The organism is Yeosuana aromativorans, assembly GCF_014646655.1.
In the GTDB taxonomy this organism is placed as follows: domain Bacteria; phylum Bacteroidota; class Bacteroidia; order Flavobacteriales; family Flavobacteriaceae; genus Yeosuana; species Yeosuana aromativorans.
On sequence record NZ_BMNR01000006.1, the window covers coordinates 57,672 to 115,342 of the forward strand.

General features: G+C 33.6%; 52 protein-coding genes and 1 tRNA gene (1 of these 53 only partly in view). 43 read left to right on the top strand and 10 right to left on the bottom strand.

Features of this window, described 5'->3' with window-relative positions:
• Window positions 1-188 precede the first annotated feature (188 nt).
• The 3 genes from rnr to IEW94_RS13180 all read left to right on the top strand — a co-directional run bounded on the left by rnr (window position 189) and on the right by IEW94_RS13180 (window position 3,915).
• Complete coding sequence (gene rnr / locus IEW94_RS13170; protein WP_188653827.1) at window positions 189-2,378, top strand: ribonuclease R; 2,190 nt, start codon at window positions 189-191, stop codon at window positions 2,376-2,378.
• A gap of 44 nt (window positions 2,379-2,422) precedes the next feature.
• Window positions 2,423-3,097: a head GIN domain-containing protein gene (locus tag IEW94_RS13175; protein WP_188653829.1), complete on the top strand. Its 675-nt coding sequence runs from the start codon at window positions 2,423-2,425 to the stop codon at window positions 3,095-3,097.
• Between the two features lie 122 nt (window positions 3,098-3,219).
• A complete protein-coding gene (locus IEW94_RS13180) occupies window positions 3,220-3,915 on the top strand; it encodes a LysE family translocator (RefSeq protein WP_188653831.1) in 696 nt (231 codons plus the stop codon).
• A 16-nt stretch (window positions 3,916-3,931) separates the two neighbouring features.
• Here IEW94_RS13180 and IEW94_RS13185 read toward each other — a convergent pair.
• Both IEW94_RS13185 and folB read right to left on the bottom strand, forming a co-directional pair.
• Window positions 3,932-4,002: transfer RNA gene (locus IEW94_RS13185), tRNA-Cys, on the bottom strand.
• Between the two features lie 50 nt (window positions 4,003-4,052).
• Entirely contained in the window at window positions 4,053-4,415 is a 363-nt protein-coding gene (folB, locus tag IEW94_RS13190; protein WP_188653833.1) for a dihydroneopterin aldolase, read from the bottom strand.
• Between the two features lie 98 nt (window positions 4,416-4,513).
• Between folB and IEW94_RS13195 the strand changes: the two genes are divergently transcribed.
• The 4 genes from IEW94_RS13195 to IEW94_RS13210 all read left to right on the top strand — a co-directional run bounded on the left by IEW94_RS13195 (window position 4,514) and on the right by IEW94_RS13210 (window position 8,577).
• On the top strand, window positions 4,514-6,532 hold the full coding sequence (locus IEW94_RS13195) for a glutamine--tRNA ligase/YqeY domain fusion protein (protein ID WP_188653835.1): 2,019 nt from the start codon (window positions 4,514-4,516) through the stop codon (window positions 6,530-6,532).
• 80 nt (window positions 6,533-6,612) lie between these two features.
• The gene (locus tag IEW94_RS13200; RefSeq protein ID WP_188653837.1) at window positions 6,613-7,092 is read left to right on the top strand and encodes a DUF1761 domain-containing protein; all 480 of its coding nucleotides are present in this window, start codon (window positions 6,613-6,615) and stop codon (window positions 7,090-7,092) included.
• Between the two features lie 68 nt (window positions 7,093-7,160).
• Window positions 7,161-8,321: a GNAT family N-acetyltransferase gene (locus tag IEW94_RS13205; protein ID WP_229669525.1), complete on the top strand. Its 1,161-nt coding sequence runs from the start codon at window positions 7,161-7,163 to the stop codon at window positions 8,319-8,321.
• Between the two features lie 49 nt (window positions 8,322-8,370).
• Window positions 8,371-8,577 (top strand): hypothetical protein, encoded by a 207-nt coding sequence (locus IEW94_RS13210; protein ID WP_188653838.1) that lies wholly within the window; start codon window positions 8,371-8,373, stop codon window positions 8,575-8,577.
• A gap of 43 nt (window positions 8,578-8,620) precedes the next feature.
• Here IEW94_RS13210 and IEW94_RS13215 read toward each other — a convergent pair whose 3' ends face one another.
• The gene (locus IEW94_RS13215) at window positions 8,621-9,544 is read right to left on the bottom strand and encodes an SPFH domain-containing protein (RefSeq protein ID WP_188653839.1); all 924 of its coding nucleotides are present in this window, start codon (window positions 9,542-9,544) and stop codon (window positions 8,621-8,623) included.
• A 69-nt stretch (window positions 9,545-9,613) separates the two neighbouring features.
• Here IEW94_RS13215 and IEW94_RS13220 point away from each other — a divergent pair, with 69 nt between their 5' ends.
• Window positions 9,614-10,297, top strand: coding sequence for a hypothetical protein (locus IEW94_RS13220; RefSeq protein ID WP_188653840.1), 684 nt, complete (start codon window positions 9,614-9,616; stop codon window positions 10,295-10,297).
• Here the strand turns inward: IEW94_RS13220 and gltX are convergent.
• Window positions 10,294-11,808, bottom strand: coding sequence for a glutamate--tRNA ligase (gene gltX / locus IEW94_RS13225; RefSeq protein WP_188653841.1), 1,515 nt, complete (start codon window positions 11,806-11,808; stop codon window positions 10,294-10,296). The two genes, IEW94_RS13220 and gltX, sit on opposite strands and share 4 nt — an antisense overlap.
• A gap of 148 nt (window positions 11,809-11,956) precedes the next feature.
• On the opposite strand from gltX, the gene IEW94_RS13230 reads away from it, so the two are divergent.
• The 5 genes from IEW94_RS13230 to IEW94_RS13250 all read left to right on the top strand — a co-directional run bounded on the left by IEW94_RS13230 (window position 11,957) and on the right by IEW94_RS13250 (window position 19,338).
• Entirely contained in the window at window positions 11,957-15,295 is a 3,339-nt protein-coding gene (locus IEW94_RS13230; protein ID WP_188653843.1) for an ABC-2 transporter permease, read from the top strand.
• Window positions 15,282-15,695, top strand: a complete 414-nt coding sequence (gene ybeY / locus IEW94_RS13235) for an rRNA maturation RNase YbeY (RefSeq protein ID WP_188653851.1) — start codon at window positions 15,282-15,284, stop codon at window positions 15,693-15,695. The genes IEW94_RS13230 and ybeY overlap by 14 nt, the downstream gene beginning before the upstream one ends.
• Window positions 15,696-15,809: 114 nt before the next feature.
• Window positions 15,810-17,681, top strand: coding sequence for a tRNA uridine-5-carboxymethylaminomethyl(34) synthesis enzyme MnmG (mnmG, locus tag IEW94_RS13240; protein WP_188653853.1), 1,872 nt, complete (start codon window positions 15,810-15,812; stop codon window positions 17,679-17,681).
• Window positions 17,682-17,746: 65 nt separating this feature from the next.
• On the top strand, window positions 17,747-18,601 hold the full coding sequence (locus tag IEW94_RS13245; protein WP_188653855.1) for a class I SAM-dependent methyltransferase: 855 nt from the start codon (window positions 17,747-17,749) through the stop codon (window positions 18,599-18,601).
• 221 nt (window positions 18,602-18,822) lie between these two features.
• On the top strand, window positions 18,823-19,338 hold the full coding sequence (locus IEW94_RS13250; RefSeq protein ID WP_188653857.1) for an OmpH/Skp family outer membrane protein: 516 nt from the start codon (window positions 18,823-18,825) through the stop codon (window positions 19,336-19,338).
• Window positions 19,339-19,417: 79 nt separating this feature from the next.
• On the opposite strand, the gene IEW94_RS13255 is transcribed toward IEW94_RS13250, so the two are convergent.
• Window positions 19,418-20,572, bottom strand: a complete 1,155-nt coding sequence (locus tag IEW94_RS13255; protein WP_188653859.1) for a DNA polymerase III subunit — start codon at window positions 20,570-20,572, stop codon at window positions 19,418-19,420.
• Window positions 20,573-20,857: 285 nt separating this feature from the next.
• Here IEW94_RS13255 and IEW94_RS13260 point away from each other — a divergent pair, with 285 nt between their 5' ends.
• The 3 genes from IEW94_RS13260 to IEW94_RS13270 all read left to right on the top strand — a co-directional run bounded on the left by IEW94_RS13260 (window position 20,858) and on the right by IEW94_RS13270 (window position 24,760).
• Window positions 20,858-22,045 (top strand): phosphoglycerate kinase, encoded by a 1,188-nt coding sequence (locus IEW94_RS13260; RefSeq protein ID WP_188653861.1) that lies wholly within the window; start codon window positions 20,858-20,860, stop codon window positions 22,043-22,045.
• A gap of 78 nt (window positions 22,046-22,123) precedes the next feature.
• The gene (locus IEW94_RS13265; protein WP_188653863.1) at window positions 22,124-23,677 is read left to right on the top strand and encodes a lytic transglycosylase domain-containing protein; all 1,554 of its coding nucleotides are present in this window, start codon (window positions 22,124-22,126) and stop codon (window positions 23,675-23,677) included.
• A gap of 105 nt (window positions 23,678-23,782) precedes the next feature.
• A complete protein-coding gene (locus tag IEW94_RS13270; RefSeq protein WP_188653865.1) occupies window positions 23,783-24,760 on the top strand; it encodes a DUF4837 family protein in 978 nt (325 codons plus the stop codon).
• Between the two features lie 59 nt (window positions 24,761-24,819).
• Here the strand turns inward: IEW94_RS13270 and IEW94_RS13275 are convergent, their stop codons facing one another.
• Window positions 24,820-25,002, bottom strand: coding sequence for a Sec-independent protein translocase subunit TatA/TatB (locus IEW94_RS13275; RefSeq protein ID WP_188653867.1), 183 nt, complete (start codon window positions 25,000-25,002; stop codon window positions 24,820-24,822).
• Window positions 25,003-25,120: 118 nt separating this feature from the next.
• On the opposite strand from IEW94_RS13275, the gene IEW94_RS13280 reads away from it, so the two are divergent.
• The 21 genes from IEW94_RS13280 (at window position 25,121) to IEW94_RS13380 (ending at window position 48,373) form a co-directional block, all read left to right on the top strand.
• Window positions 25,121-25,990, top strand: a complete 870-nt coding sequence (locus IEW94_RS13280) for a M23 family metallopeptidase (RefSeq protein WP_188653869.1) — start codon at window positions 25,121-25,123, stop codon at window positions 25,988-25,990.
• Window positions 25,990-27,492, top strand: a complete 1,503-nt coding sequence (locus IEW94_RS13285; protein ID WP_188653870.1) for a GH3 auxin-responsive promoter family protein — start codon at window positions 25,990-25,992, stop codon at window positions 27,490-27,492. Before IEW94_RS13280 ends, IEW94_RS13285 begins: the two co-directional genes overlap by 1 nt.
• Before the next feature lie 27 nt (window positions 27,493-27,519).
• Window positions 27,520-29,208 carry a DUF6909 family protein gene (locus IEW94_RS13290; protein WP_188653872.1) on the top strand — a complete coding sequence of 563 codons (1,689 nt, stop codon included), beginning with the start codon at window positions 27,520-27,522 and terminating at the stop codon, window positions 29,206-29,208.
• A gap of 15 nt (window positions 29,209-29,223) precedes the next feature.
• A complete protein-coding gene (locus IEW94_RS13295; RefSeq protein ID WP_188653874.1) occupies window positions 29,224-30,273 on the top strand; it encodes a hypothetical protein in 1,050 nt (349 codons plus the stop codon).
• Between the two features lie 5 nt (window positions 30,274-30,278).
• A complete protein-coding gene (gene rfbB / locus IEW94_RS13300; RefSeq protein WP_188653876.1) occupies window positions 30,279-31,283 on the top strand; it encodes a dTDP-glucose 4,6-dehydratase in 1,005 nt (334 codons plus the stop codon).
• The gene (gene rfbA, locus IEW94_RS13305; protein ID WP_188653878.1) at window positions 31,280-32,137 is read left to right on the top strand and encodes a glucose-1-phosphate thymidylyltransferase RfbA; all 858 of its coding nucleotides are present in this window, start codon (window positions 31,280-31,282) and stop codon (window positions 32,135-32,137) included. Before rfbB ends, rfbA begins: the two co-directional genes overlap by 4 nt.
• Window positions 32,138-32,139: 2 nt before the next feature.
• Window positions 32,140-32,688, top strand: a complete 549-nt coding sequence (gene rfbC / locus IEW94_RS13310; protein WP_188653880.1) for a dTDP-4-dehydrorhamnose 3,5-epimerase — start codon at window positions 32,140-32,142, stop codon at window positions 32,686-32,688.
• 6 nt (window positions 32,689-32,694) lie between these two features.
• Complete coding sequence (gene rfbD / locus IEW94_RS13315) at window positions 32,695-33,513, top strand: dTDP-4-dehydrorhamnose reductase (RefSeq protein ID WP_188653882.1); 819 nt, start codon at window positions 32,695-32,697, stop codon at window positions 33,511-33,513.
• Between the two features lie 10 nt (window positions 33,514-33,523).
• Complete coding sequence (gene gmd, locus IEW94_RS13320; protein WP_188653884.1) at window positions 33,524-34,642, top strand: GDP-mannose 4,6-dehydratase; 1,119 nt, start codon at window positions 33,524-33,526, stop codon at window positions 34,640-34,642.
• A 50-nt stretch (window positions 34,643-34,692) separates the two neighbouring features.
• A complete protein-coding gene (locus IEW94_RS13325; protein ID WP_188653886.1) occupies window positions 34,693-35,748 on the top strand; it encodes a GDP-L-fucose synthase family protein in 1,056 nt (351 codons plus the stop codon).
• A 132-nt stretch (window positions 35,749-35,880) separates the two neighbouring features.
• On the top strand, window positions 35,881-37,197 hold the full coding sequence (locus IEW94_RS13330) for an MATE family efflux transporter (RefSeq protein ID WP_188653888.1): 1,317 nt from the start codon (window positions 35,881-35,883) through the stop codon (window positions 37,195-37,197).
• A 20-nt stretch (window positions 37,198-37,217) separates the two neighbouring features.
• Window positions 37,218-38,285 (top strand): EpsG family protein, encoded by a 1,068-nt coding sequence (locus IEW94_RS13335; RefSeq protein WP_188653890.1) that lies wholly within the window; start codon window positions 37,218-37,220, stop codon window positions 38,283-38,285.
• On the top strand, window positions 38,260-39,036 hold the full coding sequence (locus IEW94_RS13340) for a glycosyltransferase family 2 protein (RefSeq protein ID WP_188653892.1): 777 nt from the start codon (window positions 38,260-38,262) through the stop codon (window positions 39,034-39,036). The genes IEW94_RS13335 and IEW94_RS13340 overlap by 26 nt, the downstream gene beginning before the upstream one ends.
• A 115-nt stretch (window positions 39,037-39,151) precedes the next feature.
• A complete protein-coding gene (locus IEW94_RS13345; protein WP_188653894.1) occupies window positions 39,152-39,583 on the top strand; it encodes an acyltransferase in 432 nt (143 codons plus the stop codon).
• A 3-nt stretch (window positions 39,584-39,586) separates the two neighbouring features.
• A complete protein-coding gene (locus IEW94_RS13350) occupies window positions 39,587-40,669 on the top strand; it encodes a glycosyltransferase family 4 protein (RefSeq protein WP_188653896.1) in 1,083 nt (360 codons plus the stop codon).
• Window positions 40,666-42,378, top strand: coding sequence for an O-antigen ligase family protein (locus tag IEW94_RS13355; RefSeq protein WP_188653898.1), 1,713 nt, complete (start codon window positions 40,666-40,668; stop codon window positions 42,376-42,378). The genes IEW94_RS13350 and IEW94_RS13355 overlap by 4 nt, the downstream gene beginning before the upstream one ends.
• Complete coding sequence (locus IEW94_RS13360) at window positions 42,375-43,151, top strand: glycosyltransferase family 2 protein (RefSeq protein WP_229669526.1); 777 nt, start codon at window positions 42,375-42,377, stop codon at window positions 43,149-43,151. Before IEW94_RS13355 ends, IEW94_RS13360 begins: the two co-directional genes overlap by 4 nt.
• 356 nt (window positions 43,152-43,507) lie before the next feature.
• Window positions 43,508-44,365: an MraY family glycosyltransferase gene (locus IEW94_RS13365; protein ID WP_229669527.1), complete on the top strand. Its 858-nt coding sequence runs from the start codon at window positions 43,508-43,510 to the stop codon at window positions 44,363-44,365.
• 68 nt (window positions 44,366-44,433) lie between these two features.
• Complete coding sequence (locus IEW94_RS13370; RefSeq protein ID WP_188653900.1) at window positions 44,434-45,831, top strand: UDP-glucose 6-dehydrogenase; 1,398 nt, start codon at window positions 44,434-44,436, stop codon at window positions 45,829-45,831.
• A gap of 142 nt (window positions 45,832-45,973) precedes the next feature.
• Entirely contained in the window at window positions 45,974-46,960 is a 987-nt protein-coding gene (locus IEW94_RS13375) for a UDP-glucuronic acid decarboxylase family protein (protein ID WP_188653902.1), read from the top strand.
• Window positions 46,961-46,963: 3 nt separating this feature from the next.
• On the top strand, window positions 46,964-48,373 hold the full coding sequence (locus tag IEW94_RS13380; protein ID WP_188653910.1) for an exopolysaccharide biosynthesis polyprenyl glycosylphosphotransferase: 1,410 nt from the start codon (window positions 46,964-46,966) through the stop codon (window positions 48,371-48,373).
• Between the two features lie 123 nt (window positions 48,374-48,496).
• On the opposite strand, the gene IEW94_RS13385 is transcribed toward IEW94_RS13380, so the two are convergent.
• Entirely contained in the window at window positions 48,497-49,858 is a 1,362-nt protein-coding gene (locus IEW94_RS13385; RefSeq protein ID WP_229669528.1) for a phenylacetate--CoA ligase family protein, read from the bottom strand.
• A gap of 38 nt (window positions 49,859-49,896) precedes the next feature.
• On the opposite strand from IEW94_RS13385, the gene purD reads away from it, so the two are divergent.
• A complete protein-coding gene (gene purD, locus IEW94_RS13390) occupies window positions 49,897-51,168 on the top strand; it encodes a phosphoribosylamine--glycine ligase (protein WP_188653912.1) in 1,272 nt (423 codons plus the stop codon).
• A gap of 31 nt (window positions 51,169-51,199) precedes the next feature.
• Here the strand turns inward: purD and IEW94_RS13395 are convergent, their stop codons facing one another.
• The gene (locus IEW94_RS13395) at window positions 51,200-51,388 is read right to left on the bottom strand and encodes a DUF6341 family protein (protein ID WP_188653915.1); all 189 of its coding nucleotides are present in this window, start codon (window positions 51,386-51,388) and stop codon (window positions 51,200-51,202) included.
• A gap of 215 nt (window positions 51,389-51,603) precedes the next feature.
• On the opposite strand from IEW94_RS13395, the gene IEW94_RS13400 reads away from it, so the two are divergent.
• The gene (locus IEW94_RS13400) at window positions 51,604-52,527 is read left to right on the top strand and encodes a DUF6427 family protein (protein ID WP_188653917.1); all 924 of its coding nucleotides are present in this window, start codon (window positions 51,604-51,606) and stop codon (window positions 52,525-52,527) included.
• Here the strand turns inward: IEW94_RS13400 and upp are convergent.
• Complete coding sequence (gene upp / locus IEW94_RS13405; RefSeq protein ID WP_188653919.1) at window positions 52,516-53,175, bottom strand: uracil phosphoribosyltransferase; 660 nt, start codon at window positions 53,173-53,175, stop codon at window positions 52,516-52,518. The genes IEW94_RS13400 and upp overlap by 12 nt on opposite strands.
• A 73-nt stretch (window positions 53,176-53,248) precedes the next feature.
• Here upp and IEW94_RS13410 point away from each other — a divergent pair, with 73 nt between their 5' ends.
• Together IEW94_RS13410 and IEW94_RS13415 are read left to right on the top strand one after the other, a co-directional pair.
• A complete protein-coding gene (locus IEW94_RS13410; protein WP_188653921.1) occupies window positions 53,249-53,854 on the top strand; it encodes a DUF4254 domain-containing protein in 606 nt (201 codons plus the stop codon).
• Between the two features lie 49 nt (window positions 53,855-53,903).
• Window positions 53,904-54,929: a glycosyltransferase family 9 protein gene (locus tag IEW94_RS13415; RefSeq protein WP_229669530.1), complete on the top strand. Its 1,026-nt coding sequence runs from the start codon at window positions 53,904-53,906 to the stop codon at window positions 54,927-54,929.
• Here the strand turns inward: IEW94_RS13415 and IEW94_RS13420 are convergent.
• Entirely contained in the window at window positions 54,926-55,981 is a 1,056-nt protein-coding gene (locus IEW94_RS13420; protein ID WP_188653923.1) for a ferredoxin--NADP reductase, read from the bottom strand. The genes IEW94_RS13415 and IEW94_RS13420 overlap by 4 nt on opposite strands.
• A 122-nt stretch (window positions 55,982-56,103) precedes the next feature.
• Here IEW94_RS13420 and IEW94_RS13425 point away from each other — a divergent pair, with 122 nt between their 5' ends.
• Entirely contained in the window at window positions 56,104-56,511 is a 408-nt protein-coding gene (locus IEW94_RS13425) for a DUF2059 domain-containing protein (RefSeq protein ID WP_188653925.1), read from the top strand.
• A 61-nt stretch (window positions 56,512-56,572) separates the two neighbouring features.
• Window positions 56,573-57,671: the 5' portion of a DUF5687 family protein gene (locus IEW94_RS13430; protein ID WP_188653927.1), read on the top strand. Its footprint extends 374 nt past the window's final position; the window shows 1,099 of its 1,473 coding nt (coding positions 1-1,099); it begins with the start codon at window positions 56,573-56,575; its stop codon lies beyond the right edge, outside the window.

A 57,671-nucleotide genomic window follows, 5' to 3' on the forward strand; every position in this document is an offset into this window, starting at 1 on the left:
AAGAAAATATGATTATGTTATATATGGTTGATAAGTAGGTTTTATATAAATATAACATAAAAGAAATCTGATTAAATATTTAAAATGTAACTTTGCAGAAAATAAATAGCTAATTCTTCACCTTTATTAAGCTATTTAATAACATAATTTCCTGTATCTTAGGAAATAGAAATGATCATAAAAATTACATGACAAGAAAGAAAAAAAGGAAATCATCAAACAAGATTTCAAACCTTACAAATACCATACTTAGTATTTTAAAAAAAGACAGAAACCAAAGTTTTAACTATAAACAAATTGCTGCCAAATTGGGCGTGAATGATGCCAGTAGTAGAAACCAAATTATTAAAAAATTACATGCTTTAACTGCACAGAAGGAAATAGAAGAAGTAGAGCGCGGTAAGTTTAAAGCTATTATAACAACAGAATACCACTCTGGTGTTCTTGATTTATCAGCCAAAGGATCTGGTTACGTGATCAGTGATGATTTTGATGAAGATGTATTTATAGCATCCAATAATATAAACAGAGCTTTAGAAGGAGATGAAGTAGAGTTTTATGTGTATAAACGCCGAAAACGAGGAAAAATAGAAGGTGAAATCACTCAAGTTATCAAACGCGCAAAAAATGAGTATGTTGGTGTGATCCAAGTGCATTCCAATTATGCTTTTGTGATACCGGATAGCAATAAAATGTACAAGGATATTTTTGTGCCAATTAATAAAACCAATAAAGCCGAAGACGGCGATAAAGTATTGGTGTCTTTAGAAGATTGGCCAGAGAATGCCGATTCACCTTACGGAAAGGTTTTAAAAGTGCTTGGTAAACCAGGAGAGCATAATACAGAAATACACGCCATTTTAGCAGATTACGGCTTACCTTATGAATTTCCTCAAGAAGTGGAAGCGTTTGCTAATAAAATAGATACAACTATTACCAAAGAAGAAATTGCAAAACGTCGGGATATGCGTGATGTATTGACGTTTACCATCGACCCAAAAGACGCTAAGGATTTTGATGATGCTTTGTCTTTCAGAACTTTGGATAATGGACTTTTTGAAATAGGTATCCATATTGCCGATGTATCCCATTATGTGCAAGAGGGCACCATTCTGGATGATGAAGCTTATGAACGAGCCACCTCTGTTTATTTAGTGGATCGGGTAGTGCCCATGTTACCGGAAGTGCTTTCAAATAATGCGTGTTCATTACGTCCAAATGAAGAAAAATACACCTTTTCTGCTGTGTTTCAAATTAATGACAAGGCCGAAGTTAAAAACCAATGGTTTGGTAGAACGGTCACGTATAGTGATGCACGTTTTTCTTATGAAGAAGCACAAGCTATCATAGAATCAAATTCTAATAATATTCCGAAGGAAGTTTCACTAAGTGGAAAAGCCTATCAAACAAAACCTGAAATAGCCCAAGCTGTTTTAAAATTGGATGAATTGGCTAAAATCATGCGGAAAAAACGGATGCGTGAAGGCGCTATTTCATTTGATAAAGTAGAAGTAAAGTTTGATTTGGATGACCAAGCAAATCCTATAGGTGTATTTTTTAAAACCAGTAAAGAAGCTAATAAATTAATTGAGGAATTCATGCTACTTGCCAATAAAAAAGTTGCTGAGTTTATAGGTAAACAATCACCTAAAAAAACCTTTGTATATCGGGTTCATGACGAACCAGATGTAAGTAAATTGGCAGCTCTACAAAGTGTGGTTTCTAAATTTGGTTACAAACTGAATTTTAAAGACCGAAAAAGTACAACAGCTTCCTTAAATAATTTACTGCAAGATGTTGTTGGTAAAAAAGAACAAAACCTAGTCGATACGCTGACCATTAGGAGTATGAGCAAGGCGGAATATACCACTCATAATATTGGTCATTATGGTTTGGCATTCGATTATTACAGTCATTTCACATCACCTATTCGCCGATATCCTGATGTGATGGCACATCGTTTACTACAACATTATTTAGATGGTGGTAAATCGGTTAACGAAGATCTTTACGAAGATAAATGCCAGCATTCCAGCGATATGGAAAACTTGGCAACCAAAGCAGAACGAGACTCTATAAAATATATGCAAATCCGTTTTATGGAAGACCACAAGGATGAGGAATTTTTAGGTGTCATTTCTGGTGTTACCGATTGGGGCATTTATGTGGAGATTATAGCTAATAAATGTGAAGGTATGGTAAGTGTACGCGACATCAAGGATGATCATTATATATTTGATGAGGTTCAATATGCTTTGGTAGGTAAAAACACTAAAAACATGTATCAACTTGGTGATGAAGTGATTGTAAAAGTGAAAAACACCGATTTGGTTAAAAAACATTTAGATTTTAATTTAATTGGAATAAAAGAGGAATAATTATTGATAACTTTACGTTATCATAAAAAAACACATATTAACAGATGAAACGTTTATTAACACTACTTACGGTTGTAATCTCGCTATCGTTATCCGCACAAAACCCAATAGAAAAAACAATAGGGGAATTTACAGAACTAAAAGTCTATGATTTAATACAAGTTGAATTGGTTAAATCTAATGAAAACAAAGTTGTTATTTCAGGAAAAAACACTGAAGATGTTTTGGTTAACAACAAAAACGGAAAATTAAAAATAAAGATGAACCTTGAAAAGATTTTTAATGGAGACGATACAAAAGTGACCCTGTATTATACGTCGTTTGATGTTTTAGATGCCAATGAGGGTGCTACGATTTCTTCAAAAGACATAATTAAACAGTTTGAAATAGATTTAAGAGCTCAAGAAGGTGCACAAATCAATGTGCCTTGTGATGTCACATATACCAATGTGAAAGCGGTTACAGGGGGAATTGTAGAAACAACAGGAACCTCAAAAAACCAAAAGGTAAGTTTACTTACTGGAGGTGTGTATAAAGGAGAAAATTTAAGTACAGAAAAAACCGAAGTATCCATTAATGCCGCTGGTGAAGCATATATAAAAGCTACTAAGTTGGTTGATATAAAAATAAGGGCAGGAGGCGATGTATTTATTTATGGCCATCCCGAAACAGTTAATGAAAGTAAAGTATTTGGTGGACGTGTAAAACGAATGGATTAATAAAATTCAATGTTAAAAGCCTGTTTTAAACAGGCTTTTTTTTGCTTAACATGCAATTCAAACCCTAAGCCTTTATATAGTTTTAAAATATTTCTTTACTTTGTGCAAAGTCCAGTTTATTTATGTTTGATGATGTTTTAAGAGCGGTTCCTTTTGGTATATTATTAGCCTTTACCATAGGGCCTGTTTTTTTTGTGCTCCTTGAAACAAGTATAACCAAAGGTTTTAAAAGCGCCTTGATTTTTGACTTGGGCGTTATGTTTGCCGATATGTTATTTATATTGGTTGCCTTTTTTAGCACAAACAAACTTTTGGACAAGATTAAGGACGATCCCAACTTCTTGATTTTTGGTGGAGCTTTGTTAGCCGTTTATGGCTTTATATCCTTTATTAAAACATCCAAATCATTTCGGGATATCGTTAAGGAATACCATAAAATTGACATTCAAAAAAAATACGGAAAGCTCTTTCTTAAAGGGTTTCTGCTTAATTTTATCAACATAGGCGTCTTATTGGGTTGGGTTGGATTTATAGTTATTGCCAACTCATTGACCGAAACCCAAGATGGTGTTTTAGCTTTTCTTTTCACTATATTAATTGTTTATTTTTTGGTAGATCTAGTTAAAATAGCAGTGTCCAAAAAACTAAAAAACAGATTGACACCCAGACTTATTTTCAAAACAAAAAAAATAATTGCCTTGGTTATTTTAGGTTTTGGCGTGTTGCTGCTGGTTCAAGGATTTTTTCCAAAGGAAAAGAAAATGCTCAAAGACAAGTTAGAGCAAATACAGATTATAAAAGAAAAACCTTCAGAATAAACTGAAGGTTTTTTTGAGGCGTCGAGCGGATTCGAACCGCTGTAGAAGGTTTTGCAGACCTCTGCCTAGCCACTCGGCCACAACGCCATTATTTGACTGCAAATGTAAAAAAAAATAAGACTTTTCAACAGCTAATCCTATTTTTTACGTTTATCTGTCATTTTAATCGTTACTTTTTCAACATCACCGCCAATGGGAGGGTTTAGTTTACTTACCCAAACGGTCGCTTTTTTAACCAGGGTATCTTCCTTAAAGATACGATCTAAAATACGTTTTCCCACGGTTTCAAGCAAATAGGAAGGCCGGTTCATTTCTTCTCTTACAATTCTATTTAAAAACACATAATCCACGGTATCACTCAATTTATCAGTTTTTGCTGAGGTTTGTAAATCAGCCTCAACTTCTAAGTCAACACGATAGTCGCTTCCTATTTTGGTTTCTTCTTTTAAGCAACCGTGATGTGCAAAAACACGGATATTTTCAACTTTTATAATTCCCATTATATGGCATTTTAAGTCCGCAAAATTACCTAATTTTGCACAATATTTTTTGATTAATACTATCAGTTTCAAATTATAAAGGCCAAACCGCATTTTTTATGTCTGAAGAAAGAAAATCACTCAATTTTATTGAGCAAATTATAGAAGAAGATTTAGCCAACGGAATGAAAACAAACGACCTGCGTTTTCGTTTTCCGCCAGAACCTAACGGATATTTGCATATTGGGCACACCAAAGCCATTGGTATCAGTTTTGGTTTGGGTGAAAAATACAATGCTCCGGTTAATCTTCGTTTTGATGACACCAATCCAGCAAAAGAAGAACAAGAATATGTTGATGCCATAAAAAAGGATATTGCGTGGTTAGGGTATTCTTGGGACAAGGAATTGTATTCTTCAGATTATTTTCAGCAGCTCTTTGATTGGGCCGTTATGTTGATTAAACAAGGAAAAGCATATGTGGATTCACAATCGTCTGATGCGATGGCTGAGCAAAAAGGCACACCAACCCAACCTGGTGTTGACGGGCCTTACAGAAATAGAAGCGTAGCCGAAAACCTTGATTTGTTCATGCGCATGAAAAATGGTGAGTTTGAGGAAGGTGCCCATATTCTTCGCGCCAAAATTGATATGCAACACCCCAATATGTTGATGCGCGATCCTATTATGTATCGCATCATAAAAAAACATCACCATAGAACGGCTGATACTTGGTGCATATACCCAATGTATGACTGGACACATGGGGAAAGTGATTATATAGAGTCTATTTCGCATTCATTGTGTTCGTTGGAATTTAAACCGCACAGAGAGCTTTACGATTGGTTTTTAGACCAAGTTGTACAAGCAGGAAACATAAGACCTAAACAACGAGAGTTTGCGCGTTTAAACTTAAGCTATACCATTATGAGTAAGCGTAAGTTGTTACAACTGGTTGAAGATAGAATTGTAACTGGTTGGGATGATCCTAGGATGCCAACCATTTCGGGATTGAGACGTAGAGGCTATACACCAGCAGCCATTAGAAAATTTGTGGAAACCGTAGGTGTTGCCAAACGCGATAATGTGATTGACGTGTCGTTGTTGGAATTTTGTATTCGAGAGGATTTAAACAAATCCGCACCACGGGTTATGGCTGTTTTAGATCCGGTAAAACTGGTTATTACCAATTATCCTGAGGATAAGGAAGAATGGCTTGAAGCAGAGAACAATCAAGAAGATGAAAGCGCCGGTTTTAGAGAAGTACCTTTTTCAAAGTATCTGTACATTGAAAGAGACGATTTTAAAGAACAAGCCAACAGCAAATACTTTAGATTGACTTTAGGTAAAGAAGTCCGCCTTAAAAACGCTTATATCATCAAAGGTGAATCTGTTGTTAAGGATGCTTCGGGAACTATTATGGAAATCCATTGTACCTATGATGAAGCTAGTTTAAGTGGAAGCGGAACGGAAGCCAGTTTACGCAAAGTAAAAGGAACGCTCCATTGGGTATCTATAAAACATGCGCTTAAAGCAGAAGTAAGAGAGTATGACCGGTTGTTCATGGATGAAGCACCAGATGGCCATCAAGACAAAGACTTTATGGAATTCCTCAATCCAGAATCCTTAAAAATTGTTGAAGCTTATGTAGAGCCTAGCTTAGCAACTGTTAAAGTAGGAGAGCGGTTTCAGTTCCAACGGATAGGCTATTTTAATGTTGATGATGATTTTACACCCAATCATTTGGTCTTTAATAAAACGGTTGGCTTACGTGATTCTTGGGCAAAACAAGAACCTACAAACCAAGCGCCAAACAATCAGAAGCAATCAAACCAAACGGAACGTAAGGCTATTGATATAATTCAGCAACTGGGAAAAAAATATACCAATCTTCCTGAAGCTAAACAAATCAAGGTTAAGGCAGAGATACAAAAGCTAGCAGAAGGCGTGACTTATGAAGAGCTTGCACCATTATTCAATACAGCCGCAAAAAAGACAGGTACACGAATAGCTGTTATGATAACCTTAGGAGTTTTGCTTAAGCAAGGTTTAGAAAAAAACTCAGATATTGAAGCCTTTATTGAAAACGCCTTAGCTGATAGTAATAGCTTGTTGGTGGCCGAAGCACAAAACATATAAACAGCTCATTTACAAATTCATAAATATATAAGATATTGGAATTTTAGTTATATTTAACTTCAAACTAAAACTAATATAATATGGAAATGAATTTTTTAGCAATTCTTGTTGCAGCGGTTTCTGCACTGGTTGTTGGCTTTATTTGGTACAATCCAAAAGTGTTTGGCAATGCTTGGATGCATGCTGCCGGTATGACCGAAGAACAAATTAAAGGTGGTAATATGGCCAAGATTTTTGGTATGGCCTTATTGTTTGCGCTTATGTTGGCTGTTACAATGCCTGTTTTGGTCATTCACCAAATGGGAGCGATGAGTTTAACCAAAGGCGATTTGGGAGAATTACAATCTTATACAGCTTTTATGGCTGATTATGGCGATGCCTTTAGAACATATAAACACGGAGCTTTTCATGGATTGTTATCAGGTATTTTTATAGCATTGCCAATTTTAGGTACAAATGCCTTATTTGAGCGCAAAGGCGCTAAATATATCTTGATAAATAGTGGCTATTGGATTGTTACTTTGACCGTCATGGGCGCCATTATTTGTGGTTGGAGATAAAATTTTGTAATTAATTAACAATATGAAAGACTGAAGTGTTTTAACTTCGGTCTTTTTTCATTTTTGATTTGAACACATATCGCATTTATAGGTCTTGTAAAGAACTTCCTGAAAATTGGGATGTCATCGTGAAACACGATGTGTTTTTGCAATCCAACTATTTAATGGCATTGGAAAAGGCTCCACCAAATAACATTCAATGTTTTTATTTAGGGGTCTTTAAAGATGGTGAATTGATAGGCGTTGGTTTAATCCAGCATGTTCGGTTGTATTTAAAAGATATGTTTAGGCTAAAAGCTGAAAGTTGTTTTAAGGATGTTCTTAAAAACAATCTTGCCAAATTGTTAAAAGGACATGTTTTGGTGCTTGGGAATTTAACCCATACAGGACAACATGCCATGTATTTTAATCAAAAAAGCATAACACAAATAGAGTTTTTTGAGCAGGTTTTTAAGGCGTTTAATGAGCTTGAGCGACTGATTAAAATACAATACAACAAAAAAATCCATGCGGTGTTGTTAAAAGACTTTTTTAAGAATGATCAAATTCATCAAGCCAAGCACGTGTTTGATTCACATAAACTACATCAAGTTGCTGTGCAGCCCAACATGATTATGCCTATACTGCCAAACTGGAAACACATGGACGATTATGTGGCCAGTTTAAATTCAAAATATAAAACCCGATATAAGCGAGCAAGGAAAAAAAGAAGTGGTATAAGGTGTGAAGAACTGCACATTAACGCTGTTGAAAGCTACTCTAACCAATTGCATGCATTATACTTAAATGTTTGCAAAAATGCTGATTTCAACACCTTTGTCTTACCTCAAAACCATTTTTACCAACTAAAAAAAGAGCTTAAGGATAGTTTTAAGGTTTTTGGATATTATTATCATGATGAACTGATTGGGTTTTTTACACTACTATGCAACAACAAATCGTTAGAAACATATTTTCTGGGCTATGATGAAAACCATCAATATAATAATCAATTGTATTTGAATATGCTTTATGACATGGCCAAATTTGGTATTGAAAACAACTTCTCTTCAGTTATATATGCCAGGACCGCCATGGAAATTAAAAGTTCTGTTGGTGCTAAACCAGAGCCCATGTTTATGTATTTAAAGCACAATAATTTAGTAATGAATACGCTGTTTAAGTATATTTTCCGTTTTATGAATCCAACACAAAAATGGCAGGAACGGCACCCATTTCTTAAGGATTAACCTTTCCAATTTTTGCTTTTTTGACTAATTTTCACTAAATTATAGCATGATGAAAAAAGCAGAAGAATTACTTACGGAAATAAATAAAGTAAAAAGGAAGATAGAAACAGACTATCCTGAACTTGACAAGTATCTAAATGAAAACCCGATAACCATTCCCAATTTTAAAAACCCAAAAATTGGTATTGAAACACTTCAGGAGTATTTGGATAGCTTGACCAGTTTAATTGAAAAATATAAAAAAGAGCATAAATAAAGGTCCCGATATACATATCGAGACCTCTAGAGTATTTAAGCTTTTATTGTTTCTTTTTGTTTTTAGCTTCTTTGATGGCTTCGCCTATTTGATTACTGGCCGTAAAACTGGCCACCATATCATTTAGCATGTTACTCCCAGCTTGTGGGGAATTGGGCAATAAAATTAGGTTGCTATTAGTTTCTTGTCCGAGTGATTGCAACGTATCATAATGTTGGGTCACAACAATTAGGGCAGAGGCTTCTTGTGAATTGATGCCAACTCTGTTTAAAACATCTACTGATTCTTCCAGTCCACGTGCAATTTCCCTACGTTGATCGGCAATACCTTGACCTTGTAAACGTTTGCTTTCGGCTTCAGCTTTTGCTTTTTCAACAATTAAAATACGGGCTGCATCACCTTCATATTGGGCAGCTGTTTTTTCTCTATCAGCGGCGTTAATCCGGTTCATGGCGGCTTTTACTTGTGCATCTGGATCAATATCTGTTACCAATGTTTTTATAATGTCATAACCATATTCCATCATGGCATCGTTCAATTCGGTTTTAACGGCAATGGCGATATCATCTTTTTTTACAAATACATCATCCAATTTCATTTTTGGCACTTCGGCTCTTACCACGTCAAACACATACGAAGTGATTTGTTCGTGCGGATAATCCAGTTTATAAAAGGCATCATATACTTTTTCTGGAATCACTTTGTATTGAACAGAAACTTTAAGTTTTACAAATACGTCGTCCAACGTTTTGGTTTCAATGATAACGTCTAATTGTTGAATTTTTAAACTCAATCTACCTGCAACACGGTCTATGATTGGAATTTTCATTTGTAATCCTGAATGGCGAATACTTAGAAATTTTCCAAAACGCTCAATAATGGCTGCTGACTGTTGTTTAACAGTAAAAAAGGAGGATAACAATATTATTACTCCTAGAAAAATAATGGGGATGAAAAAGAAGTTCATAAATGTATTTTTAAATGGTTAAAAGAATAAAATACTAATTTAAGTTATATTTGCCGCAATCACATTATAATGAAGAACAAAGAACTTATTTTATTAGTAGCTATCTGTATATGTTTTGTTACAACAGGTTTCTCTCAACATGCAAATTATCATATTAGAAACGGTATTGGAATTTCTGCTGCGGTTACCAAATTTGATATTATTACCAATAACTTCACAACTAAACAAGAAGATGGTTTTTTGGGAGGCTTATTAGCTACAGTTGATATCCCAAACCGATGGTATAACATGAGTTTTGGCATGCAGCTTTCACAAAATAACATAGGTGTCTTGGCAAGGCCAAATGCCATTAGTACAGAAGATGTGTTTGTTGACTACAAACTGTTAACGGCCCAGATTGCGTTATTGGGGCATATTAAAATCATAGAAGATTATTTAACTATTGATGGTGGCCCCATGTTGCAATACAACGGTAAAATGGAATTAAAAGACAATTCAAAAGAAAGCTATTTTATAAACAATTATAATACGTTATTGGCGAAAGATATCAGTAGTATTTCGCAATTTAATGTGAATGGAGCCATAGGCGCATCTGCCGGCTTTGGCTTTTTTAGGCTCAAGGCTCAATACATTTATGGTTTTACCAATATACTAAGCAAATTGAACAGTCAATCTCTTGACACAAATGGATCTGAAGGCAGTTTTAAAGGACATCAATCCATGCTTGCCTTAGGCGCTATGATTGTTTTTTAAATTGAGTTTATTGCCTTTTCTATGCGGTTTATGGTTTCGGTCTTACCTATCATAAACATGATTTCAAACACATCGGGACCTTGTAACGCTCCAACAAGTGCTAAACGAAGCGGCATCATAACTTTACCAAATCCTATTTCTTTTGATGTAATCCAGTTTTTTATTTGAGTTTGAAGATTCATTGCCGTAAATTCTGATACGTGTTGAATGATATCTACCAACGCAATCATTAAAGCCGCTGTATCGTCCTTAAAAGCTTTTTTGACCGCTTTTTCATCATAGGTTTCCGGCGCTTTAAAAAAGTAATGGCTTAACTCCCAAAAATCAGACACAAAAGTTGCCCGTTCTTTAATAAGCCCAATTACCAATGCAATGTAGCCTATATCAATACTGTTTAGTTTACTGCTGTGCTGAGCTTTAAATAATTCAGCTAATTGAGTGTTATTTTGCTCTTGCATGTAATGATGATTAAACCACTTTATTTTTTCAGGATCAAAACGTGCACCGGCTTTATGAACGCGTTCCAGCTCAAAAGCATTTACCAATTCATGTAAAGAGAAAATTTCTTGTTCGGTTCCAGGGTTCCAGCCTAAAAGCGCCAAAAAATTTACAACTGACTCTGCAAAATAACCTTCTTCTTTGTAACCTTTTGACACGTCTTTTGTTTGTGGGTCAACCCATTCCAAAGGAAAAACAGGGAATCCCATTTTATCGCCATCGCGTTTACTAAGTTTGCCTTTACCCGTTGGCTTTAAAATTAAAGGTAGATGAGCAAATTCTGGAGCGTTCCAGCCAAATGCTGTGTATAATTGTTGGTGTAACGCCAATGAGGGCAACCATTCTTCACCACGAATAACATGCGTGATTTCCATTAAATGGTCATCAACAATATTGGCTAGGTGATAGGTGGGCATGCCGTCGCTTTTGAACAAGACTTTATCGTCTAAAATATTGGTGTCAATTTTTATATAACCTCGAATAATATCTGTTAAATGAAGGGTTTCATCTTTCGGCGATTTAAATCGAATGACGTAGTCCACACCATTAGCAAGCTTTTTTTCAACGTTTTCTTTAGAAAGCGAAATAGAATTGGTTAATTTTTCTCTGTTATGCCAATTGTAAATAAACGTTTTGCCTTTAGCTTCATGATCTTTTCTGTGAAAATCCAGTTCCTCAGCAGTATCAAAAGCATAGTAAGCATGGCCAGAATCAATCAACTGTTTGGCATAGTCTGCATAAATATCCTTCCGTTCGCTTTGTCTGTAAGGACCAAATTTTTCATTTTTTCCTGGGCCTTCATCAAAAGGGATATTACACCAATTTAAAGCATCAACAATATATTGTTCTGCACCTTCAACATATCGGTTTTGATCCGTATCTTCTATTCTTAAGATAAAGGTTCCGTTATGTTTTTTTGCAAATAAATAGTTGAATAGGGCCGTACGAACACCACCAATGTGAAGTGGACCCGTTGGGCTTGGTGCAAAACGCACACGAACAGTATTACTCATGCTTTGTTGTTTTGGTGCAAAGATAAAAGGATATTTATGAATAGGAATAATTATGCGCTTATCATTTCACGTGGAACATGTTTATTGGAAAATAGTCAATTATGGCATAAAATAAAATTGTAATTTCGTATGTTATAATGCAATAGGCATGGATGAATTTAAAAACATACAATCAAAACTAGAGGGCTTTATTAAAAAGTACTACACCAATGAACTCATAAAAGGCACTATTATGTTTTTTGCCATTGGGTTATTGTATTTTTTATGCACTCTTTTTATTGAATATGTTTTATGGCTTAACTCAACATTTCGAACCATTTTGTTTTGGTTGTTTGTGGGTGTTGAACTGGCTTTAATTATAAAGTTCATTATCATTCCTGTTGCTAAGTTGTTCAAGCTGCAAGAAGGCATCAATTATGAAGACGCATCAAAAATTATAGGAAAGCATTTTCCTCAAGTTAATGACAAGCTTCTTAATGTTTTGCAACTTCATAAAGATCCTATCAAATCAGAATTACTGTTAGCCAGTATCAGTCAGAAGTCAGCGGAATTGAGTCCGATTCCGTTTAAGTTGGCCATCAATTTTAAAACCAATTTAAAATACTTAAAATATGCAGCTATTCCACTGGCAATCATATTAATAGCTGTTTTATCTGGGAATTTTAATCTGTTTAGTGACAGTTTTGAAAGGGTTGTGCACTACAGAACGGCTTATGAACCGCCAGCGCCCTTTCAGTTTTATGTTGTTAATAACGATTTAAATGCCATTGAGAACACAGATTTTAAATTGCACTTAACCGTTTCGGGAGAGGTAATTCCTGAAAACGTAGAGATACATTACAACAATGAGTCGTATTTGTTGCAACAAAAACAGGTTGGTGAGTTTGAGTATGTGTTTTCACAGCCAAGAGATAATATTCGTTTTCAATTATCCGCTAACAATGTAACCTCAAGACCGTATGAATTGCAAGTTATTCAGTCGCCATCTTTATTGAGTTTTGAAATGCTTTTAAACTATCCAAAGTATATCAATAAGCCATCTGAAACACTTAAAAGCACAGGTAATGCCAATGTTCCGGAAGGCACATCCATTACTTGGCTGCTCAACACCAAGGCAACGGATACTGTTCAAATGTTTGCCTTAGATACACTGTCATTTTTAAAAAAGGATTCCGGTGGATTTCAGTTGTCCAAAAGCATTTATAATGACCTAAACTATAGTATAAGCACAAGTAACAATCACTTGAAGCATTATGAAAATCTGTCGTTCAACATTGCTGTGATAAAGGATCAAAGCCCTGAACTTAACATTAAAATGGAAACGGATAGTGTAGACTTACAGACCCTTTATTTTTATGGGCAAGCCAGTGATGATTATGGGTTTAGTAAGTTACAATTGGTATATTATCCAACAGATAACGACTCCGATAAGCAATATCAAGCTATCCCAGTTTCGTCTTCCAATATTTCAGAATTTATCACGGCTTTTCCCAATGATTTAAAAATAGAGGAGGGTATACCTTATAGTTTATATTTCCAGGTATTTGACAATGATGCATTACATCATTATAAAAGCACAAAAAGTCCAGTGTTCACTTATAGAAAACGAACCAAAGAAGAGGAAGAGCAAAAACAGCTAAATGAACAAAGCGAAACTATCAAGGACTTAAACAAGTCTTTGAAAACATTCGATGAACAAGACAAGCAACTAGAAGAACTTTCTAAAACACAAAAGGAAAAATCTGAGTTAAATTTTAATGATAAAAAGAAGCTGGAATCTTTTTTCAAACGTCAGAAGCAGCAAGATGATTTGATGAAAAATTTCAACAAAGAACTGAAAGATAACCTTAAAGAATTTCAAAAGGACCAACCAAAAGAAGATACCTTCAAAAATGACCTTGAAAAACGATTACAGGAAAATGAGGAACAGTTAAAAGAGGATGAAAAGCTATTGGAAGAACTTCAAAAATTGCAAGACAAGATAAACAAAGAAGAGTTCACCCAAAAGTTGGATGAGCTAGCCAAACAAAACAAAAACAAAAAACGAAGTTTAGAGCAACTACTGGAATTAACAAAGCGCTTTTATGTGGCCAAAAAACTTGAAAAGCAACAGCAACAATTAGAGGGTTTGTCTAACGAGCAAGAGAAACTGTCTGATGAACCAGATGATGTAAACACCAAGGAAAGCCAAGATGAACTGAACAAGGCTTTTGAAGATTTTAAAAAGCAAATGGATCAACTTGAGAAAGACAACAAAGCACTAAAGAAACCTTTGGAAATACCTCGGGACAAGTTAGACGAAAGAGAGGTTGATGAGAACCAACAAAAGGCTTCTGATGAGTTAGAAAAACAAAAACAAAGCCAAGACCAGCAACAAAATCAACAAAGTAAAACCAAGGCCAAAACTAGCCAGAAAAAGGCCGCTATGAAGATGAAGCAAATGAGCAATAAAATGGCGCAAGCCATGCAGGCTAGCAGTGGCGAACAAATGCAAGAAGATGTTGATATGCTCAGACAGATTTTAGATAATCTTCTGCTTTTTTCATTTGATCAGGAAGCACTAATGAATCAGTTTAAAACCATTGAAATTAATCACAATAAATATGCTGCTTACTTGAGAAAGCAAAGCGACTTAAAGGAACATTTCAAGCATATTGATGATAGTCTTTTTGCCTTGTCCTTAAGAGAACCTAAACTGTCGGAAACTGTCAATAAAGAGATTTCAGAAGTGTACTTTAATATTGATAAAAGTTTAGATCAATTCGCAGAAAACCAAATGGTGCAAGGTATTTCCAATCAACAATTCACCATAACGGCAGCAAATAATTTATCAAATTTTTTGAGTGATGTTTTAGATAATATGAATGAACAATTAAATCCATCACCAGGTCAAGGTCAAGGAGACGCTGATATGCAATTACCCGATATAATTATGAATCAGGAAGAGCTTAATAAGATGATGCAGGACGGTCTCAAAAAAGATGAACAAGGGAAGCCACAAGACGGAAAAGAAGGCAAAAGCGGCAAAGACGGAACGGAAAAACAAGAAGGAGACGGAGACAATGACTCAACAAACCAGTTACTGTATCAAATATATCAAAAGCAAGAAGAATTAAGACAAGCTCTTGAAGACAAACTGGCCAAAGAAGGTAAGACGGGCAACGGAGATAATCTGTTAAAAAAAATGGAAGAAGTTGAAATGGATTTGCTCAATAAAGGCTTCAACAATCAAACCCTTCAAAAAATGATTGAGCTACAGCATCAGTTGTTAAAATTGGAAAATGCCACGTTTCAACAAGGATTTGATAATAAGCGTCAATCAAAATCTAATCAGAATGAGTTCATCAACAATACAAATAACCAAATACCAACGGCCAAAGAATATTTTAATTCAACAGAAATTTTAAATAGACAAGCATTACCTTTGCAGGAATTGTACAAAAAGAAAGTTCAAGAGTATTTCAAAAGTAAAGATGATAAGTTTTAACTACGAAACCGAGTTCTCATGGAATGAAGAAGACAAAATTTCTTCATGGGTTTCTAACGTGATTATATCTGAAGGATTTAAAGTAGGAGACATCAATTACATATTCTGTGATGACGACTATTTGCATAAGATTAATGTTGAGTTTCTAAACCACGATACATTAACGGACATAATTAGCTTTGATTATTCGGTCGGAAAAATTCTACAAGGCGATATTTTCATATCTATAGAACGGGTCAAGGAAAACGCTTCTGATTTCAAGGTGTCTTTTTTAGATGAGCTACACAGGGTTTTGGTTCATGGTGTTTTGCACTACTGTGGTTATAAAGACAAGACCGATGAAGATGCCAAGATAATGCGCCAAAAGGAAGACCACTATACAGCCTTATTAGGTAGATAATCTAAATCACGTTATATTTGCAAATTATTTTCTGAACAAGAATACCAAATACAGTTGTTCCACGTGGAACAGTTTAAGTTAGAAAAGTAAAAAACAAGGTTTAAACCATACAGTATGTTTAATGAAGTATATGATGTTATTGTAGTTGGAGCTGGGCACGCAGGAAGCGAAGCTGCGGCTGCGGCTGCCAATATGGGAAGTAAAACACTGCTTGTTACCATGAACCTTCAAAACATTGCACAGATGTCTTGTAACCCCGCCATGGGTGGTATTGCAAAAGGGCAAATCGTCAGGGAGATTGATGCGCTTGGCGGTTATAGTGGCATAGTAAGCGACACCTCGGCGATTCAATTTAAGATGCTCAACAAATCAAAAGGTCCTGCCATGTGGAGTCCACGCGTACAGAGTGACCGAATGCGTTTTGCAGAGGATTGGAGATTAATGCTAGAACAGACTCCTAATTTGGATTTTTACCAAGAAATGGTGTCTGGCTTATTGATTAAAGGAAACAAAGTTGTAGGCGTTAAAACATCCTTAGGTGTTGAAATTAAATCCAAAACGGTTGTATTGACCAACGGTACATTTTTAAATGGGCTCATTCATATTGGTGACAAGAATTTTGGAGGCGGGAGAGCAGGTGAAAAAGCAGCAACGGGCATTACAGAACAACTGGTTGATTTAGGTTTTGATTCTGGAAGAATGAAAACGGGAACGCCACCAAGAGTTGATGGCCGATCTTTGGATTATTCAAAAATGGTAGAACAACCAGGGGATGCTAAACCCGAAAAATTCTCTTATTTGGATGTCACTAAACCATTAAAAAAACAACGGTCTTGCTTTATGACTTATACCAGTCCTGAAGTGCATGATTTACTTCGAGAAGGGTTTGATAGATCACCAATGTTTAATGGAAGAATTAAAAGTTTAGGACCACGATATTGCCCATCCATAGAAGATAAAATCAATCGTTTTGCTGATAAGGATCGTCACCAATTATTTATTGAACCTGAGGGTTGGAATACCGTTGAAGTTTATGTAAATGGGTTTTCAACATCCTTGCCAGAAGATGTTCAATTTAAAGCATTGCGTTCTGTAGCCGGTTTTGAAAACGTTAAGTTTTTTAGACCTGGTTATGCGATTGAATATGATTATTTTCCACCCACACAATTAAAGCACACCCTAGAGACCAAGTTAGTTGATGGGTTATATTTTGCAGGACAGATTAATGGAACCACTGGTTATGAAGAAGCAGCTTCACAAGGTTTAATGGCTGGTATAAATGCGAGTCTAAAAGTTCAAGAACGCGATCCATTTACCTTAAAAAGAGATGAGGCTTATATTGGTGTTTTGATTGATGATTTAATTACAAAAGGAACCGAGGAGCCTTATCGCATGTTTACATCTCGTGCAGAATACAGAACCTTATTACGACAAGATAATGCCGATTTGCGTTTAACACCAAAAGGATACGAGCTTGGTTTAGCCAGCAAGAAACGTTTAGAACGAATGGAACAAAAGCACGAAGAAGCTGAAAAATTTGTTCAGTTTTTTGCTGATACCAGTGTTAAACCAGAGGAGGCGAATCCGGTTTTAGAATCGAAAGGCTCGGCGTTGGTTAAACAATCCGATAAGATGTTTAAGATTTTTTCTAGACCAAACATTACTATTGATGACGTTAGAAAATTTGCCGCCGTTGAACAATATATTCAAGATAACAATTTAGACGATGAGGTAATTGAACAAGCCGAAATTCAAGTGAAATATTCCGGATATATTGCCAAGGAAAAAAACAATGCTGACAAATTAAGCCGCCTTGAATACGTAAAAATCCCAGAAAATTTTGATTATTCCCAAATTAAATCCATGAGTTTTGAAGCTAGAGAAAAGCTTAAAAAAATTCAACCTACAACGGTTTCACAAGCGTCAAGAATAAGCGGTGTGTCGCCAAATGATATTTCTGTTTTGTTGGTTTATATGGGTAGATAATTTAATCGTTCCACGTGGAACACATTTTTTTGTGATTTCTAAGTAAGGAGGAATCTATTGTTTTAATGAATAAAAAAGCGTTTTTAAAAGTAAAAGATCATTCGGTTTCTGGCGAGGAATTTGATTTATTGTATGATTCTGAATTTGATTTTTTAGAAACAACACCACAACCTTCAAAAGAAAAATTACCGGAATATTATAAAAGTGAGGACTATATTTCGCATACAGATTCTAAAAGAAATCTCTTTGAAAAAGTATATCATGTAGTTAAAACGAGAACGCTTAAAAGAAAACTAAAACTCATTAATAAATATTCAAAAAACGAAATATCACTTTTGGATTTTGGATGTGGAACAGGAGATTTTTTAAAAGTAGCCAAAGAAAGTGAATGGGAGGTTTTTGGAGTTGAGCCAAATGACCAGGCACGGCAAATTGCAAATTCAAAATTAGACGAACTGGTTTTTACATCAGAAGAGTTTTTAAAATTTGAAAAGGAACGGTTTGATGTAATTACCCTTTGGCATGTATTGGAACATGTGCCAGACTTAAATACTCATCTTGCTCTTTTTAAAAAATTATTAAAACCCAATGGAACGTTAATAATTGCAGTTCCCAATTATAAAAGTTTTGATGCTAAAATTTATAAAAGGTATTGGGCCGCTTTTGATGTGCCAAGACATCTTTGGCATTTTTCCAGAACCTCAATTAATAAATTAATGATGTTAAACCAAATGGAAGTTGTTAAAACATATCCCATGTTGTTTGATGCATTTTATGTGAGCCTACTTTCTGAAAAATATAAAACAGGACACATGAACCCTATTAGGGCATTTTGTGTTGGATGTCTTTCAAATTTGAAAGCGATTAGGTCAAAAGAGTACTCATCTTTGATTTATGTTGTGAAAAACAGTAAAAATTAATTTATCCCTGCGTATTTGAGACAAATCTATCACAAACGGCTCTTTCTATGGATAATTCTTTTTAGAGCTTTAAATCGCTTTTATTCAAGTCATTTTTAATAATTAAAAATGATGAGCATATCTTTTTGTATAATTTATTCTTATTGTGTTAAAAACGCCATAATTAAAAGGAAAAATATTTTTACTTTCCTACTTTTGTGCAACATGTTAAAAATAAAAAAATGAAGAATATAATTTATGCTGTTGTTTTGTTGCTGGCTTTTTCGTCTTGTCAAAAACAACAAAAAATTGGATATGTTGATAATGGCAAGGTTATCAATGAGTATCAACAAAAAAAGGATCTTGAAGCAAAATATCAAGCAAAAGATGCCGCTTTTCAAAAACGTGCGGATAGTATTGGTCAAGCATTTCAGTTAGAGGCAAAGACCTTTCAATCACAAGTAAAAAGTATGTCTCCTAAAATGCAACAGGAAAAATATCAAGCTTTAGGCCAGAAACAGCAAACGCTTCAAAAGCAAATGCAATCTGAACAGCAACAAATTCAACAAGAATTTCAAACTGAGATTGACTCCATAATTGCCAAGGTAAAAGACTTTGTTAAAGATTATGGAAAAAATAATGGCTATACTTATATCTTAGGAACAAGTGATGCAGCGGCTACCGTGATGTATGGAACAGAAGAAAATGATTTGACACAAACCATTTTAGATGCTTTGAACAAAGAATATAAAAAATAGTATAAACATCTGATATACAGTTAAATAAATAAAAAAACACCAACTAAAAATTGGTGTTTTTTTATTTAAAACTATTCCACTAAGCAGATTTTTTATGAAGTAAGCGTGTTAGCTTGATAGACAGATCTGTTAAGATAATCTTTGAATTTCCATTTCTCTCAATGTGATAAACAGCATTTTCAAGCTCTTCATTTATTTCAATAATGTTGGCGTTATGCACAAAGGGCGCAAACTTTTCTAACTTAAAAGATTCTGTTTTTGGTTGCAGATATACTAATCCAGAAGCTTTATAATTCAATAACAGAGCTTGCCTGAAAAAATTCAAACAGAATAATAAAAACTGTTTTTGGGTTTCCCTGCCTGTTTTTGATATATCATCACTCCAGTTAATCAAATCGTGAATGGCTGCCTTATTTCCTTTAGCCTTAAAAGCACTTCTAATCCAGAACACAAACCATTCTTCAAATTGTAAATCCTCTGAATCTTGATAAATTAAGTCACAGGCTTTATTGTAATTTCCGTTGGACTGCTGTGCTATTTTAGTAGCCACAGAGTCTTCCAATCCATACTGTTTAATAAGTCCTTCTTTTATGACATTTTCAGATAATGGTGGAAAATGAAGCATTTGGCAACGCGATTTAATGGTATTTATAATTTGCTCTTCATCTTCGGCAATTAAAATAAAAATGGTTTTATTGGGTGGCTCTTCAATGAGTTTCAACAATTTATTGGCACAAGCTTGGTTCATTTTTTCTGCCATCCAAATGAGCATGACCTTATAACCACCTTCATAGGATTTTAAGGATAGCGACTTAACGATTTCAACGGCTTCATCAACACCTATCTGCCCTTGTTTATTGTCAACACCAAGTTGTTTGTACCAATCAAATAAATTACCATAAGGCTGGTCTTTTAAAAGTTGGCGCCATTCATCCATATAATTGTTTGATACAGGGTGGCTTTTTACTTTATCACTTGTGGTTACCGGAAAAGCAAAATGAAGGTCTGGGTGTGAAAAGCTATTGAACTTTATATTACAGGATTCATTCCCCGAGTTATTTTCCCCATTGCTGTTCGCACAAAGAATGTATTGTGCATAAGCAATTGCCATGGGCAAAGTGCCACAACCTTCTGGACCCACAAATAATTGGGCATGAGCAATTCTGCCATTATCTACACTTTGTGTAAGATGTTTTTTAATGTGTTCCTGACCTAGTATATCTTCAAAAAGCATGAAGCAAACCTACATAATTTTTTTCTTTTTTAAATTTAAAAACAAAATGAAAAAAATTATAAGACAGGTTCCATCTGACATCTATTTAATTTTTATTTTTTACAGAGGAAATATCGTTTTTTTATAATTCTTTATCACTTCAATCGTTTTCGTAAAAAAACTCGTTTTACAGCTCTTTATAATTAGTTACATTTGTGCAACAGATAACTTCTTAAAATATTGTTTTACAGTATTAAAGATGGCCTGTTATTGATTTATAACGAAAAAAACATAAAACATAAACACATGAAAACCCTTAACGATTTTAATTTCGAAAATAAAAAAGCCTTGATTCGCGTAGACTTCAACGTTCCTTTAAATGACAAGTTTGAAGTAACAGATGCTACTAGAATTGTGTCTGCAAAACCAACAATTATAAAAATTTTGGAAGATGGTGGTAGCTGCATTTTAATGTCTCATTTAGGCCGGCCAAAAGGTGTTCAAGACCAATTTTCTTTACGACATATTGTTAACAAAGTTGAAGACATATTGGGTGTAGAGATTAAATTTGTTGATGAATGCGTTGGAGAAAAAGCGGAAACGGCTGCGGCTAACTTAAAACCAGGTGAAATTTTATTGTTGGAAAATTTGCGTTTCCATAAAGAAGAAGAAGCTGGTGACAAAGGGTTTTCTGAACAACTTTCTAAATTAGGAGATATTTACGTCAATGATGCTTTTGGAACCGCACATAGAGCGCATGCTTCAACAACCATTGTGGCTGAATTTTTCCCAAAAAACAAATGCTTTGGATATTTGTTGGCTCAAGAAATTGAAAGCATTGAAAAAGTATTAAAAACAGGAGAGAAGCCTGTATTGGCAGTACTTGGTGGAGCAAAAGTGTCTTCAAAAATCACCATTATAGAAAACATTCTTGATAAGGTTGACCATTTAATAATTGGCGGCGGTATGTCATTCACATTCATAAAAGCTCAAGGCGGTAAAATAGGGAATTCCATTTGTGAAGATGACAAACAAGAATTGGCTTTGGATATCTTAAAACAAGCCAAAGCTAAAAACGTACAAGTTCATATTCCTGTTGATGTGGTTGCTGCCGATAAATTCAGTAATGACGCCAACACACAGATTGTTGATATTGATAAAATTCCTGATGGATGGGAAGGCGTTGATGCTGGACCAAAATCCATTGCCATATTTCATGATATTGTCATGGAAAGCAAAACCATTTTATGGAATGGACCGTTAGGTGTATTTGAAATGGAAAAATTTGCAAAAGGCACCATTGAATTAGGAAATTCCATAGCCGAAGCCACTAAAAATGGAGCGTTTTCTCTAGTAGGCGGTGGTGATTCTGTTGCAGCTGTTAAACAATTTGGGTTTGAAGATAAAGTAAGTTATGTAAGTACGGGTGGTGGCGCTATGTTGGAAAGCCTTGAGGGAAAAACATTACCTGGAATTGCGGCTATTCTAGAATAAAACCATTTAAATTTTCTATTTAAATCAAAAAATACGATTTTCGCAATACCATCGTTCATTAATAAACAAAAAGAAGATATGGTATTGCGAATTTTTATATTAGTTTTCATCCTAAACATAGGGTTTGGTTATACCCAAACCAATGATTCCATTGCCATGCCCCAAAAACCGATTACCGATTCTTTGGTTGATGGCCAATTATACACAAGTAAAGCCATTAAAGCGGTTATAGATAGCATCAGCATAAGAAATTTATCAGATAACAGTGATGCTGCTTCAATGGATGAAAAGTGGCTGGAAGAATTGTACAGCAACGATTTATATGACACCATATATAAATCTATTTCAGAACTTACGTATGATGATGTTGAGTATCCCGAACTTTCTACAGATACCCTTAAAGCAAGACTTAAAAGGCTAGATGCCAAAACACCTTTTAACGTGGAATATAATCCAGGGTTGGAAAGTGTCATCAAGTCCTATTTAAAAAACCGTAGGGAAACCTTGCAGAAACTCATAGCGTTGAGTGCGTTTTACTTTCCTATGTTTGAGCGTGAATTGGATAGTTATGACCTTCCCCTTGAAATTAAGTACTTGGCCATTGTGGAATCTGCCTTAAAGCCAAGAGCCAAATCTAGAGTTGGTGCTACTGGTTTATGGCAGTTTATGTTTGGTACTGGTAAAATGTACGGATTGGACGTAAGCAGTTATGTAGATGAACGAAGTGACCCAATTAAGTCTACGGAAGCCGCAGCAAAATACTTATCAAAACTGTACGAAATTTTTGGAGATTGGGATTTAGCATTGGCGGCCTACAACTCTGGACCAGGAAATGTCACAAAAGCCATTAGACGCTCAGGCGGTTATCAAAACTATTGGAACATAAGGCACAACTTACCTCGAGAAACAGCAGGATATTTGCCAGCGTTTTTAGCCACTATGTATATTTTTGAATATGCCGAAGAGCATGGTTTTAAAACAGCAAAACCAGAATACGCTTATTTAGAAACAGATACCATTAGGGTTAAACACATGATAACACTTGATCAGGTTTCAGAAGTTACGGGTGTTGACATGGAAGCACTTCAGTTTTTAAATCCATCTTATAAATTAGATATTATTCCATATATAAAGGACGAAAATTATACGCTACGTTTGCCCAGAACAGCAATAGGTACCTTTGTTAACAATGAGGATCAAATCTATGCCTATGTGAAGGCAGAATTTGACAAACGGGAAAAACCATTGCCACAGTTTTTTGAAGCAGATAGTAAGACAATATACCGTGTACGATCGGGTGATTTTTTAGGCAGAATAGCGAGAAAATATGGCGTTAGAGTTAGCCAGATAAAACAGTGGAACGGACTAAGAAGCAACAATCTTCAAATAGGACAACGATTGACCATTTACCCCAGAAAGCCATACACCCCAATCAGTACATCTTCCGCTTCAACTCAGGTAAAAACGACACTATCAGGCAACACAACAATATACACTGTTAAAGAAGGAGACTCATTATGGAGTATCTCTCAAAAATTTTCTGGAGTTTCTGTTCAAAATATTAAAGATTGGAACGATATTAGTGGTAATCATATTAAACCTGGAATGAAACTTAAAATATCCAAAGGATAAGCGCCCTTATTCAATCATGACATAGCCAAATATATGGGCGTATCAATTAAGAGGTATTACTTAAGAATTCCAAGTGAATATTGAAACCAAAATAAATTTAAACAGATGAAAAACGTTTTTTTAATTACTGCATTAGCCATATTAATCATAGGCTGCGGGGACAACAAAACAAAAAACAACAAAATTCTTTCGGATTCCTCTGGTAAATTCAACAATGTATCAGTAGTAGTTGATAATGATTTGTGGAACGGAAGTGTTGGAGAAGCCATTAGAGGTGTACTTGCAACAACGGTTGATGGTTTACCTCAAGATGAGCCTATTTTTAACATGAGTCAAATACCACCATCCGTGTTTTCAGGGTTTGTTGCGCATAATAGGACGGTATTAAAAATAGAAAAGGGCAATACAGCTGCTATAAAGTTCCTTGATGATGTGTATGCCAAACCACAAAAAGTGGTTGTTGTTTCTGGTCCTACAAATGATGATATTATTAATGAGATCAACGAGAATTCAGATAAAATAATCAAAGCATTTAAAAGTGAAGAATTAAAAGAAAAGCAAAGACAGATCAATTTATCATTGCATGATGTCAAACCAATTGAAAAAGAATTGGGATTAACCATCAAATTCCCAACGGCCTATAGAATTGCTAAACAGGATAAATCATTTTTTTGGATTCGAAAAGACATTAAAACAGGCACCATGAATTTAATGTTGTACCAACTGCCCTATAATGCCATACATGAAAACGATAGCGTAGTAAACCAAATCATTAAAATTAGGGATTCCATTGGCAAAACGTATATTCCTGGGCGTGTTGATGGTTCCTACATGATAACAGAAAATGCCTATACACCATTTCATTTTGAAACAACTCTGGACAATAGACCCGCTTTAGAGACCAAAGGCATGTGGGAGGTTAAAAATGATTTTATGGCCGGGCCGTTTGTAAGTTATTTAATTGATGATAAAGCCAATAACAGGTGGGTAGCCATTGAAGGTTTTGTGTTTGCGCCATCGGTTGATAAACGCGACTACATGTTTGAATTAGAAGCAATAATCAAATCCATTAAAATTAAATAATAGACTTGTTAAAAATTAAAAAAGCCAGCACATTGTGCTGGCTTTTTTAATGGATATTGTTATTCTTTTTTATCGTCCTTTTTATCGTCGTCTTTACTAGCATCCTTAAATTCTTTAATACCACTACCAAGACCTCTCATTAGTTCTGGTATTTTTTTCCCTCCAAACAACAATAAAATCACTACCGCAATTATAACCCATTGCCCAGGCCCAATTACTAAGGGTAACATATATAAATTCATAATGTGTGTATTTAATGTGCAAAGTTAGTAATTTAAGTTTAATAATATCGTTTTAAACACAAGTTTAGCATAAAGGGAATGAGCTCTTGAGATAATTTTATTTAATTTTGTTTTTAACATGAGTGATAAAAAAAAGAAACCCAAAAGAATAGCCCGAAAACTCCTTGATAAGTATAGGTTGGTGATACTTAATGAAGAGACGTTTGAAGAACGCATTTCATTTAAACTTACACGATTAAATGTATTTGTGGTTGCCTCTATATCAACCATAATATTAATAGTTTTAACCACGGTTTTAATAGCATTTACGCCGTTAAGGGAGTACATTCCAGGGTATTCTTCTGCTGCGCTGAAAAAGAGGGCCACTGTGTTAAGTTATAAAACAGATTCGCTTCAGCAAGTTATCTCAATGAACGAAAAATACTATGCTTCCATAAAAAAAGTATTGCAAGGAGATGTGTCTTCAGTCGATTTTAATAAAGACTCAATCGTTCAAGCAGTAAAACTTGAGGCCAATGATGTGGACTTAAATCCAATTTCAGAAGATTCCATTTTAAGAGAAAAGGTTGATAAGGAGGACAAGTATAATTTATTTGAATCGGCAACATCGGCAACAAACTTCGTGTTGTTTCCTCCGGTAAACGGACCCATTAGTGAGTCCTACAACGTTAAGGAAAAACACTATGCCGTTGATATTGTGGTGGCCAAAGACACGCCTGTAAAATCGGTTGCTGATGGTATTGTTATTTTTGCAGAGTGGACCGCAAGTACAGGATATGTTATTATTATTGAACACAGTTATGGATTGATATCCGTTTATAAACACAACACTTCATTAACAAAAACCCAAGGCGATCTAGTGAAAGCCGGTGAGGTTATTGCTACAGCAGGTAATTCAGGAGAATTGTCAACTGGACCGCATTTGCATTTTGAACTTTGGAACGATGGTTATCCAGTTAATCCAACAAACTTTATAGATTTCAAATAATGATATCGTTAAAATCCACGCTGGCAAAACCCTTTGCAAAAATAATTTACAATCAAGTTCAAAAATGGGCTAACAAGCCTATTGAAACGCAGCAAAAAGTTTTTGAAGAGCTAATAAGCAAAGCTGCAGAAACCAAGTTTGGTAAAGACCATGATTTTATTAGCATAAATTCATATGAGGATTTTGTAAAACGAGTTCCCATAAGGGACTATGAAGAGCTTAAACCGTATGTAGAAAAAGCCGTTATAGGAGAACAAGATGTGCTTTGGCCAGGAAAGCCTATTTATTTTGCTAAAACATCCGGAACCACATCCGGCTCTAAATATATTCCTATTACCAAGGACAGCATGCCGTTTCATATTGAAGCTGCTAGAAATGCTATTTTGTTATATATCCATGAAACAGGCAACAGTAAATTTGTTGATGGAAAAATGATTTTTCTTCAGGGAAGCCCAATCCTGGAAACCAAAAACGGTATTCAGTTTGGACGGCTTTCCGGAATTGTAGCCCATTATGTGCCCAAATATCTTCAAAAAAACAGAATGCCATCCTATAAAACCAATTGCATTGAGGACTGGGAAACAAAAGTAGATGCCATTGTTGAGGAAACCTTACCAGAAAACATGACGGTCATTTCAGGAATACCGTCTTGGGTGCAAATGTATTTTGAAAAGTTGCAACAAAAGACAGGCAAGAAAATAGGAGACATTTTTAAGAATTTTAACCTGTTCATTTTTGGCGGGGTTAATTATGAACCATACCGAGCAAAATTCGAGAATCTCATAGGACGACAAGTTGATAGCATAGAACTGTATCCTGCCAGCGAAGGTTTTTTTGCCTATCAAGACAAACAACACGAAAAAGGCATGTTGTTGCAGTTAAACTCTGGTATATTTTACGAGTTTGTCAAGGCTGACGAATTTTTTAATGAAAACCAAAAACGGATTACCATTAAAGATGTTGAAGTAGGCATAAACTATGTGATGGTCATCTCAACCAACGCAGGACTTTGGGCCTATAATATTGGCGACACCGTTGAATTTACCTCATTAAAACCTTACAGGGTGATTGTATCAGGCAGAATAAAGCATTTTATTTCAGCTTTTGGAGAGCATGTAATTGGCAAAGAAGTAGAACAAGCCATGATGGATGCCACGTCACAAACAGATGTAAGGGTTTCAGAATTTACCGTGGCACCACAAATAAATCCACAGCAAGGCTTGCCATATCATGAATGGTTTGTAGAGTTTGAAAATGAACCAACAGGTTTATTGGAATTTGCCAAAAAAATTGATGAGTCACTTCAAAAGCAAAACACCTACTATTTTGATTTGATTCAGGGCAAAGTGTTGCAACCGCTTAAAATCACTATGGTTAAAAAAGATGGTTTTCAGGAATATATGAAATCTGTCGGGAAATTGGGAGGCCAAAATAAAATACCTCGCTTATCAAATGACAGAAAAATTGTTGAGGATTTCCCTCAGTTAAGTTTACTCAAATAGTATTATCTTTGAGCCGTAAACAAACCTATGAAAAGTAAAAAAAACCACGAAAGAACTAGAGCTCAAGAAAGTTCAAATGCCATAGAGCGGATGTACATTACCATGCGGCATCTGTTCAATAGAGGGTTTTATAAACCCATGGGGGTTTCTGGAGAAACCCTAAGACAGTCATTATTGCTATTAAAACCTGAAATTTATGGCTCCATTGGAGATGAAAAAGCAGAGTTAAATGGGTTGCTGTATGTTATAGACAGATTACCACAAGGCATAGAAGAATGCACGTTTATTAATTTAACTAGTGATGAGGGCTATTCCAATTCCCATTTTAAACCTATTATTCCAGAAAAAAGACGACGTAATTGCTATAGAATAGATTCGGAGCAAATGAATATTGAAATCACCCGAGGACGTTCAGAGATTTATGATATTTTAACCCATCTTACCTTTCTTTTTGTGGAGTCACATAAAATAAGTAAACGTGTCCTTATTGATGAAATAGGATCTACTACAAGGGATTGGATAAAACTTGAAAGTGCGGCGCTATCAACAAAAAAACTAACGCAACAAGAACGTGAGATAGCCATTACGCATATGGCCAATATTTTAGGGAGAACCTTTAATGAAATACAATCCGTTTACAATGAATTCGCAACGCCTTCACAACCCGAAAGATTACTCCATATTATCTATTGGCTTGGCAAATTGGCTATTGAAGAACAGATAAACAACAACAAACGAACTGTAACCTTTAGTCCCGTACTAAGAGAACGATTGGGGCATCACATTCATGGAGAGATTTGGGCAGACAATATCAAAGAAGTGCTGCATAAAAACGAGTTGCTGGAAAGACCTATCCATATCATAAGTGCTAACATGCACAGCGTCATGAACACGTTGTTTGCGCCTAGTACATTAAAATCGCTTATGTCAAAAAAGACTGCTTTTCAAGTGTACGAAGATTTGAGTAAAGCCAAAAACAACGAACTTCGCAATAAAGTAACCAAAGAAGCGTTGCAAAATGGAATGATTTTTATTCCAGACACATCTGGCACCAATATAGATGTTCAAATTTTTGACACTAGTAAGATTGATGTGTCTAAATTGGATATTAAAGTGAATGAAAAAACTTTAAAATCAAATAAACCGGTTCTTTTGGTTATGGATTACGCCTTTGGCGAACAAGCTTATGAAACCATTGACGAATTGCTGAAACCTTTTAAAACAAAAGGGAAGAACATATATTTGAATGTAGAATCATTGTCCATTATGGGTAAAGCAGGTATTTTGGAAGGTGGTAAAGGTGATATTATGATTCCAACGGCGCATATCTTTGAAGGAACAGCTGATAACTATCCCTTTAAAAATGAATTATCTAAAAACGATTTAGAAGGTCATGGGCTTGATGTTTATGAAGGAACCATGATAACTGTACTGGGAACATCTTTACAAAACAAGGACATTTTAAAGTTTTTTTATAATTCAACCTGGAGTGTTATTGGACTGGAAATGGAAGGAGCCCATTATCAAAAAGCCATTCAGGCCGCTTCAAAAGTACGAGGAAGTATTAGTCCTGATGTAAAAGTGAGATACGCTTACTATGCCAGTGATAATCCGCTAGAAACAGGAAGTACTCTGGCCTCAGGAGGCTTGGGAACAACGGGTGTTAAGCCAACATACGTAATAACAAGGAAAATATTAGAACAACTATTTAACTAACACATTGATAACATTATGAATAAAGAATTGCCACAACCGCAGCAATCAGAAGAAGTTGATTTAGGACAATTATTTAAGTTTATTGGAAACGCCTTTAACCGATTCTTCAGGTTTTTAGCCAGTATTTTTAAGGGGATTTTTCATGTCATCATTTTGTTTTTGTTATTCATTCAGAAGCATATTATAAAATTGGCAATTATTGGTTTTTTAGGTTTGGTAATAGGGTTTTATTTGGATAGTATTAAAGAAACTAAGTATATTTCTACAATGGTTGTCGAGCCCAATTTCAATAGTGTTCAGCAACTGTATAATAACATTGATTTTTATAATGAATTAGCTAATGCAAAAGATTCTACGGCACTTGCTGAAACGTTTAATATTTCAAAAAAAGAAGCAGGTTCAATAAAAGAATTTAGTGTAGAATCCTATTCTGATGAAAATCAAAAAATGCAATTATTTGATAAGTTTGTACGTAGTTTAGATACAACGACTCAAAAAGCAATAGATATGGATTCCTATCTAAAGAATTTCAACTCGTTTGATGCAAAGTTTCATACAGTATCCGTAATAGCGACGGACAATGGTATAGCCAAAAAAATTCAACCAACAATTATCAACTCTATTTCAAGAAACAGTTACTTTAACCTTCAAAAAGAGATAAGCGATACTAATATAAAACTTGAAGATAGTCTTTACAAGAAACAAATCAAAGAAATAGATTCCTTGCAATTGCTTTACAAAAAAGTGATGCTTAAAGAAGCTGATCGCCCCATGGAAGGCACGAGTATTAGCCTAGGAGAAAATGGTGTTAAAGAAAACAAAGAACTGGCGCTAATTAATAAAATGGAGGATCTTAAAACTGGCTTAGTAGCACTTAATGTAGAGCGCGCTAATAAATCGAGTATTTTAAATGTAATCTCAGATTTTCCTAGAAAAGGGGTTAAAGTAAAAGGGATTTTAAAAAGTTATAAGTTCCTTGTTCCTGCTTCATTATTAGTTTTGACACTGATGTTTTTAAGCTTGTTATCACTGAACACCTATCTTAAGAATTACAAAAAAGAGTAAACAACATGACCATTTTAATTACAGGAGGAGCGGGTTTTATAGGGTCCAATTTTATCCCTTATTTCCTTAACAAATATCCTGAAATTAAAATAGTTAACCTAGATAAGTTGACGTATGCGGGCAATCTTTCTAATTTAGAGGGAGTTAGCCAAAATAAAAATTATACGTTTGTACAAGGAGATATTTGCGATAGAAATTTAATAGAGCGATTGTTTAAAAACTATGATTTTGAGGGAATTATTCATTTTGCAGCAGAATCGCATGTGGATAATTCCATAAAAAACCCAGATGAATTTATTAAAACCAATGTATTTGGCACCTTTAATTTATTGGATGTTGCCAAAAACCGTTGGATGGAATCGCCGTTTAAAACAAAAAAACATTTTGAAAATTCCCGATTTCACCATATTTCAACCGATGAGGTTTACGGTTCTTTAGGAAAAACGGGCCTATTTACTGAAAACACAACGTATGCACCTAACAGTCCGTATAGCGCTTCAAAAGCATCTTCAGATTTTTTGGTTAGAAGTTATTTTCATACCTACGGGATGAATGTTGTTACCACTAATTGTTCCAACAATTATGGTCCAAAACAACATGATGAAAAATTGATTCCTACCATCATAAGAAAAGCATTGAACAATCAAGATATTCCCATTTACGGAAAAGGGGAAAATATTAGAGATTGGTTATATGTTGATGATCACTGCAAAGGCATTGATTTGGTGTTTCAGAAAGGAAAATCAGGAGAAACCTACAATATAGGAGGCGATAATGAACGAAGTAATCTATATATTGCAAAGACTATTTGTGATATTTTAGATGAGGTTTTTCCTAAGGAAAATTCTTATAATGAGCAAATTACATTTGTTACAGATAGACCAGGTCATGACTTTAGATATGCAATTGATGCTTCCAAAATTAAAAAAGAATTAAAATGGAAAGCTCAAGAAAATTTTGAGTCAGGGATAAGAAAAACAATTGATTGGTACATAAAAAAATATAAATGAAAGGTATCATATTAGCAGGAGGTTCGGGAACTAGATTGCACCCACTTACTAAAGTAGTTAGCAAACAACTCATGCCCATTTATGATAAACCCATGATCTATTATCCTCTAACAACCCTTATGTCTGTTGGTATTAGAGACATTTTGATAATCTCAACCTCAAAAGACACCCCGTTATTTAAAGAACTCTTGGGTGATGGGCAAGATTATGGCTGTCAATTTGAATATGCCATTCAAGAACAACCAAACGGATTGGCAGAAGCCTTTTTGATTGGTGAAGAATTTATAGGAAAAGATAGTGTTGCACTTATTTTAGGCGATAATATTTTTTACGGATCCGGTTTAGAAAAAACGCTTCAAAACAGTTATAATCCTAAAGGAGGTGTCATTTTTGCTTATCACGTTCAAGACCCGCAACGTTATGGTGTTGTGGAGTTTGATACTACCAACAAAGCAGTTTCCATTGAAGAAAAGCCCAAACATCCAAAATCCAATTATGCAGTTCCAGGTATTTATTTTTATGATAACTCGGTTATTGCAAAAGCTAAAAACATACAACCAAGCCACAGAGGCGAGCTGGAAATTACCGATATCAACAGAGCATACCTAAAGCAAGGTAATCTTAATGTTCAAATTTTGGATAAAGGAATTGCTTGGCTGGATACGGGAACCTTTAATTCGCTCATGAAAGCGTCGCAATTTGTTCAAGTGATTGAAGAACGCCAAGGACAAAAAATTGGTTGTATTGAAGAAATGGCATACAAACTGGGGTACATAGATAAAGAACAGTTAAATAAATTAGCAGAGCCATTGTTAAAAAGTGGCTACGGACAATACCTTCAACAATTAATATAAATATGATTGTAGAAGAAACATATTTAAAGGGATGTTTTGTTATTTATCCTCAGGTATTTGAAGACGAACGTGGGTATTTCTTTGAAAGCTTTAATAAAAGAACTTTTGAAAAGCATACTGGAATAACCACAAACTTTGTGCAGGATAACCAATCCAAATCTTTAAAAGGTGTTTTAAGAGGTTTACATTTCCAAAAAGGAGAATTTGCACAGGCAAAGCTGGTGAGTGTCATTAAAGGAAAGGTCTTGGATGTGTGTGTTGATATTAGAAAACAATCTCCAACATTTGGAAAGCATGTTTCAATCATTTTAGATGATAAAGACCATAAGCAATTATATATACCAAAAGGGTTTGCCCATGGTTTTGCAGTGTTGGAAAACGACACGATTTTTTCATATAAATGCGATAATTTTTATAATAAAGCGTCTGAAGGGGGTATTATTTTTAATGACAAAGATTTGAATATTGATTGGAATCTGTCTGCTGAAGAAAGCATCATTTCAGAAAAGGACCTAAAACTTCCTTTGTTTAAACACGTGACTTTTGATTAAATAGTTATGGCCGCTAAGCAACCAATATCAAACAATCAAAAAGTAACGACCATATTGGTAACAGGAGCTAATGGGCAATTGGGCTTAACAATTAAAGAATTGTTTACCAATATCAGTTTAGGTTTAGACTTTACATTTGTAACTAAGGAGGAATTGGATATTACAAATAAAGCAGCTTTAAACAATTTTTTTAAAAACAAGCATTTTGATTATTGTATCAACTGTGCGGCCTATACCAATGTTGAGCAAGCTGAAAAAACCCCGGAAATCGCTTTTAAAGTCAATGCCGAAGGAGTCAAATATTTAGCCGAGGTTTGTAAAGAATCAAACACAACGTTAATCCACGTCTCAACAGACTATGTGTTTGATGGCGAAAAAGGAACGCCCTATACGGTAGAAGATTTACCAAATCCAATAAATGAATATGGGAAATCTAAATTATTAGGAGAACACTATATTCAAGAAAATTTAAGCAACCATTTTATAGTTAGAACATCTTGGTTATACAGTAAAAAGTATGGCAAGAATTTTTATCGAACCATTTTAGAAAAGGCAAAACAGGGAAAAGAGCTTTTTATTACTGATGAACAAACCGGATGCCCAACAAATACGGAGAGTTTAGCAAAATACATCATGGGTTTAATCGTTAATAAATCATTGGATTATGGTATAAAACATATTTCTGATAATAAAGCAATGACATGGTTTGAGTTTGCCGAACAGATTTTGTCAGAAAATCATTTAAAAAACAAAACGAACCTTGTTAAAGGAAGCAAATATGTTACTTTTGCAAGACGGCCTAAACGATCAATTTTAAAAAGTTAATTAACAAATAATGAAAAACAAAGTAGCCTTAATTACAGGAGTAACAGGACAAGATGGAGCCTACTTAAGCGAATTCCTCTTAAAAAAAGGATATGAAGTCCATGGAATTAAAAGAAGGTCGTCCTTGTTCAATACAGACAGAATCGATCATTTGTACCAAGACCCACACAACGACAACATAAACTTCTTTCTTCATTATGGAGATTTAACCGATAGCACCAATCTAACAAGAATAATTCAAGAGGTTCAACCAGACGAAATATATAATTTGGCCGCCATGAGCCATGTGCATGTGTCTTTTGAAATGCCAGAATATACTGCTAATGCTGATGGAATAGGAACTTTAAGACTTTTGGAGGCCATTCGACTATTAGGAATGGAAAAGAAAACTAGAATTTATCAAGCGTCTACATCAGAATTATATGGTAAAGTTCAAGAAGTTCCTCAAACCGAAAAAACACCTTTTTACCCCAGAAGCCCTTATGCAGTGGCAAAAATGTATGCCTATTGGATAACTGTAAATTACAGAGAAGCTTATGGAATTTACGCATGTAATGGCATTTTATTTAACCACGAGTCGCCAATTCGTGGAGAAACTTTTGTAACACGAAAAATCACTAGAGCTACATCAAAAATAGCATTAGGGCTGCAAGACAAAATATATTTGGGAAACCTTGATGCCCAACGAGATTGGGGTCATGCCAAAGATTATATTAGAATGATGTGGATGATACTTCAAGCAGACGAACCAGAAGATTGGGTAATAGCAACAGGAAAAACCACACCAGTAAGAGATTTTGTAAAAATGTGCTTTAGCCACGTTGGTGTTGAACTGGAGTTTAAGGGGACTGGGCCTGACGAGAAAGGATATATTAAATCGTGCGGCAACCCAAAATACCAATTAGAAATAGGAAAAGAAGTGATTGCAGTTGACCCTAAATATTTTAGGCCAACAGAAGTCGATTTGTTAATTGGTGATGCTACTAAAGCTAAGGAAAAACTAGGATGGATTCCAAAATATGATTTGCCCGCATTGGTAGACGATATGATGAGCAGCGACATTAAACTCATGGAACAACAACAATATCTAAAAGATGCCGGTTATGAAATTAAAAACTATTTTGAATAATGAATTTCTTTCATTATAAAGATGAAGAACTGAGGCAATCTATTTAAGACATGAATAAAGATTCCAAAATATACATTGCCGGACACAGGGGATTAGTGGGTAGTGCCATTTTAATAAACCTGCAAGAGAAAGGCTATCACAATATTGTGACACGTACCCACAAGGAATTGGATTTAACAAACCAAGTAGCTGTTGAAACTTTTTTTAACGAAGAAAACCCTGAATATGTGTTTTTGGCAGCGGCTAAAGTAGGCGGTATTGTGGCAAATAATACATATCGAGCAGATTTTATTTATGAGAACATGATGATTCAAAACAACGTGATTCATCAAAGCTATTTAACAGGTGTTAAGAAATTATTGTTTTTAGGAAGTACCTGTATTTACCCTAAAAATTGTCCACAACCAATGAAGGAAGAATACTTGTTAACTGACACCTTGGAATACACTAATGAGCCTTATGCAATTGCAAAAATAGCAGGCATTAAGATGTGCGAAAGCTATAACTTACAGTATGGCACCAACTTTATTTCGGTTATGCCAACCAATTTATATGGTCCAAACGATAATTTTGATTTAGAGAAGTCACATGTATTGCCTGCATTAATTAGAAAAATACATCTCGCTAAATTACTTTCCGAGTCGAATTACGATGAGGTCATTAAGGATTTAGAGGTGGCTTCTATCGAAGAAGCGCGTACTTATTTATCGAAATTTGGTGTTTCAGAAAACAGTGTAGAGATCTGGGGTTCTGGAAATCCAAGGCGCGAGTTTTTGTGGAGCGAGGACATGGCTGATGCCTGTGTGTTTATCATGGAAAACAGAGATTTCTCAGATACCTATAATAAAGGCGAGCAAGAAATTCGTAACACTCACATCAATATTGGCACAGGCCAAGATATTTCAATAAAAGAATTGGCGGAAACTATAAAAAACACCGTTGGATTTAAAGGGAAATTAGTATTTAATACCAACAAACCAGATGGTACAATGCGGAAGTTAACAGATGTTTCTAAACTTAATAGTTTAGGGTGGAAACATAAAGTTAGCTTGGATAAAGGGGTTAATATATTTTTAAAATGGTATTTAAATTTTTTTGATAGGTAAGATTAACTTAGAAACCATTTTAAAAAGTTTCAATTAAAATGTTTAACAATTAAATTTAAAGGTAAATAGAATTACTTTTTCTCTAAAAGAACTTGACTGAACTAAAGCAACTGTAGATTACTAATAATGTAAATGAATCGAAATATAATTCAAAAAAAGAATATTTTACTCGGGCTTACTTTTAAATCTTTGGGGATGATTTTGAATTTTTTATTGATTCCTTTTTTAATTACCTTTTTGGGAAAGATAGAATATGGTGTATGGATTACTGTTTTTTCAGTGACCAATTGGATTTTTACTTTTGATATTGGAATTGGACATGGTTTAAGGAATAAATTAACCGAAGCTATTTCTTTAAATGATATTATTAAAGCTAATAAAATAGTTTGCACTTCTTATGTTTTAATTTCTCTTTTTGCAGGAATAATTTTAATTATAGGGGTTGTATTAATTTTATCACTTGATTTTCAAACCATTCTTAATTATTCAAGAAAGAGCAATGAGTATTTGCAATTATTTATCTTTTTCTCTTTACTGTTCACTGTTTTAAATTTTGTACTAAGTTTGTACAAAAAACTATATTTAGCAATTCATGAATCATTTGTAATAGAATTAGTTAATACCTCCTTTTTATTATTTTATTTACTTTTCGTTTTTATTTTCATCAAATTTAACATTTTCAAAAGTTTAATTGGGCTGATTATCATTTATGGCACTGTCAACATGATATTTGCTCTATTAGCTACAATGATTTTTTTTAAAATTAAAAAGAAAATAGTGCTCTCTTTTAAGTTTTTTGATTCAAAGGAAGGGAAATCACTTTTTAATTTAGGAGGAAAATTTTTTGTCATAAATATTAGTCTTTTAATAATTTTATCCACTGATAATGTTATTGTATCAAATATTTTAGGTCCAGGCTATGTTACAGATTACTCCATAGTTCAAAAGCTGTTTCAGTTCATTATTGTTGGTTTTAGTGTAATTTTAGCTTCTTCATGGAGCCTTTATTCAGATGCTTTAGTACGTAAAGATTATAATTGGATAAGAAGGAATATAAGAAAGATGAACCTTTTGTTTATTGGAATAGTATTTATTGGGTTTTTACTTTATTTTTTTATTGATCCTATTTTAGATACTTGGATAGGAAAAGAGGTAATTATTTTGCCTAAAGGACTAGTCTTTTATAATATGATATATTGCTTAATATTTTGTTTTTCAAATATATACATGTATTTTATCAACGCAACAGGACAAATAAAAGTACAAATGTATTTATACCTTTTTGGAGCATTAGTTAATATTCCTTTGTCAATATATTTGGTAAATTTATTGGAAACTAGTACAGGTGTTATATTATCAACTATTATTTCTACACTTCCTGTATTATTAGGAATGCCCATACAAGCAAAGTTAATATTAAGAAATTTTGAAGCTAATAATATAATATAAATCACTAAAATAGGCATTAGATGTTAATTTATATTCTTTTTTATCTATTTGTTTTTTCCCTACTGCTCTTTGGAAAATATAAGGTTATAAAAGGAGTAAATTTTTATTGGCTAACTTATTTTTTTATTTTTTTATTTAGCGCCTTTCGATATGATGTGGGATATGATTTTATGTACTATTATAAAATATTGGACAAGTCAATTAAATATTACGACAATATGTTCAACAGGCTGGAATTTTTAAATAAAATCATTATTAATTTTTCTCAAGACATAAATTTTTTGCAGCTTTATTTTATTGCTACTTCTTTTCTGATTGTTTTTTTAATTTATAAAACGGTAAAATTTTATAGTAAAGACTTTATTATTTCAACACTTATCTTTTTGTCTTTTCCAATTTTTTATTTTAATTCATTTTCAATTATTCGACAGTTTGTTGCAATATCAATTGTTTTCTATTCTTTTAAATTTGTTAAATCAAAAAAACTATTCTCTTTTTTATTATCAATTTTTATTGCTTTTTTTTTCCATAAGTCAGCAGTTCTAGCGTTACCAATTTATTGGATTTATAGATTAAAACTTAAAAACATTCATTTTATAATAATCTATTTTGTTGGCTTATTTTCATCTGAAATAGCGTATTATGCTGTAAAATTCATAATACCAGAATATATGGTATATTTAGAAAAGAGAATTGGAGTTGGTGGTGATAAATTATTGATTATTTTTCAAATTATTGGGTTCTTTCTTTTGTTTCTGGTCAACAAGAAAAAAGGTGACAACAATTACAATTTTTATATAACGTCATTCTTTATTGGGTTATTTATTTGGTCAAGTTTATCTCCTTATGGGCACGCAGGATTTAGAGGAGGCCTGTATTTTATAGTTTTTTTCATTTTGCTTTTACCCGAAGTATTAGAGATTATAAAAGAAAAGAAGCTTTTAAAATACACAACTTATTGCATTTGTTTCATTTTTTTTGTATTTACATTATGGATAGGAACCCAGAATCCTCATAAAGACCCAAACATCCCTTATAGAGTCTATTTTTTAACAGATAAAAATGAGTTTAAAATTGATAAAAGATAAAAATAAGCCGTTAGTTAGTATTATAACAACAACTTTTAATAGTGAGCTTACAATAAAAGATACTTTAGAATCTATACTAAAACAAACATATAACAATATCGAATACATTATTATTGATGGAATGTCAGAGGACAAAACAGTTTCTATAATTAATTCTTATAAATCTAAGATTACAGAACGAGGATTTGTTTTTAAGCTTATTAGTGAAAAGGACAAAGGCATTGCTGATGCTTGGAATAAGGGACTAAAACTCTCAACAGGAGATGTTATAGGCCTCTTGAACTCGGATGATTGGTATGATGAATCAGCAATTGAAAAAGCAGTTTCTTGTTTAGACATAAACAAACCTGAACTCTCATATGGTATTTGTAAGAGGGTTAACAATAGTAAAGAGGTTATTGAAGTAATAAATCATACATTTAAACCACAGAGGATTTATTTAAATTTTGGATTTTCACACACAACCTGTTTTGCAACTAAAAAACTATATGATTTAATAGGAGTTTTTAAATTGGATTACAAGATAGCTCTCGATACAGACTTTTTATTAAGATGCTACAAAAAAGGAATAATTTTCAAAAAATGCAATAATATAACTTATATGAGGCTTGGGGGGGTTAGTACAAAACACAAAATGACTGCTCATTATGAACACCAAAAAGCTTTGAAAGTTAACGGTTTTAACCCTATTTTAGTTTTCTTTTTTGGATTACTAAAGAAATGGATGCTCCAATTAAGCAATAACAGATAGCTAAGTGAAAAAAATATTAAAATACCCATTCTTTTTTTTGATTCATTATGTGCCGAATCATATTATCAACAAAATTCCTTTTTACTTTATTAGACACATTTATTATAAGCTAATAATGAGTATAAAGATAGGTAAGGGCAGCAGCATCCACATGAATACTTTTATAAATAGAAGAAAAGTAGAAATTGGGAAAAACAGCGTTGTAAATAGGTGTTGCTACTTAGATGGAAGAGGCGGCCTATTTATAGGTAATAATGTTTCAATTTCTCCAGAAGTTCAATTAATAACGGCTAGCCATGATGTAAATAGCGCAACCTTTAAATACTATGAAAAAGAGATAATTATAGAGGATTTTGTTTGGATAGGTACTCGAGCCATAATTCTTCCTGGAGTAAAATTAGGGAAAGGCTCAATTGTAGCGTCAGGTTCTGTTGTCACCAAAGATGTAGATCAATTTGATATTGTTGGAGGGGTGCCTGCAAAAATTATTGGAAAAAGAGCGTCTAATCTAGATTATAATTGTCGTTGGTTTCCTCCGTTTGATTAGATTATGAAAAAATCAAATAAAATTTTGGTAGTAGATTTCAATGGGACATCACCGACGTATACTCACTATTTTTCATTAGCGTTGAAAGAAGAGGGATTTAAAGTTCACATTCTTGGTTATAAAAATGAAACTGATTTAAGAATACATTTTGACCAGCTTAAATACATAGGGTTAAATACTAAAATCAGAATTTTAAATTACTTTCTAAATTGGTTTTATTTAATTTTTAATTCAAAATCTTATTATGCAATCCATATTCAGTGGTTGCCATTGTTAAAGTTTTCAGATATAGATTTATTTTTTGTTTCCTGGTTAAAAAGAAGAAACAGAAATATTTACTACACCGTTCACAACATCTTCCCTCATGATGAGAAAAGAAAGGCCGTAAAAAGGCGCTTTAAAAAACTATATAACTTGTTGGATAATATTGTCGTTAATACAGATGAAACTATAAAAACATTGAGAAAAATGGGCCTTAACAAAAACTTTATTAGAATAAATCATGGTTTATTTTTTAAGGGCTTTAATCAAAAGACCAAGGTCACAACCAATAAGATGGTAATGTTAGGTAGAATATGTGAGTACAAGGGCTTTGATGATGCTATTAGAGCATTAAAGGAGTTGAAGAATTTAGGGCATGAATTTATTTTGCATATAGAGGGTACTGCAGATGAGGATTATTTTTTAAAATTAAAAAAAAGAATTAAGAACTATAATTTAGAGCAAAATACTATATTGTTAAATGGTTATTTAGAAGTTGAAAAGTTAATAGACATCTACACTAATGCTTTTGTGACTTTAATGCCATACAAAAAAATTGAACAAAGTGGTGTTGCCTTTACCTCCTTGGGTTTAAATATTCCAATAGTTGCTTATAAGGTTGGAGGTCTAAATGAAGTCATTATCGATAAGGTTAATGGAAGACTTGTTGATAAAGACAATGTGGGGGATTTTAGAGATTCTATTTTGTGGGTTTTTGATAACCAATTGAAATTGAAAGATAATTTACAAAATTATAAATACTACGATTATTGGAGCCAATCAGCTAAAATTTTGATAAATCAATATACCAAAAATGCACAATGAATATAGTTGCAAAAGTTGTTTCTTCACAAAAGACACGCAGTTTATTTTTAATTCTAGTGCCAATAACTCTTATTATCTCTATTAAATGTAATAGTTTTCTAATAATTGCTTTAATTTTTTTATTTGCAAGAGATATAATTTATAATTTTGAAAAGGGCTATAAAAAAAACAAGAAATTATTTCTCCCACCTTTACTTTATGTTTTAAGTGTGCTTCTGGGTTATTTCATTGACCTTTTCTATAACACAAATTCTATAAAGACAATTGAAAGACTTTTACCATTTATTGTTTTCCCTTTAATTTTTTTCTTAAGAGCTGATAATAAATTCAAATTTTTTGATATAATTAGAACCGTAAGCTTTGTCATAACTTGTTTAAACGTGTTATTAATTTTATTCGCAAGTTATTCTACTGTTTTAAACATCTCCAAGAATCAATTTTTAGACGAATCTTGGATTAAATCAAGGGTTAAGGTAATTATTGACCCTAATCAAAAGAATCCAATAAATAAAAAAGGAGTTGCAAAACTTATAGAAAGTTCTGATTATGGGTCGCATGATTTAGTTTATAAGTTGAATACAGAGGTGGTAAAAGACACAAATTATATACGAAGTATCTTTATAAAAAAAGCAGAACGAGAATGGGTACTCATAAGGCAATATGATGGAATCAGCCATAAAGGTATTTGGTTTAATGTTTCTAAAGGATGTATAGGGAAAAAGCAGGATGGTTTAATAGGGAAAATAGAAAAAGCTGAGAATGGATGGTTTAAGTGTACAGTAATAAATAAAACAAGTAAATTAGCTAAAACAGAAAGATTACAGCTCACAATAGTAGATAAAGATGGTGGTTATAAATATAAAGGTAATGGAAAAAGTGGTGTTTATATTTGGAAAGGATATCTAAATCAAGGAAATACTATAAAAAACAATCTATCACCCTACAATAATTTTTCTTCAAAAGAATTTTTCAGAGAAAACCTTTTAAAACCATTAGATATACATCCCACTTATTATTCAGTTTATTTAATTACAGCAATTATCTTTTTTATCTTGGCGTTATTTAAAAATTTCAAAAAAATAACCTTGGGACTTGTAATATTCAATACATTAATTTTAATATTAATTTCTTCAAAAGGAGCTTTATTATCTTTCTTTTTAATTGTAATCTTTTTAGGATTAATTAATTTCAAGAACCAAAAATCACATTTTTATTTCATTTTACTTATTTTTTTCCTTGCCGCTGGATCATTGATTATGATACCAAGAGTGTCTGAGAGGATAGATCAATCAATAGATACAGTAGTATTAAACAAAAACAAAAACTTAAGTACTTCAAAAAGATTGATTGTTTGGAAATCCATATTAAATTTTGACTCTAAATATTTAATTTTTGGAAAAGGAAATGTTGAAGGTGAGAAATTAATTAAAAATAAAACAAGTTTAAAATTGAACGCTCACAATCAATATTTACAAGCTTTAATAAGTAGTGGTGTTTTAGGGCTATGCCTGCTGTTATTTTATTTGTTTTCTCCATTACTTTTTATAAATGATTTTAAGAATGAACTTAGTATTTTTACTATCTGTTTGGTTATCCTTTTTTCAGTAAATTTTATGTTTGAAAGCATGTTAAATAGACAGTGGGGGATTGTTTATATGTCCTATTTATATTCCATGATTATTTTTGAATTAAAAAAATCTAAATTTTGAAAGAAAAAGTTTCCATAATTACCCCCGTTTATAATTCAGAAACACATATTTTAGATTGTATTGTCTCCGTCATAAACCAATCTTATACAAATTGGGAACACATCATAATAGATGATTTTTCATCAGATAATTCTGTTTCATTGGTTCAAAAAATTAAAGACACTGATGAAAGAATAAAACTAATTAGACTAGACAAAAATTCAGGAGCTGGTTTTGCCAGAAATATAGGCATAAAAAAGGCCAAAGGAAGATATATTGCTTTTTTAGATGCCGATGATTATTGGCATAAAGAAAAATTAGAAAAGCAAATTTATTTTATGTTAGAAAACAAATATTCTCTGTCGTTCACAGCATACTATGAATTTGACAATAATGATGGAAAAATAAATACGTTGGTAAATTGCCCTGAAAAAGTCAATTATAATATGTTATTAATGAATGGGGGATTTATGGGGTGTCTAACAGTAATGTACGACACCAAATTTTTTGGAAAAAGATATATGCCAGAAATAAGAAAGAGACAAGATTGGGCGTTATGGCTAAAAATGCTCAAGGAGGGAAGTTATGCCTATGGGATAAATGAGCCCTTAGCATATTATAGAAAAGGGAATACGTCTTTGAGTAAAAGTAAAATAAAACTAGTAAAACATAACTTTATGGTATATAGGAAAGAATTAAAAATGTCTTTCATTAAATCAGTTTATAGGATGTTTTTATTTTTGTTTTATCATTTTTTCTTCAAACAACAGTGGAAAGAATCAATAAAAACTTAAATTACTTATAAATGTTTTGTTGTATTTATTTAGTAGCTTTGAACTAAAATAAATAAACAAAGAGATTTGTCTTTATATTATCCAATACTTTTTTTTGCAGGAGCTTATCTTCTTACATATTTCACTATACCAAAAATTATAGGATTAGTAGAATATAAAAACTTAATGGACAACCCAAATAGCAGAAGCTCTCACAAGAGAAGAACCCCAACTCTTTTGGAGGAGTCGCTTTTTTTTATACATTAATTTTCGCTCTTTTTTTTCTTAGAATTTGGGCTAAACATGATGAATCTATTTATCTTGTACCAGGACTAACAATTCTTTTTATTGTTGGCCTGAAAGATGATTTGGTAGTTTTGTCACCTTTCTCAAAACTAGTTGCACAATTGATGGCTGTTTTATTTATTTTAAGCTGTGAGGGCTTTACCATACATTCTTTAAATGGCTTTATGGGTATTTATGATATACCTATTTATGTTTATTATTGTGTTGGGGCTTTTGTAATGATAACTATTATTAATGCATATAACTTAATAGATGGTATTGATGGGTTGGCTGGAATGGTTGGAATCATTATACTTATAATTTATACAACAATATTTTACATGACAAAAGAATATTTTTTTGTTCTTTTATGCTTAACTTTAAATGGATGTTTAATTGCTTTTTTAAAATATAATTTATCTACAACAAATGAAAAAATATTTATGGGTGACACAGGATCACTCATAGTTGGGTTTATTATTAGCATATTGACTCTTAAGTTTTTGGCATTATCTAAAGAGGACTATGACAGTCTTCCTTTTTTGATAGAAAATGTTCCTTTGATAGCCATTAGCATTTTAATAGTTCCGTTATTTGATACCGCAAGAGTCTTTACAATTAGGTTGGCAAACAAAAAAAGTCCCTTTTCGCCAGACAGAAATCACACACATCATATATTAGTTGATTATTTTAAAATATCACACAAAAAAGCAAGTTATATCATTGGAGGTTTCAATTTAATTTTTGTATACCTTTTTATTATTTTAGGAAGTCAATCTTATAACTTTTGGCTTGCATCAACATTGGTTGTTACAGTAATCCTTTTAGGATATCTTTTTAACAGATTCGACTATAGTTTTTCTAATATTAGAAGGAAAATTCTTTTCAGAAGAAAAGTTGACAATGTCAAAGAGAAAGGTAAGAAAATCATTAATAAAAAGACTGATTGAGATGCTTTTATTTCAACACACACAAAAATTTATTTAAGTTTCAAGAAATTAAAAAGTATTACATTATAATGAACATAAAAAACATCTGCTGCATAGGTGCAGGCTACGTAGGAGGACCCACTATGGCTGTTGTGGCTCAAAAGTGCCCACATATTAAGGTGACCATTGTTGATATCAATGCATCTAGAATTGCGGCATGGAACAACCAAGATTTAAGTAAATTACCAGTTTTTGAACCAGGCCTAGATAAAATTGTAGGAGAAGCAAGAGGTAGAAATCTATTCTTTTCAACAGACATTGACCAAGCCATTGATGAAGCCGATATGATTTTTATGTCTGTAAACACACCCACCAAGACCTACGGTAAAGGAAAAGGAATGGCAGCCGATTTAAAATACATTGAACTATGTGCTCGCCAAATAGCCAGAGTGTCCAAAAGCGACAAAATAGTTGTTGAAAAATCGACGTTACCAGTAAGAACGGCATCTGCCATCAAGAATATTTTGGAACACACGGGTAATGGTGTCAAGTTTCAAATTCTTTCAAACCCAGAGTTTTTGGCTGAAGGGACAGCGGTTCAGGATTTACTTAATCCAGATCGTGTGTTAATTGGTGGTGATACCACAGATGCTGGTCAAAAAGCCATTCAAGCCTTGGTGGATGTGTATGCCAATTGGGTTCCAAAAGAACGGATTTTAACAACAAATGTATGGTCGTCTGAGTTGTCAAAATTAACGGCCAATGCATTTTTGGCCCAACGTGTTTCCTCTATTAATGCGCTGTCTCAGCTTTGTGAAAAATCTGGAGCCGATGTTCACGAAGTGTCTAAAGCCATTGGTATGGATAGCCGCATCGGGTCTAAATTTTTAAAAGCTTCAGTTGGTTTTGGTGGTTCCTGTTTTCAAAAAGATATCCTCAACTTGGTATATATTGCAAAAACCTATGGGTTAAATGAAGTGGCTGACTATTGGGAGCAAGTTATCCTAATGAACGAACATCAAAAAAACCGGTTTTCCGATAACATCGTCACTACGTTGTACAATACGGTATCCGGAAAAAAGATTACTTTCCTAGGGTGGGCGTTTAAGAAAGATACCAATGACACACGCGAATCGCCTGCTATACAGGTAGCTGATAATTTATTAAGTGAGCGGGCTCATATTTCAGTGTATGACCCTAAAGTGGTTGAAGAACGCATTTATGCCGATTTAGATTATTTAAACACGCGCAGTTCCGAAGAAAATAGAGCATTGTTACAAGTTAGTAACGACCCTTATACGGCTAGTAAGGCATCCCATGCCATTGCTGTTTTAACAGAGTGGGACGAGTTTAAAACTTACGATTGGCAAAAAATTTATGATCAGATGCAAAAACCAGCATTTGTTTTTGATGGTCGAGGTATTTTAGACACCAAAGCTTTAGAAAAAATAGGGTTTGTGTGTTATAAGATAGGCAGTGGCTCTTAATGTTATTTTGAGAGATATTAAAAATCTTAGAGCGCATACCGTTATGAACTTTTAAATGTTTATCCGAAAGAAGAGACAACTTTTGAAGTTATTCCATTAAATTTGTTCTATTAACAACATTCATATTTAAAAAAGGAAACTATTGAAAAAGGTTCTGATTACTGGTGCTGCAGGATTTTTAGGATCGCATCTGTGTGATAAGTTTATCAAGGAAGGCTTTTATGTGATTGGCATGGATAACTTTATTACGGGCGATAAAAAAAATTTAGAGCACTTAGAAAGCCATCCCAACTTTGAGTTTATTGAACACGATGTTACTGAGTTTATTTCCATTGACGGCCCACTAGACTATATCTTACACTTTGCTTCACCAGCAAGCCCTATTGATTATTTAAAAATCCCGATACAAACCTTAAAAGTAGGTTCTTTAGGTACCCATAATTTATTGGGTTTAGCAAAAGCTAAAAAAGCACGAATTTTGATTGCTTCCACATCTGAAGTGTATGGAGACCCGCTCGTTCACCCGCAATCTGAAGACTATTATGGCAATGTAAATACGATAGGACCAAGAGGCGTATACGATGAAGCTAAACGGTTTCAAGAAGCTATTACCATGGCCTATCACAGATTTCATGGGTTAGAAACTCGCATTGTCCGAATATTTAATACGTATGGTCCAAGAATGCGCCTTAATGATGGGCGTGTTATTCCGGCATTTATGGGACAAGTTTTACGAGGAGAGGATTTAACTATATTTGGAGATGGCTCTCAGACAAGGTCTTTTTGCTATGTGGATGACCAAGTGGAAGGTATTTATCGTTTATTATTAAGTGATTATCTGTATCCTGTTAATATTGGTAATCCACACGAGATAACCATTAAAGAGTTCGCTGAGGAAATCATTGAACTCACAGGAACGGACCAAAAAATAGTGTACAAAGAGCTTCCTCAAGATGATCCGTTACAGCGCCAACCAGACATCACATTAGCTAAAAAATTATTAAATTGGGAACCAAAAGTCGATAGAAAACAAGGGATGACAATAACTTTTAATTATTTTAAAACCCTTTCAAAGGAAGAGTTGTTTAAGAGCGAACATAAAGACTTTACTAGCTACATTAATAAATAGCTTATGGGTTATATTCGAGGAAGATATTCTTGGGTATTAAGGCCATTATTAATATTATTTGACATAATATTGATAAATATTTTAGCCTATTATTTGTTAAATTTTAATGAAGAAAACTTATATTTCTTTTCTCTTAATTTTTTTAACAATAAATATCTTCTGTTTTTTCTTTATTCTTTTGTTTTTTGGTTATTATCAGCTGAACTTTTAACTTTCTATAAAGTTTATAGATATACTTCTCCATTAAATATACTGTCTCTTTTATTAAAGCAATTACTTGTTTTTGGCCTAATTGTGTTTGCTTTTATAGGCCTATTTAGAAGTATTAATATACCAGCGATTTCTACTTTAAAATATTTGCTGTATTTATTTATTGTAATAGGTCTTATAAAATTTTTAAGTTTTTATTTATTGAAAAACTATCGCTTGTATTTAAATGGAAATTTAAGAAATGTTATTATAGTAGGAAGTGGGAAGACCATTGATGAAATCAAAGAAATGTTTACAAAAAAGAAGGAGCTTGGCTATAACTTAAAGGGCGTTTTCAGTAATTCAGGGAATGAAAATATTACAGGGACAATACCAGACAGTTTTATCTATTTAGAAACTCAACAAAATATTGATGAGATTTATTGCGCAATAGACGAATTATCAGAAAAGGAAGTCAATGATTATGTTAAATATGCTAATTTGCACCATTGCAATATTAAGTTTGTGCCAAAAGAACTAACACTTTATAACAGAAGATTTCATACGGATTACTATAATTATGTTCCTGTTTTATCTATACAAGATGTTGAGTTGAACAATGAGTTAAATAAAATTGTTAAAAGAAGTTTTGATATTATTTTTTCCTTATTTGTCTTGATTTTTGTATTCTCATGGCTTTCAATAATTTTATTTGTTTTGATTAAACTAGAATCTAAGGGACCAATATTTTACAAGCATAAAAGAAATGGAATTAACTACAAAGAGTTCTATTGCTATAAATTTAGATCCTTGACTACAACAAAAGAGGTAAAAGGAACATATGTTACAAAGGAAGATAATAGATTAACCCGTATTGGTCGATTTTTACGAAGAACCAATTTAGATGAATTACCTCAATTTATTAATGTATTAATGGGAGATATGAGCGTTGTAGGGCCAAGACCTCATATGCTTTCATATACTGAAGATTATTCAAAAAAAATCGATAAATACAATTTTATTTTTAGACATCATGTTAAGCCTGGAATAACAGGCCTTGCACAAATAAAAGGATATAGAGGAGAGATAGAGACAGATAAAGATATCATTAACAGAGTAAAATATGATATTTTTTATATCGAAAACTGGTCTTTGCTCTTAGATATAAAAATAGTTGTTCAAACATTCATAAACGCCCTTAAGGGAGAAGAGAAGGCATATTAGCATATTGTAAAGTATCTTGTCTCAATAAACCAAAATGTTTATTCTTAAGCCTATTTTCTAGAGGCACAAATAAGATAATGCTAACCAAACATTATTTTTTTTAAAATCAAGGTAAATTAATATCTACAAAAAAGATTTAAACTGTTTTAGTTTGCCGCTTTTTGAACGTTGTAAAAAGGCTTTTTTCTCAAAAACAATGGTAAGTCCTTTTTCAAGGTAGGTTTCCATTTCTGAAAGAATTCGTTTTGTGTTTTCAGAAGAAAGGGGCCTATCACTAGTATACTTAATTTTAAAGTTACTTTTTGTATGTTGCTCAATAATAAATTCTTTTACGTTCCCATCATCTTCAATAATGCTTTTTGTAATGTAGTAAAACGTAAGCCCAGCTGCTTTTTTTCCACTTGGCAAAATAGCTAAGTCATTAGTTCTTCCAATAAGGCTCTCTAAAAGAGGTTTTTTAAAAGTGCTCTTCTTTGAAAGAACAGCAAAATCACCAATATCGTATCGTATAAAAGGATGTGCTTTATTATATAACGAAGTAATTACAACACGCCCTTCTTCTCCATAGGGCAAAACACGATTATCGTCATCGAGTATTTCCACAAACAAATCATCTGAATTTATAACCCATTCATTTTTTTTGTTTTGAAATGCAATAAACCCTAATTCCGCTGCACCATATTCATTAATTATTGGAATTCCAAATTGAGTTTCTAATAGTTCATTATCGATTTCAAAAAGCATTTCAGAAGTGACTATGCAGTATTTTAATGATGGACAAACACGTTTTAAAATCACCTTTTCTTTCTTTAAAAATTTTGCAAATTGAACAATAGAGCTAGTATAGCCATTAATGTAATCAAACTTGGTTGTTTTAAATTTAGTCAGATTTTTATGAAGTTGTTTGTCACTTAAGTCAAAAACCGAAAACCGATAGCGGTTACCCAAAGTATCTTTAATTAGCTCTTTATAATAGCCTTTTTTATGCAATGGAATGCCATAAAACCGTGCTTGTTTAGAGGAGTTAAAATCAATATCTAACCAGCTGAACCTGTCTTGAATGACGGCCCAAGTCAACGCATGACAAAATTTGTCCTTTGCGAAAATAAATGGGTCTCCAGATGAACCAGAGGTTTTATGTATATGCACATTTTTAATATGAAATCCTTCAGAAAGTCGGTTGGTTAAAGGTTGTTGCAAATCTCGCTTGGTCATTACGGGGATACTGTTCCAATCTTTTATGTTTTTACCTTTGGCAAAAGACTTGTAAAACGGATTGTATGTTAAATGATAATCAACAATATCCTGTTTTTGTTGATTGACATAAGTTTCAAAATCATTATCTCCAATCTTTTGAATAGATTTCAACGTCTTTTGAGCCTCTTTTATGGGAAATCCGTTAAGTTTTAAAGAAAGATCAAACAATTTCAAAATAATCAGTATTTTTTGTAAAGTAAATAAAAAATATTCGTGAATTCGAGGCATTAATTTTATTTTTGCTTTTCAAAAGAAAACACAACATAATGAACATCTTAATTCTTGGTTCTGGCGGAAGGGAACACACGTTTGCTTGGAAAATCGCACAAAGTCCACGATGTAAAAACCTATATGTGGCACCTGGAAATTCAGGAACTTCTAAAATAGCAACCAATGTGAATATTAGTGTAACCGACTTTGAAGCTATCAAAGAATTAGCACTACAGAAAGCAATTGACATGGTAGTGGTTGGTCCAGAAGATCCATTGGTGCAAGGTATTCACGATTTCTTTTTAAATGATGAAGCCTTAAAGCATATTGCTGTAATTGGACCTCAAAAGGCAGCTGCAACACTGGAAGGGAGTAAGGAATTTGCCAAAGAGTTTCTTTTTAGGCATAATATACCTACAGCAGCTTATGAAAGCTTTACGCCAGAAACGGTTGAAAAAGGGTATGCGTTTTTAGAAACCTTAAATCCGCCATACGTTTTAAAAGCAGATGGATTGGCAGCAGGAAAAGGCGTTGTGATTTTAAATGATTTAGATAAAGCAAAAGCTGAACTTAAAAGCATGTTGGTAGATGCTAAGTTTGGACAAGCAAGTACCAAAGTGGTCATTGAAGAGTTTTTAGACGGCATTGAATTGAGTTGTTTTGTCCTTACTGATGGGGAAAACTATAAAATTCTGCCAACAGCAAAAGACTACAAACGCATTGGAGAAGGCGATACCGGTTTGAATACAGGTGGCATGGGAGCCGTGTCTCCAGTACCATTTGCAACAGATGAATTTCTAAGTAAAATAGAAGAACGCATTGTAAAACCAACTATTGAAGGGTTTCAAAAGGATAAGTTACCGTATGTTGGTTTTGTATTTATAGGTCTTATAAAAGTGGGCAATGACCCCAAAGTGATTGAATATAATGTAAGAATGGGCGATCCAGAGACTGAAGTGGTATTACCAAGGCTCAAAAGCGACTTTGTTGAGATTCTGCAAGCAATGGCCAAAGGAACATTGGACAAGATTAATATTGAAATTGATAAACGTGCTGCTACAACCATCATGTTAGTGTCTGGCGGTTACCCAGAAGCCTATGAAAAAGGCAAGGAAATCTCAGGAATTGAAAACATCCAAGATTCCATTCCGTTTCATGCCGGGGCAACCATTAAAGATGGTAAAGTAGTTACTTCTGGTGGTCGTGTTATGGCCATAACTTCATATGGAGACAGTTACCAAGAAGCCATAAAAAAATCTTACCAAAACATAGAAAAACTACATTTTGATAAGATGTATTTTCGAAAAGATATTGGCTTTGATTTATAAACAGGAAAAGGCGTTTACCTATACTGCCAATTTATTCATTGCCAAAGGTCTTTAATTGTTTCATCCAATAGGCAAAAGCCACACAGCCAATAGTTAGTAAAATCCAAGACACCACATTTGCTGCCCACCAACTATCAAGTTCTAGAGCCCTTAAAGCATCAAAAGGCGCGAAAAGCACATTGACAAATAAATCTTGTATGGCATAAAAAAAGTCTTTCATCTGTTTGTATTTATTGGTTTTTTAATGGTCAGATGTAACATCCAGAAAATCATTTAAGTCTATGGTTAAATTTTATTGATGGACGTTTCATGTGTTAATTATTTTAATAGCTCAAGTGACTTTCAAAAGGCATAAAATATTTACAGGCATAAATATTTTATCCAAATCAGCCACATTGTTAGTATATTTACGAAGCAAAAATACAAAAAGAGTTAATGATTACAAGCGTTTTTAGTAAATCAAAGCCAATAAATTTTGTAATTGTTTTTTTTATTATGGTTATCGCTTTTACCAAAGCCAATCAACCATTTTTTAAAGAATCCATGTCGTTCGTCACTTTTGTTGGGCACACCATCTTGTTTTTTGCTTGCTATTTTTCAATATTGACCTTTAACTTTATTGTTGGGAAAAATAGTTTGACTAAAAACAACCACTACCAAATTCTTTTGTTTGGATTGTTTTTTTTAATGTTTCCGAAGACAACTCTAGACAAGGATATCCTTTTTGCTAATTTTTTTGTGCTGCTTGGTTTACGACGAGTATTAAGCCTAAGGACTCCAAACCACACCAAGAATAAATTGTTTGATGCTGCTTTTTGGTTTGGTATTGCAGCTTTATTCTACTTTTGGGCTATTTTATTTTTTGTTTTGATTTTTATCACATTGCTGTTGTACACGGATAATAGAATAAAAAATTGGATTGTTCCTTTTGTTGGCTTAATAACTGTTTTTGTGTTATTTACCAGTATATCCATTGTTTTGTATGACGATTTTTTCGGGTTATTTAATACCTCCCCCGCGGTTAGTTATAATTATAACAATTATGACCAGCTTCAATATTTAATAGCTATTACGGTGCTGTTCTCCTTTGGGGTTTGGTCATCCATTTTTTTTGTGAAGATCATTAAAAAGAAAAAGAAAGTTTTAAGGCCTTCTTTTAAAGTTGTTTTTGTAACACTTATAATTGCTTTTGTTATATCTATTTTGGCTCCTCAAAAAAACGGGAGTGAATTTTTATTTTTGTTTGCACCACTTTCCATAGTTATAACAAACTATGTTGAAAGCATTGAAGAGCAATGGTTTAAAGAACTGTTTTTGGCTATATTAATAGTGGTTCCTTTGGGGTTGTTAGTGTTGTAGTTTTTCACCATAAGACAAATCACCAGCATCACCGAGTCCAGGAACTATATAACCTTTGTCATTCAGTTTCTCATCAATAGCTGCTATCCATAAATGCGTATCATTTGAAAAATGTGTTTTTAAGTAATCCACACCTTCTTGAGCACCTATAACACTTATTAAATGAATATCTTTTGGCGTTCCAAAAGGCTTAAGGGCTTCAAATGTGGTCACCATTGATTGACCGGTTGCCAACATGGGATCAGCCAGAATTAGTGTTTTGTTTTCTAAATCAGGGCACGCCAAATATTCTACAATAATTTCAAAATCATCAGAATTTTCTTGATGATGTCTATATGCCGAAATAAACGCGTTTTCAGATGCATCAAAGTAATTCAGCAATCCGTTATGAAGCGGGATCCCTGCTCTTAAAATGGAACAAAGCACAATATTATCGCTTATTAAATTTATTTTAGAGGTTCCTAGAGGTGTTTTAATTTCAGATGTGGTATAATTCAAAACCTTGCTCATTTCGTACCCTAAGACCTCGCCAATGCGCTCTATGTTTTTTCTAAACCGCATCTTGTCTTTTTGAATGTAAACATTCCTAATTTCTGAAATAAATGTATTTAATACGGAGTTTTGCTGTGATAAATTATGAATATGCATGGATTACTATCTCTGTTTTTGAGTAGTAAAGTTAATTAATTAGAAGTATATTTACACTTTAAAATTTTATGTTATGTTTACAACAAAAGCTAATGCTATTTTTCAAGATGTTATCAATCAATATCACATTATCAACACGGTGGATCAACCTTTTAAAAACAAGTATGATGAAAGTGATTTAATAGAACATTTATTATATAGAAAATGTTGGATTGACACCGTTCAATGGCATTATGAAGATATTATTAGAGACCCTAATATTGATCCTGTTGAAGCGTTAACCTTAAAACGTAAAATTGACGCATCAAATCAAGACAGAACCGATATGGTGGAATACATTGACAGCTATTTTTTAGATAAGTACCGAAATGTAACCCCTAAAGAAAACGCTACAATAAATACCGAAAGTCCGGCTTGGGGCATAGACAGATTATCCATTTTAGCATTGAAAATCTATCACATGAATGAAGAAGCTACTCGTGAGGATGCTTCGGACTTACATAGAGCAGCTTGCCAAAAAAAGCTCAATGTTTTATTGGAACAACGGGTAGACCTATCAACAGCTATTGATACATTGCTTAATGACATTGCTAACGGCGATAAGTATATGAAAGTATACAAGCAAATGAAAATGTATAATGACGATGAGCTAAACCCAGTATTGAGAGGACAAAAATGAAAGTGTATAATCCTGAATTTGTTTCAGGAACCTATAGATTCCTCTTGAAATGCCTAAACAACCAAAACATATTGTCGCTATCCGTCTCTCAGCAATGGGAGATGTTGCCATGACAGTCCCGGTTATCAGGGCCTTAGTAAACCAACATCCACAACTAAAAATTACGGTGCTCACCAGGGAACTTTACAAACCGTTTTTCAGGCATATACCCAATGTTTCCGTCTTTCCTGCTCACGTAAAAGAAGAGCATAAAGGTGTTTTGGGCTTAAAGAAATTAGCCAAACAACTAAAAGCACAAAACATAGATGTTATTGCCGATTTACACAATGTACTACGCACAAATATCCTGAAATTCTTTCTGTCAGGATATCCGTTTATTCAAATCAATAAAGGGCGAGAAGAGAAAAAAGCCTTGACCACGGGCAAAGTTTTCAAGCCACTTAAAACAACCCATCAGCGTTATGCTGATGTATTTGAGCAGCTAGGATTTCCAATAGATTTAACGAATCCAACCTTTCCGGAAAAGGTAAAATTGAGTTCTAAGATTCAAAGCAGCATTCAAGGTGATAACCCTAAAATGAAAACCATTGGCATTGCGCCTTTTGCGGCACATACTGGCAAAATGTACCCTTTAGATTTGATGGAACAAGTCATTGAAATGCTTTCTAAAGACTATAAAATCCTATTGTTTGGCGGCGGAAAACAGGAATCTAAAATTTTAGAAGGCATAGAATCATCCTATCAAAATGTAAAAAATATTGCCGGGAAATCATCACTTGATGAACAAATGGATATTGTTTCAAACCTTGATTTGATGCTTTCAATGGATTCAGCAAACGCTCACATAGCCGCTATGTTAGGCATAAAAGTTATCACCATTTGGGGTGTTACACATCCGTTTGCAGGGTTTGCTCCATTCAACCAACCAAGTGATTATGCCTTGACAGCAGATAGGAATCGGTTCCCAAAAATACCGACCTCAGTGTATGGAAATTCATATCCAGAAACCTATAAAGATGCTGCGGGAACCATTTCCCCTGAAACCATCATAAGCAAAATAAAATCGGTTATTTAAATGTCATCATAATCGACCACAACAGTAGGAGTTGTTGGCTGGGCCTGACAGGTTAATATCAAGCCTTCTGCAAGTTCACTATCGGTTAAAATATTGTTTTGCCGCATGGTTGCTTCACCTTCTTTTAAGCGCGCCAAGCAACTGCTGCAAATACCGCCTTGACAGGAGTATGGGGCATCTATGTCTTCATCCAAAGCCGCTTCAAGAATGGTCTGTTTTTGAGACATTTCAAAGGTGGTTTCTTCCTCATCAACAATAACCGTGATTTTGGTTTTACCAGTTGCTGTGGTTTCTTCTTCTATTTCAACGGATTTGGCTGCTTTAAACAGTTCGAAATGAATGGTGTTTTCGTCAATACCGTGACCAGTCAACACATCTTTCACCGTATGAATCATGCCTTCTGGTCCACAAAGGTAAAATGCATCAACCTCAACATGTTTGTGTTTGTTTTTCATGACGTAGTTGACCGTACTTTTTTCAATACGTCCAAAAATGGATTCATCTTCATCGGCCTGACTGTAAACAAACTGAATGGAAAAGCGATCTTTATATTGGTGTTGAAGCTCTAAAAGCTCATTTAAAAACATGGTATCGGCGGTAGTTTTGTTTCCGTACACTAAAATGACCTTACTGTGTATTTCTTCTTCCAAAGCACATTTTATTATGCTCATAATGGGCGTAATACCACTACCAGCGGCAAAGGCGGCAATGTTTTTGGTTATGGAATCATTGGGTGTGAAAATAAATCGCCCTTTAGGGGGTGCTACTTCCAAGATATCCCCAACATTTAATTGCGAGTTTGCATAGGCCGAAAAGGTACCATCTTTAACTTCTTTTACAGCTATTTTAAGGTCACCACTTTTGGGTGATGAACAAAGCGAATAATCACGTCTTAATTCGTGACCATCCACGGTAGTCTTTAAGGTGATATATTGTCCAGCTTTAAAAGAGAAAACATCTTTTAAATGTTCAGGCACATTAAAACTGATACTCACCGATTTATTGGTTTCTCGTTTTATTTCTTTTATGGTAAGTTTATGGAATGTAGACATGCGTTATTTTTTTACAAAAATAGTAAAGATGATTAGTAAATTTTAACTTTGGCTGTAACATTTACAATAAAAAACTTACTTATTATAGTATATTTACAGTAACCATTAAAAATAAAAACACGATGAAAAAAATTTTACTACCATGTCTGTTTATGATTGCAATTGCAATTCAAGTTCAAGCCCAAGACAATTCAGAATTCAAAAAAGAAACCATAGAATTTATAAAAATCACAGGAGCCACTACAGCTTTTGATAATGCTATAGCACAAATAGGCGCCGGGGTTTCTGATGAAAATAAAGACGCTTACACAAAAGAGGCTAATGCAACATTGGACGGACTTTATGATAAAATGGCGGAGTTATATATGACAGAATTCACACAAGATGAAATAAAAGAATTAGTGGCATTTTATAATTCAGATTTAGGTAAAAAATTAGCTTCAAAACAGGTTACACTTGCTCAAAAAGCCATGATGTATGGCCAATCTTGGGGAATGGAAGTGCAAGCAATTGCCCAAAAGTATAATTAAGATACCCATGGCAATCGTATATTGCCCATTTCATTAGATTTTTAAAAAAGTAATTAACACGATGGTCAAGCGTTTTTTAAGTTTAGAGTGGAAACAATTCTCAAGAGCTTCTTATTTCCAAAAAGGAATTGCCATAAAAATACTGCTGTTTTTTGCGGCAGCTTATTTTAGTGCTATAGCCATATTTTTTGGAATAGGCATCTTTTTCATATTGAAAAAAGCTATGCCAAATACCGATCCCATGGTTATGGTTAACAACTTTTTAATCTATTGGTTGTTGTTTGATTTGGTTATTAGGTTTTTTATGCAACAATTACCGGTTATGAACATCAAACCGTTAATGACCATACCCATAAAACGAGAAACGGTTATTCATTATTTGTTGGGAAAAACAGCCATATCATTTTTCAACTTTCTACCGCTTTTTATCTTTTTACCTTTTACTATAGTGTTGTTGGTACAAGGTTATCCGGTTGTTAATGTGTTGTGTTGGTTTGTGTCTGTAATGACATTGACGTTTTGTAACAATTTCATTAATTTTTTGATTAATAAAAATAACGCCTATTTCTATAGCATTGTTAGTGTCTTGGCCATTTTTATTGGTTTGGAAGTCTATCAAATTTTTAAAATTTCTGAACCCATTGGGGTTGCCTTTAATACCTTGTTCAATCAACCGTACTTAGTGTTAATCCCTATGTTATTATTGGTTGCCTTATATCGAATCAATTTTAATGATATTAAAAAAGGATTTTATTTAGACGGAGCTATTTCCAAAAAAGTAGAAACGGTCAGTACCTCCGATTTATCTTGGCTGGACCGTTTTGGAAGTATTGCGGTATTCCTTAAAAATGATTTGCGGTTGATTTGGCGCAATGCAAGACCAAAACAGGTATTAATGATGTCATTTCTGTTTTTATTCTACGGATTGATATTTTACACACAAGAAGCCTATCAAAAAATGCCCGCCTTTTTGGCGTTTGCCTCTATGTTTGTTACGGGTGGGTTTTTAATGACCTTTGGGCAATTGGTGCCGTCTTGGGACAGTGAATATTACAAACTACTGATGAGCCAAAACATTCCGTACCGGAAATATTTAGAATCCAAATGGTATCTCATGGTTGTGGCGGTGACTATTTCTTTTGTATTGAGCACTCCATACC

Coding starts and splice junctions, on each gene's coding strand:
- rnr (WP_188653827.1), top strand. CDS start 189: ATGACAAGAAAGAAAAAAAGGAAATCATCAAACAAGATTTCAAACCTT.
- IEW94_RS13175 (WP_188653829.1), top strand. CDS start 2,423: ATGAAACGTTTATTAACACTACTTACGGTTGTAATCTCGCTATCGTTA.
- IEW94_RS13180 (WP_188653831.1), top strand. CDS start 3,220: ATGTTTGATGATGTTTTAAGAGCGGTTCCTTTTGGTATATTATTAGCC.
- folB (WP_188653833.1), bottom strand. CDS start 4,415: ATGGGAATTATAAAAGTTGAAAATATCCGTGTTTTTGCACATCACGGT.
- IEW94_RS13195 (WP_188653835.1), top strand. CDS start 4,514: ATGTCTGAAGAAAGAAAATCACTCAATTTTATTGAGCAAATTATAGAA.
- IEW94_RS13200 (WP_188653837.1), top strand. CDS start 6,613: ATGGAAATGAATTTTTTAGCAATTCTTGTTGCAGCGGTTTCTGCACTG.
- IEW94_RS13210 (WP_188653838.1), top strand. CDS start 8,371: ATGAAAAAAGCAGAAGAATTACTTACGGAAATAAATAAAGTAAAAAGG.
- IEW94_RS13215 (WP_188653839.1), bottom strand. CDS start 9,544: ATGAACTTCTTTTTCATCCCCATTATTTTTCTAGGAGTAATAATATTG.
- IEW94_RS13220 (WP_188653840.1), top strand. CDS start 9,614: ATGAAGAACAAAGAACTTATTTTATTAGTAGCTATCTGTATATGTTTT.
- gltX (WP_188653841.1), bottom strand. CDS start 11,808: ATGAGTAATACTGTTCGTGTGCGTTTTGCACCAAGCCCAACGGGTCCA.
- IEW94_RS13230 (WP_188653843.1), top strand. CDS start 11,957: ATGGATGAATTTAAAAACATACAATCAAAACTAGAGGGCTTTATTAAA.
- ybeY (WP_188653851.1), top strand. CDS start 15,282: ATGATAAGTTTTAACTACGAAACCGAGTTCTCATGGAATGAAGAAGAC.
- mnmG (WP_188653853.1), top strand. CDS start 15,810: ATGTTTAATGAAGTATATGATGTTATTGTAGTTGGAGCTGGGCACGCA.
- IEW94_RS13245 (WP_188653855.1), top strand. CDS start 17,747: ATGAATAAAAAAGCGTTTTTAAAAGTAAAAGATCATTCGGTTTCTGGC.
- IEW94_RS13250 (WP_188653857.1), top strand. CDS start 18,823: ATGAAGAATATAATTTATGCTGTTGTTTTGTTGCTGGCTTTTTCGTCT.
- IEW94_RS13255 (WP_188653859.1), bottom strand. CDS start 20,572: ATGCTTTTTGAAGATATACTAGGTCAGGAACACATTAAAAAACATCTT.
- IEW94_RS13260 (WP_188653861.1), top strand. CDS start 20,858: ATGAAAACCCTTAACGATTTTAATTTCGAAAATAAAAAAGCCTTGATT.
- IEW94_RS13265 (WP_188653863.1), top strand. CDS start 22,124: ATGGTATTGCGAATTTTTATATTAGTTTTCATCCTAAACATAGGGTTT.
- IEW94_RS13270 (WP_188653865.1), top strand. CDS start 23,783: ATGAAAAACGTTTTTTTAATTACTGCATTAGCCATATTAATCATAGGC.
- IEW94_RS13275 (WP_188653867.1), bottom strand. CDS start 25,002: ATGAATTTATATATGTTACCCTTAGTAATTGGGCCTGGGCAATGGGTT.
- IEW94_RS13280 (WP_188653869.1), top strand. CDS start 25,121: ATGAGTGATAAAAAAAAGAAACCCAAAAGAATAGCCCGAAAACTCCTT.
- IEW94_RS13285 (WP_188653870.1), top strand. CDS start 25,990: ATGATATCGTTAAAATCCACGCTGGCAAAACCCTTTGCAAAAATAATT.
- IEW94_RS13290 (WP_188653872.1), top strand. CDS start 27,520: ATGAAAAGTAAAAAAAACCACGAAAGAACTAGAGCTCAAGAAAGTTCA.
- IEW94_RS13295 (WP_188653874.1), top strand. CDS start 29,224: ATGAATAAAGAATTGCCACAACCGCAGCAATCAGAAGAAGTTGATTTA.
- rfbB (WP_188653876.1), top strand. CDS start 30,279: ATGACCATTTTAATTACAGGAGGAGCGGGTTTTATAGGGTCCAATTTT.
- rfbA (WP_188653878.1), top strand. CDS start 31,280: ATGAAAGGTATCATATTAGCAGGAGGTTCGGGAACTAGATTGCACCCA.
- rfbC (WP_188653880.1), top strand. CDS start 32,140: ATGATTGTAGAAGAAACATATTTAAAGGGATGTTTTGTTATTTATCCT.
- rfbD (WP_188653882.1), top strand. CDS start 32,695: ATGGCCGCTAAGCAACCAATATCAAACAATCAAAAAGTAACGACCATA.
- gmd (WP_188653884.1), top strand. CDS start 33,524: ATGAAAAACAAAGTAGCCTTAATTACAGGAGTAACAGGACAAGATGGA.
- IEW94_RS13325 (WP_188653886.1), top strand. CDS start 34,693: ATGAATAAAGATTCCAAAATATACATTGCCGGACACAGGGGATTAGTG.
- IEW94_RS13330 (WP_188653888.1), top strand. CDS start 35,881: ATGAATCGAAATATAATTCAAAAAAAGAATATTTTACTCGGGCTTACT.
- IEW94_RS13335 (WP_188653890.1), top strand. CDS start 37,218: ATGTTAATTTATATTCTTTTTTATCTATTTGTTTTTTCCCTACTGCTC.
- IEW94_RS13340 (WP_188653892.1), top strand. CDS start 38,260: ATGAGTTTAAAATTGATAAAAGATAAAAATAAGCCGTTAGTTAGTATT.
- IEW94_RS13345 (WP_188653894.1), top strand. CDS start 39,152: ATGAGTATAAAGATAGGTAAGGGCAGCAGCATCCACATGAATACTTTT.
- IEW94_RS13350 (WP_188653896.1), top strand. CDS start 39,587: ATGAAAAAATCAAATAAAATTTTGGTAGTAGATTTCAATGGGACATCA.
- IEW94_RS13355 (WP_188653898.1), top strand. CDS start 40,666: ATGAATATAGTTGCAAAAGTTGTTTCTTCACAAAAGACACGCAGTTTA.
- IEW94_RS13370 (WP_188653900.1), top strand. CDS start 44,434: ATGAACATAAAAAACATCTGCTGCATAGGTGCAGGCTACGTAGGAGGA.
- IEW94_RS13380 (WP_188653910.1), top strand. CDS start 46,964: ATGGGTTATATTCGAGGAAGATATTCTTGGGTATTAAGGCCATTATTA.
- IEW94_RS13385 (WP_229669528.1), bottom strand. CDS start 49,858: ATGCCTCGAATTCACGAATATTTTTTATTTACTTTACAAAAAATACTG.
- purD (WP_188653912.1), top strand. CDS start 49,897: ATGAACATCTTAATTCTTGGTTCTGGCGGAAGGGAACACACGTTTGCT.
- IEW94_RS13395 (WP_188653915.1), bottom strand. CDS start 51,388: ATGAAAGACTTTTTTTATGCCATACAAGATTTATTTGTCAATGTGCTT.
- IEW94_RS13400 (WP_188653917.1), top strand. CDS start 51,604: ATGATTACAAGCGTTTTTAGTAAATCAAAGCCAATAAATTTTGTAATT.
- upp (WP_188653919.1), bottom strand. CDS start 53,175: ATGCATATTCATAATTTATCACAGCAAAACTCCGTATTAAATACATTT.
- IEW94_RS13410 (WP_188653921.1), top strand. CDS start 53,249: ATGTTTACAACAAAAGCTAATGCTATTTTTCAAGATGTTATCAATCAA.
- IEW94_RS13415 (WP_229669530.1), top strand. CDS start 53,904: ATGCCTAAACAACCAAAACATATTGTCGCTATCCGTCTCTCAGCAATG.
- IEW94_RS13420 (WP_188653923.1), bottom strand. CDS start 55,981: ATGTCTACATTCCATAAACTTACCATAAAAGAAATAAAACGAGAAACC.
- IEW94_RS13425 (WP_188653925.1), top strand. CDS start 56,104: ATGAAAAAAATTTTACTACCATGTCTGTTTATGATTGCAATTGCAATT.